The organism is Pseudoalteromonas sp. NZS127_1, from assembly GCF_015864295.1.
In the GTDB taxonomy this organism is placed as follows: domain Bacteria; phylum Pseudomonadota; class Gammaproteobacteria; order Enterobacterales; family Alteromonadaceae; genus Pseudoalteromonas; species Pseudoalteromonas arctica.
The window spans coordinates 1-57,671 of record NZ_JADYXO010000013.1 but is presented as its reverse complement, the minus strand read 5'-3'; the positions used below and the strand labels follow the sequence as shown (position 1 = coordinate 57,671).

The 57,671-nt window shown below is 38.7% G+C and carries 54 protein-coding genes and 2 pseudogenes; 28 read left to right on the top strand and 28 right to left on the bottom strand.

The features are described from left to right. Positions 1 to 76 precede the first annotated feature (76 nt). Positions 77 to 1,585 carry a sensor histidine kinase gene (locus I6F50_RS12830; protein WP_165739940.1) on the top strand — a complete coding sequence of 503 codons (1,509 nt, stop codon included), beginning with the start codon at positions 77 to 79 and terminating at the stop codon, positions 1,583 to 1,585. Next, entirely contained in the window at positions 1,579 to 2,259 is a 681-nt protein-coding gene (locus tag I6F50_RS12825; protein WP_197142653.1) for a LytTR family DNA-binding domain-containing protein, read from the top strand. The genes I6F50_RS12830 and I6F50_RS12825 overlap by 7 nt, the downstream gene beginning before the upstream one ends. A 115-nt stretch (positions 2,260 to 2,374) precedes the next feature. On the opposite strand, the gene I6F50_RS12820 is transcribed toward I6F50_RS12825, so the two are convergent. Next, the gene (locus tag I6F50_RS12820) at positions 2,375 to 4,423 is read right to left on the bottom strand and encodes a TonB-dependent receptor (RefSeq protein ID WP_165739936.1); all 2,049 of its coding nucleotides are present in this window, start codon (positions 4,421 to 4,423) and stop codon (positions 2,375 to 2,377) included. 674 nt (positions 4,424 to 5,097) lie between these two features. On the opposite strand from I6F50_RS12820, the gene I6F50_RS12815 reads away from it, so the two are divergent. After that, a complete protein-coding gene (locus I6F50_RS12815; RefSeq protein WP_197176433.1) occupies positions 5,098 to 6,654 on the top strand; it encodes a PepSY domain-containing protein in 1,557 nt (518 codons plus the stop codon). Positions 6,655 to 6,777: 123 nt separating this feature from the next. On the opposite strand, the gene yddG is transcribed toward I6F50_RS12815, so the two are convergent. Further along, positions 6,778 to 7,686, bottom strand: coding sequence for an aromatic amino acid DMT transporter YddG (gene yddG, locus I6F50_RS12810; protein ID WP_165740669.1), 909 nt, complete (start codon positions 7,684 to 7,686; stop codon positions 6,778 to 6,780). Positions 7,687 to 7,866: 180 nt separating this feature from the next. On the opposite strand from yddG, the gene I6F50_RS12805 reads away from it, so the two are divergent. The 7 genes from I6F50_RS12805 to I6F50_RS12775 all read left to right on the top strand — a co-directional run bounded on the left by I6F50_RS12805 (position 7,867) and on the right by I6F50_RS12775 (position 15,490). Further along, complete coding sequence (locus tag I6F50_RS12805) at positions 7,867 to 8,520, top strand: TetR/AcrR family transcriptional regulator (RefSeq protein WP_004334664.1); 654 nt, start codon at positions 7,867 to 7,869, stop codon at positions 8,518 to 8,520. A 3-nt stretch (positions 8,521 to 8,523) separates the two neighbouring features. Then, complete coding sequence (locus I6F50_RS12800) at positions 8,524 to 9,006, top strand: putative 4-hydroxy-4-methyl-2-oxoglutarate aldolase (RefSeq protein ID WP_165740670.1); 483 nt, start codon at positions 8,524 to 8,526, stop codon at positions 9,004 to 9,006. A gap of 337 nt (positions 9,007 to 9,343) precedes the next feature. Next, the gene (locus I6F50_RS12795; protein ID WP_165729004.1) at positions 9,344 to 10,549 is read left to right on the top strand and encodes an amidase family protein; all 1,206 of its coding nucleotides are present in this window, start codon (positions 9,344 to 9,346) and stop codon (positions 10,547 to 10,549) included. Beyond that, positions 10,546 to 12,147 (top strand): gamma-glutamyltransferase family protein, encoded by a 1,602-nt coding sequence (locus I6F50_RS12790; protein WP_165740671.1) that lies wholly within the window; start codon positions 10,546 to 10,548, stop codon positions 12,145 to 12,147. Before I6F50_RS12795 ends, I6F50_RS12790 begins: the two co-directional genes overlap by 4 nt. Beyond that, positions 12,135 to 12,959, top strand: a complete 825-nt coding sequence (locus I6F50_RS12785; RefSeq protein ID WP_166420396.1) for a sulfite exporter TauE/SafE family protein — start codon at positions 12,135 to 12,137, stop codon at positions 12,957 to 12,959. The genes I6F50_RS12790 and I6F50_RS12785 overlap by 13 nt, the downstream gene beginning before the upstream one ends. A 3-nt stretch (positions 12,960 to 12,962) precedes the next feature. Next, positions 12,963 to 14,192, top strand: a complete 1,230-nt coding sequence (locus I6F50_RS12780) for an alanine--glyoxylate aminotransferase family protein (protein WP_165740673.1) — start codon at positions 12,963 to 12,965, stop codon at positions 14,190 to 14,192. A 14-nt stretch (positions 14,193 to 14,206) separates the two neighbouring features. Beyond that, entirely contained in the window at positions 14,207 to 15,490 is a 1,284-nt protein-coding gene (locus I6F50_RS12775) for an allantoate amidohydrolase (RefSeq protein ID WP_165740674.1), read from the top strand. Between the two features lie 138 nt (positions 15,491 to 15,628). Here the strand turns inward: I6F50_RS12775 and I6F50_RS12770 are convergent, their stop codons facing one another. From I6F50_RS12770 to I6F50_RS12735, 8 genes are all read right to left on the bottom strand, one after another. Then, positions 15,629 to 15,931 carry a hypothetical protein gene (locus I6F50_RS12770; RefSeq protein WP_096794347.1) on the bottom strand — a complete coding sequence of 101 codons (303 nt, stop codon included), beginning with the start codon at positions 15,929 to 15,931 and terminating at the stop codon, positions 15,629 to 15,631. Between the two features lie 44 nt (positions 15,932 to 15,975). Then, positions 15,976 to 16,095 carry a DUF1272 domain-containing protein gene (locus I6F50_RS20495; RefSeq protein ID WP_197176432.1) on the bottom strand — a complete coding sequence of 40 codons (120 nt, stop codon included), beginning with the start codon at positions 16,093 to 16,095 and terminating at the stop codon, positions 15,976 to 15,978. Next, positions 16,089 to 16,451, bottom strand: coding sequence for a 2OG-Fe(II) oxygenase (locus I6F50_RS12760; protein ID WP_165740675.1), 363 nt, complete (start codon positions 16,449 to 16,451; stop codon positions 16,089 to 16,091). Before I6F50_RS12760 ends, I6F50_RS20495 begins: the two co-directional genes overlap by 7 nt. A 236-nt stretch (positions 16,452 to 16,687) precedes the next feature. Then, positions 16,688 to 18,226 carry a glucan biosynthesis protein gene (locus tag I6F50_RS12755; RefSeq protein ID WP_165740676.1) on the bottom strand — a complete coding sequence of 513 codons (1,539 nt, stop codon included), beginning with the start codon at positions 18,224 to 18,226 and terminating at the stop codon, positions 16,688 to 16,690. Between the two features lie 502 nt (positions 18,227 to 18,728). Continuing rightward, complete coding sequence (locus I6F50_RS12750; RefSeq protein ID WP_197176431.1) at positions 18,729 to 19,268, bottom strand: hypothetical protein; 540 nt, start codon at positions 19,266 to 19,268, stop codon at positions 18,729 to 18,731. A gap of 258 nt (positions 19,269 to 19,526) precedes the next feature. Further along, positions 19,527 to 19,844, bottom strand: a complete 318-nt coding sequence (locus tag I6F50_RS12745) for a hypothetical protein (protein WP_197176430.1) — start codon at positions 19,842 to 19,844, stop codon at positions 19,527 to 19,529. 115 nt (positions 19,845 to 19,959) lie between these two features. Then, complete coding sequence (locus I6F50_RS12740; RefSeq protein ID WP_165742275.1) at positions 19,960 to 20,262, bottom strand: hypothetical protein; 303 nt, start codon at positions 20,260 to 20,262, stop codon at positions 19,960 to 19,962. 129 nt (positions 20,263 to 20,391) lie between these two features. After that, a complete protein-coding gene (locus I6F50_RS12735) occupies positions 20,392 to 20,739 on the bottom strand; it encodes a hypothetical protein (protein ID WP_197176429.1) in 348 nt (115 codons plus the stop codon). 483 nt (positions 20,740 to 21,222) lie between these two features. Here I6F50_RS12735 and I6F50_RS12730 point away from each other — a divergent pair. Beyond that, positions 21,223 to 21,522: pseudogene (locus I6F50_RS12730) on the top strand (transposase); the annotation flags it as partial. A gap of 31 nt (positions 21,523 to 21,553) precedes the next feature. Here the strand turns inward: I6F50_RS12730 and I6F50_RS12725 are convergent. From I6F50_RS12725 to I6F50_RS12705, 5 genes are all read right to left on the bottom strand, one after another. Further along, positions 21,554 to 22,114, bottom strand: a complete 561-nt coding sequence (locus tag I6F50_RS12725) for a hypothetical protein (protein WP_165741291.1) — start codon at positions 22,112 to 22,114, stop codon at positions 21,554 to 21,556. A gap of 107 nt (positions 22,115 to 22,221) precedes the next feature. Then, positions 22,222 to 22,605: a hypothetical protein gene (locus I6F50_RS12720; protein ID WP_165729621.1), complete on the bottom strand. Its 384-nt coding sequence runs from the start codon at positions 22,603 to 22,605 to the stop codon at positions 22,222 to 22,224. A gap of 143 nt (positions 22,606 to 22,748) precedes the next feature. Beyond that, complete coding sequence (locus I6F50_RS12715; RefSeq protein WP_197176428.1) at positions 22,749 to 23,618, bottom strand: DUF2971 domain-containing protein; 870 nt, start codon at positions 23,616 to 23,618, stop codon at positions 22,749 to 22,751. A gap of 532 nt (positions 23,619 to 24,150) precedes the next feature. Then, positions 24,151 to 24,402: a Rho-binding antiterminator gene (locus tag I6F50_RS12710; protein ID WP_165741292.1), complete on the bottom strand. Its 252-nt coding sequence runs from the start codon at positions 24,400 to 24,402 to the stop codon at positions 24,151 to 24,153. Between the two features lie 17 nt (positions 24,403 to 24,419). Beyond that, on the bottom strand, positions 24,420 to 25,259 hold the full coding sequence (locus I6F50_RS12705; protein WP_165741293.1) for a DUF417 family protein: 840 nt from the start codon (positions 25,257 to 25,259) through the stop codon (positions 24,420 to 24,422). A 285-nt stretch (positions 25,260 to 25,544) separates the two neighbouring features. On the opposite strand from I6F50_RS12705, the gene I6F50_RS12700 reads away from it, so the two are divergent. Together I6F50_RS12700 and I6F50_RS12695 are read left to right on the top strand one after the other, a co-directional pair. After that, on the top strand, positions 25,545 to 27,011 hold the full coding sequence (locus tag I6F50_RS12700) for a DASS family sodium-coupled anion symporter (protein WP_165741294.1): 1,467 nt from the start codon (positions 25,545 to 25,547) through the stop codon (positions 27,009 to 27,011). Positions 27,012 to 27,108: 97 nt separating this feature from the next. Further along, positions 27,109 to 27,543, top strand: a complete 435-nt coding sequence (locus I6F50_RS12695) for an N-acetyltransferase (protein ID WP_165741295.1) — start codon at positions 27,109 to 27,111, stop codon at positions 27,541 to 27,543. Between the two features lie 2 nt (positions 27,544 to 27,545). On the opposite strand, the gene I6F50_RS12690 is transcribed toward I6F50_RS12695, so the two are convergent. The 3 genes and pseudogenes from I6F50_RS12690 to I6F50_RS12680 form a co-directional block, all read right to left on the bottom strand. Then, the gene (locus I6F50_RS12690) at positions 27,546 to 28,181 is read right to left on the bottom strand and encodes a trimeric intracellular cation channel family protein (RefSeq protein WP_004334621.1); all 636 of its coding nucleotides are present in this window, start codon (positions 28,179 to 28,181) and stop codon (positions 27,546 to 27,548) included. A 497-nt stretch (positions 28,182 to 28,678) separates the two neighbouring features. Beyond that, positions 28,679 to 31,591: an RNA-directed DNA polymerase gene (locus tag I6F50_RS12685; protein WP_197176427.1), complete on the bottom strand. Its 2,913-nt coding sequence runs from the start codon at positions 31,589 to 31,591 to the stop codon at positions 28,679 to 28,681. Positions 31,592 to 31,652: 61 nt separating this feature from the next. Continuing rightward, positions 31,653 to 31,894, bottom strand: a pseudogene (locus I6F50_RS12680) (integrase core domain-containing protein); the annotation flags it as partial. A 361-nt stretch (positions 31,895 to 32,255) separates the two neighbouring features. Between I6F50_RS12680 and xdhA the strand changes: the two are divergent. The 8 genes from xdhA to puuE are packed head-to-tail and all read left to right on the top strand — an operon-like array spanning position 32,256 to position 41,325. Further along, entirely contained in the window at positions 32,256 to 33,764 is a 1,509-nt protein-coding gene (gene xdhA / locus I6F50_RS12675; RefSeq protein ID WP_165741022.1) for a xanthine dehydrogenase small subunit, read from the top strand. Then, on the top strand, positions 33,751 to 36,090 hold the full coding sequence (gene xdhB / locus I6F50_RS12670) for a xanthine dehydrogenase molybdopterin binding subunit (protein WP_165741023.1): 2,340 nt from the start codon (positions 33,751 to 33,753) through the stop codon (positions 36,088 to 36,090). Before xdhA ends, xdhB begins: the two co-directional genes overlap by 14 nt. Beyond that, positions 36,083 to 36,973 carry a xanthine dehydrogenase accessory protein XdhC gene (xdhC, locus tag I6F50_RS12665; protein ID WP_165741024.1) on the top strand — a complete coding sequence of 297 codons (891 nt, stop codon included), beginning with the start codon at positions 36,083 to 36,085 and terminating at the stop codon, positions 36,971 to 36,973. Before xdhB ends, xdhC begins: the two co-directional genes overlap by 8 nt. Then, complete coding sequence (uraD, locus tag I6F50_RS12660) at positions 36,970 to 37,470, top strand: 2-oxo-4-hydroxy-4-carboxy-5-ureidoimidazoline decarboxylase (protein WP_197176423.1); 501 nt, start codon at positions 36,970 to 36,972, stop codon at positions 37,468 to 37,470. The genes xdhC and uraD overlap by 4 nt, the downstream gene beginning before the upstream one ends. After that, positions 37,467 to 37,805, top strand: coding sequence for a hydroxyisourate hydrolase (uraH, locus tag I6F50_RS12655; protein ID WP_197176420.1), 339 nt, complete (start codon positions 37,467 to 37,469; stop codon positions 37,803 to 37,805). The genes uraD and uraH overlap by 4 nt, the downstream gene beginning before the upstream one ends. Positions 37,806 to 37,807: 2 nt before the next feature. After that, entirely contained in the window at positions 37,808 to 39,172 is a 1,365-nt protein-coding gene (guaD, locus tag I6F50_RS12650) for a guanine deaminase (protein ID WP_197176409.1), read from the top strand. Between the two features lie 4 nt (positions 39,173 to 39,176). Beyond that, positions 39,177 to 40,388, top strand: a complete 1,212-nt coding sequence (locus tag I6F50_RS12645) for a urate hydroxylase PuuD (protein WP_165741028.1) — start codon at positions 39,177 to 39,179, stop codon at positions 40,386 to 40,388. Position 40,389: 1 nt separating this feature from the next. Then, on the top strand, positions 40,390 to 41,325 hold the full coding sequence (gene puuE, locus I6F50_RS12640) for an allantoinase PuuE (RefSeq protein ID WP_165741029.1): 936 nt from the start codon (positions 40,390 to 40,392) through the stop codon (positions 41,323 to 41,325). A gap of 68 nt (positions 41,326 to 41,393) precedes the next feature. Here the strand turns inward: puuE and I6F50_RS12635 are convergent, their stop codons facing one another. Beyond that, a complete protein-coding gene (locus I6F50_RS12635; RefSeq protein WP_165741232.1) occupies positions 41,394 to 43,895 on the bottom strand; it encodes a S8 family serine peptidase in 2,502 nt (833 codons plus the stop codon). 583 nt (positions 43,896 to 44,478) lie between these two features. Here I6F50_RS12635 and I6F50_RS12630 point away from each other — a divergent pair. The 4 genes from I6F50_RS12630 to I6F50_RS12615 all read left to right on the top strand — a co-directional run bounded on the left by I6F50_RS12630 (position 44,479) and on the right by I6F50_RS12615 (position 47,609). Beyond that, the gene (locus I6F50_RS12630; protein ID WP_007584406.1) at positions 44,479 to 45,981 is read left to right on the top strand and encodes a curlin; all 1,503 of its coding nucleotides are present in this window, start codon (positions 44,479 to 44,481) and stop codon (positions 45,979 to 45,981) included. A gap of 95 nt (positions 45,982 to 46,076) precedes the next feature. After that, positions 46,077 to 46,421 (top strand): curli production assembly/transport protein CsgE, encoded by a 345-nt coding sequence (locus tag I6F50_RS12625; RefSeq protein WP_085999476.1) that lies wholly within the window; start codon positions 46,077 to 46,079, stop codon positions 46,419 to 46,421. Then, positions 46,411 to 46,836 carry a curli assembly protein CsgF gene (locus I6F50_RS12620; RefSeq protein WP_007584408.1) on the top strand — a complete coding sequence of 142 codons (426 nt, stop codon included), beginning with the start codon at positions 46,411 to 46,413 and terminating at the stop codon, positions 46,834 to 46,836. Before I6F50_RS12625 ends, I6F50_RS12620 begins: the two co-directional genes overlap by 11 nt. Then, entirely contained in the window at positions 46,836 to 47,609 is a 774-nt protein-coding gene (locus tag I6F50_RS12615; protein WP_007584410.1) for a CsgG/HfaB family protein, read from the top strand. The genes I6F50_RS12620 and I6F50_RS12615 overlap by 1 nt, the downstream gene beginning before the upstream one ends. A 157-nt stretch (positions 47,610 to 47,766) precedes the next feature. Here I6F50_RS12615 and I6F50_RS12610 read toward each other — a convergent pair whose 3' ends face one another. From I6F50_RS12610 to I6F50_RS12585, 6 genes are all read right to left on the bottom strand, one after another. Next, positions 47,767 to 48,456, bottom strand: a complete 690-nt coding sequence (locus I6F50_RS12610; RefSeq protein ID WP_007584415.1) for a response regulator transcription factor — start codon at positions 48,454 to 48,456, stop codon at positions 47,767 to 47,769. 248 nt (positions 48,457 to 48,704) lie between these two features. Further along, positions 48,705 to 49,226, bottom strand: a complete 522-nt coding sequence (locus I6F50_RS12605) for a hypothetical protein (protein WP_165741201.1) — start codon at positions 49,224 to 49,226, stop codon at positions 48,705 to 48,707. 56 nt (positions 49,227 to 49,282) lie between these two features. Further along, the gene (locus I6F50_RS12600; protein WP_165741200.1) at positions 49,283 to 50,821 is read right to left on the bottom strand and encodes an EAL domain-containing protein; all 1,539 of its coding nucleotides are present in this window, start codon (positions 50,819 to 50,821) and stop codon (positions 49,283 to 49,285) included. Positions 50,822 to 50,899: 78 nt separating this feature from the next. Continuing rightward, positions 50,900 to 51,535, bottom strand: coding sequence for an SGNH/GDSL hydrolase family protein (locus tag I6F50_RS12595; protein ID WP_165741199.1), 636 nt, complete (start codon positions 51,533 to 51,535; stop codon positions 50,900 to 50,902). Between the two features lie 8 nt (positions 51,536 to 51,543). Beyond that, positions 51,544 to 52,053 carry a DsrE family protein gene (locus I6F50_RS12590; protein WP_165729401.1) on the bottom strand — a complete coding sequence of 170 codons (510 nt, stop codon included), beginning with the start codon at positions 52,051 to 52,053 and terminating at the stop codon, positions 51,544 to 51,546. A 72-nt stretch (positions 52,054 to 52,125) separates the two neighbouring features. Continuing rightward, on the bottom strand, positions 52,126 to 52,599 hold the full coding sequence (locus I6F50_RS12585; RefSeq protein ID WP_197141846.1) for a flavodoxin family protein: 474 nt from the start codon (positions 52,597 to 52,599) through the stop codon (positions 52,126 to 52,128). Between the two features lie 76 nt (positions 52,600 to 52,675). Between I6F50_RS12585 and soxR the strand changes: the two genes are divergently transcribed. The 3 genes from soxR (at position 52,676) to I6F50_RS12570 (ending at position 55,137) form a co-directional block, all read left to right on the top strand. Further along, positions 52,676 to 53,149: a redox-sensitive transcriptional activator SoxR gene (soxR, locus tag I6F50_RS12580; RefSeq protein ID WP_197176408.1), complete on the top strand. Its 474-nt coding sequence runs from the start codon at positions 52,676 to 52,678 to the stop codon at positions 53,147 to 53,149. 271 nt (positions 53,150 to 53,420) lie between these two features. Then, the gene (locus tag I6F50_RS12575) at positions 53,421 to 54,062 is read left to right on the top strand and encodes a hypothetical protein (protein WP_165741196.1); all 642 of its coding nucleotides are present in this window, start codon (positions 53,421 to 53,423) and stop codon (positions 54,060 to 54,062) included. Further along, the gene (locus I6F50_RS12570) at positions 54,052 to 55,137 is read left to right on the top strand and encodes a rhomboid family intramembrane serine protease (RefSeq protein WP_165741195.1); all 1,086 of its coding nucleotides are present in this window, start codon (positions 54,052 to 54,054) and stop codon (positions 55,135 to 55,137) included. Before I6F50_RS12575 ends, I6F50_RS12570 begins: the two co-directional genes overlap by 11 nt. Positions 55,138 to 55,199: 62 nt before the next feature. Here I6F50_RS12570 and I6F50_RS12565 read toward each other — a convergent pair whose 3' ends face one another. The 3 genes from I6F50_RS12565 to I6F50_RS12555 all read right to left on the bottom strand — a co-directional run bounded on the left by I6F50_RS12565 (position 55,200) and on the right by I6F50_RS12555 (position 57,624). Further along, positions 55,200 to 55,706 (bottom strand): transthyretin-like family protein, encoded by a 507-nt coding sequence (locus tag I6F50_RS12565; RefSeq protein ID WP_231609722.1) that lies wholly within the window; start codon positions 55,704 to 55,706, stop codon positions 55,200 to 55,202. 396 nt (positions 55,707 to 56,102) lie between these two features. Continuing rightward, on the bottom strand, positions 56,103 to 56,771 hold the full coding sequence (locus I6F50_RS12560) for a hypothetical protein (RefSeq protein WP_231613019.1): 669 nt from the start codon (positions 56,769 to 56,771) through the stop codon (positions 56,103 to 56,105). A gap of 415 nt (positions 56,772 to 57,186) precedes the next feature. Continuing rightward, the gene (locus I6F50_RS12555; protein ID WP_197176404.1) at positions 57,187 to 57,624 is read right to left on the bottom strand and encodes a hypothetical protein; all 438 of its coding nucleotides are present in this window, start codon (positions 57,622 to 57,624) and stop codon (positions 57,187 to 57,189) included. Between the last annotated feature and the right edge of the window lie 47 nt (positions 57,625 to 57,671).

The following is a 57,671-nucleotide window of genomic DNA, read 5'->3' as shown; positions in this document are numbered from 1 at the left end:
AGGTAATGTTTAAAATAAAAAGACAATTTTATCTGAGCGTACCCGCTCAGAAACTATAATAAAAATGGAGTCACATATGCAGCAAGCCAATACACCAATATGGCAACGCTTTAGCATTACCCAGCTAATAATTTTTTTACCGCTAATTGCTGCTATTATGCTCGACTCTCATATACGCTTTTTGTCATCACATATGGATTCAACGAGCCAATATCTGGCTATTAACATTCAACTTTTTTTACAGTGTATTCCCTTTTTTATTGCCCATGCGTTTGCATATCGTTTATTACTTACACCCGCAATCATAGTTTGGCTGTCAGGCTTTTTAGCCTATCCATCTCTCTTGCTAGTATTTAATAACCAGCTTCTTAACTTTTCGCAATGGCAATACCTTGATGCACAATGTTGGGTATTGTGCGCATCTGCAAGTGGTATATGGCTTATTACTAAACGCACTAGTAAAAATAACAATGTGTTGAGTAATAAATGGCTTAAATCCTTGTTTTCACTTGATACAGTCGTATTTATAGTACTTTTAGGTTGGGCAATTGTTACATCAAGCATACTCAATACGCACACTGATCCTATGTTAAACCAGCCTGTTGAGCCTGTTATTGACGTTTATAAAGTATTCACACAGTTTGATACTTTTTTGGGTTATCTTTGGCAAATTACTGTTTCTGCCGGATTAGTATATGGAGTGTATTTATTAAATAGATATTTATTAATACGCTACGTATTAACCTATCATGGTGTACTGATGTTTTTGTTTGCAAGTTTAATAAGCCTCGTTGCACTTACACCTGTATTAACATCGTGCTTGCTACTGTTACCTATTAACGATTTACCTGCAGGCATTGCTAACTTAACACCTGGTGGTAATAATAATATTTTCTGCCCTGAAAATTATCAGTTTGTATTTTTATTTTTGGCTATAAGCACACCGATTATTTTAGCGTTTGAACGACAGCAACAACACGTTCAAATTAGCAACATTGCTCAGCAACAAACAAAAACAGAGCTAAAGCTACTTCAGCAGCAAATTAACCCTCATTTTTTATTTAATACATTAAACAACCTTTACGCGCTGACATTAAAAAAAGCAGATAATGCACCAGATCTTGTTATGCAATTAGCTAATTTACTGCGTTACAGTGTTTACGAAGGTCAAAAAGCACAGGTGAGTTTAGAAAAAGAAATCAATTACTTAAAAGGTTTTATTGCATTACAGCGTTTACGAAGTGCTGAGCGCTGTAACTTTGATGTGCAATGGCCTGAATATCAACAACACTATTTTATTTCGCCACTACTGTTAATAATGATTTTAGAAAACGCGATAAAGCATGGTGTAGAGCCCACGTCACAAAAAGTAACGGTTGTGTTTAAAATCACCATGGCCGATAACATACTAACGCTATTTTCCTCCAACCCTATTCTACCTAATAACAATTCAGAGCATGGGATGGGACTTAACAATTTACGCCGTAGGTTGACTCTTTTATATCCAAATAAGCACACATTAATTATTAATGAAAATAAAAACCTTTGGCAAACCACACTTAAATTGGAGCTGGCTGCATGCTAAACACAATAATTGTTGATGACGAGCCGCTCGCGCATGACGTTATACTGCATCATTTAAGTGCCCATAAAGATATTAATATAAGCGGACAATACCTTAACGCTAAAGATGCATTATGTGCTTTAGCCACATCATCTATTGATTTGTTATTTTTAGACATAAACATGCCCGAACTATCGGGCATTGCATTACTAAAAGTGCTCGCGAATCGACCACAAGTGATTATTATTAGTGCGTATCAAGAATATGCTTTAGCCGGTTTTGAACTTGACGTAACTGACTACCTACTAAAACCAGTCTCTGCGCAACGCCTTGAACAAGCACTCAATAAAGTACGGAAAAAAAGAAAACACATAACGCTAAATTCCAAGGCACCTCTGACTATTACGCTTAAAATCGATCGTAAAAAACATAAAATTCAATTAAGCGACATAGACATGTTTGAAGCGTATGGAAATTATGTAAAAGTATGGCAAGGTGAAAAAGCATTACTTGCAAGCAGTACTCTCAAATACATATTGCAAGAGCTTGATACTTCATTTATTCAAGTCCACAAATCTTACGTTATTAACAAAAATAAAGTTGTTGCGTTAAGTAATGAAAGCGTTCAACTAGCATCAGGCGTGTCAGTTAAAATTGGCAAGTCATTTAAACAACAAGTGCGCGACATTATTTAATTTAAGCTCGGTTAAAGTTCCCCTTTATTTAAAAGCCCTAATGCTTTAGGGCTTTAAATTATTTTACCTTTAAAAAGTAGCGTTACAATTTCCAATTCATTATTTTAGAAGCACGTTAAAAACGATACGTTACTGAAGCACCTAACGTTTGAGGATTCACTACCGCAACATAACCCGTTGGGTAACGACCACTTGCAGGCTCAACTGACGTAAATGCTTCTTCATCTAATGCATTATTAATAAAAGCACTCACCAACCAATGATCGCTATTATAGCTTATTGTTGCACGCGTAATTGTATAACCTCCGGCAACACGCTCTTCTGTATTAGTTAAATCGCCATAGTAATCGTCTACATAATTAGCGCTCACATTTAACTTTAAGCTATCTGTAAACCAATGCGATAAACCTAAACTTGCAGTTAGCTCTGGTGCTGAGTTTAATTCGTTACCCACTGCATCTGAATAAGTCGCTGATTCATCTATTTTAGTTTTTAATAAACCTAGCCCTGCATGTAACTGCCATTGCTCACCTAGCATGCTATATGCTTCAAGTTCTAAGCCATAGCTATGCGCATCGTCAATATTAGTGATTTTTCGACTTGAGCTTAAAGCTTGATAACCATTAAAGTTATTGTAAAAAATATTAGCACTAATATTTAAATCACCATTATTTAGTACGCTACGCGAGCCTACTTCATAGGTATTTACTGATTCTTGCTCGTAGTAATAGTATTCTTGTGCAGCAAAATCTAAGGCACCACCACCAGCGTTATAACCACGACGAGCACTTGCCGATAAGGTAGTGTTATTAGTTACTTTATATTGAACAGCTACCGTAGGTAGTTTTATCGTATTAGAATTATCTAATTGCTCAACTAATCTGCTGCCACCAAAAGCCATATCAAAATTACGAAGTTGTTCTTCACGCTCAACTCGCAGCCCCGCTGTTAACGTAAGCTCATTTGTTAACTCAAAGCTTGTTTCGCCATAAATTGCTTTAGAGTCACTACTATCGTCACCAAAATAATTGGTTGCACCAACGCTTTTAAAGTCTTGTTCACGGTCAAAATAAGCAATACCTACAAAGCCCGAATAAAAATCACTATTTAAGCCAAAGTTTAATTTACTATCAATTGTGATATTTTTTTCATCCATAGAAATATCAGACTCCGCACTGGCAAGTGCCTCATATGCTTCAAAGCCCCATTCATAATCCATATATGCGAGTAGTATATCGAACGAAAAGTTATCATTTATTTTATAATCAATATTTACCTGAGTCGTGTCTGACTGGGTATCCATATCGCGCTGAAATAAAGGCACATAATCAAACGGTTCATCACCTTCAAAGTACTTACGACCTGTATTACCCTCTTCACTGTAGGTAGAGTAAGTTAGCTGTACAGCTAAATCGGTCGTTGGGGTATACAGTAATTTTGCACGCGTACTACTGGTATTAAGCTGATTTAAGTTTTTATCTGTTGGATTGGTTTCATGTATCGTTGGGTTGCTAAAGGTTTCACCATTTACATATTGAGTAGATAAACGAAATGCTAGTACATCCTCAATTAAAGCCCCCGAAACAACAGCGGCTGTATCAAGGTAACTATCTTGATTTCTATACCCAACGCGTACAGCACCTTCAAAATCTTGTGTTGGTGCTTTGGTTGTCATATAAACTGCACCACCAATGCTATTACGACCATTGCTAGTTGACTGCGGTCCACGGTATACCGCTATTTGATCTATATCCCACAAACCTGTATCACCGGTTAAATCAGCTACAAATGGCTGACTTACACCATCAACAAGCGTTGATACTCTTGCTTTAGAGCCTCCACTAAATGAGTTAAAACCTGTTGCACCACCATTACCCGACACACCGCGCATATCTGGCACGGCTCCAGTAAGTACCACTACATTTGCCATTTCTGCCAAAGCTTCTGAAACCGAACCTAGTTGTCCATTTTCTAATAGTGACTTATCTACCACTGCAACCGATGTAATCGTATCTTTGAGTGACCTTTCGATTTTTTCGCCTGTTACAATAATTGTATCTATTGATTCTCGACTTGTTTCATCAGCAAATGCATTACTTTGAGCCAATAACAAAGAGCTTGTAATCAGTAGTGAAAGTTTATTAGGCTTAAATGAAGCTACCACAGTTATTTCCTTTTATGGATAGTTGTTTTATTTTTCGAAAAAATAGCACAAACACACACTTGTTGCAATTGAGTTTAGTTATCATTTAGAATAGCAACATCATTAATAAGTGTTTTAATTTATGTTGCAACTTACCCTTTCTCTTATTTTATTTACTGCTACATCCCTGTTTTATCTTAGTAACCGCCACCAACGACTTCTAAGCAAACCCATTAACAAAAGCTGGCGCAAGCTCGCATTTATCCTTTTTGTTATTGCAATACCATTAGCCTTATATGCTTTTTCTAATGCGGCAGCCGTATTTTTTATCATTTTAATGATAATGCTCGCTTTAATAATAATTCCGATCGTAAGCCTGATTAAACACAAGGAAGTAAAATAATGTCATCTGCACAAAGGCAAAAAATAAAACCAACTTGGCTTGGCAAAAGTTTGGCTGGTTGTTTTTTAGGGCTAGCGCTAGCGTTTATTCTCGTTGCTTTTTTTGCATGGTACGGAGCGGGAGGCATAGATGCGCCCGACAAAGTGCAATTTAATATGTGGATGATACCCATTTTATGGTTAACTATTTTTAGCTTCACCTACCTGTTTAGTTCAGCAAAAAATGCTTGGCTGACACTTGGGGGCTTAAATATAACGCTATATAGTCTATTTATAATTTTAAGGAATTGGCTATGAGAGTAAGAGCCGATATTTTGCGTACCTACCAAGGCGTGCATACATGGACAGGAATAATTGCAGGTTTAGTACTTTTTATAGGTTTTTATGCTGGTAGTTTAACCATGTTTAAACACGAATTAGCACAGTGGGCAAACCCCGCCAGTGCACCAGTGACTAAACCACACACTAACAATCACCAAATATTAGTTGATCAAGCAATAACTAAGTACCCTGAGCAAATGGGTAATGGTTTTTCTCTCGATTTATTAACAAATCAAGCGCCACTATCTTGGTATAGCCAAGGTAAAGAGCGCGGGATGAAACTTGATAATCAATTACAGGTACTCTATCTAAACCAGCAAAATGATCTTGTAATACAGCAACAAAGTGAGAATAAACTTGCAGATTTAATAGATTACTTACATCGAACCGCAGGGTTTGCAGGCGAAATTGGGCACGACCAATCAGGCGTATATATACTCGGTATAGCATCTGCGCTGTACTTTTTAGCATTGGTGTCTGGCGTAATTATTTTACTACCTACGCTTGTAAAAACCTTTTTTGCGATTCGAAAAGAAAAAGGCGCCAGTCGCTTTTGGCTCGATAGTCATAATTTAGTTGGGATCGCCAGCTTGCCTTTTCATTTAATTATAGCGTTTACTGTGGTGGTATTTGCATTTCATGATCTGGTTTATGATGGTCTATCAGCATTTTATGACGATAAATCCTTTTTTCAACGACCTGCCCCAGCAGCACATAATTATCATATTGCAAACTTACCAAGCATAAATAAGCAGCTCCTAGCGGCAAAAAACTACGCCCCAGGTTATGAGCCAATTCACATTACATTTAGTCGTTTAAATACAAACAGTCCGACAGCAACATTAAAAATGAGTAATAGCAGCGCTGTCGTTCGCGGACCTGATACCGACTACTTATTCTTACACCCCTATACATTAGAAGTACTTAACTCAAGCTATCCGCAAGGAGATGATGGTGTTTGGGGTAATATAGTAGGAAGTTTCTTTTCACTTCACTTTGGTACTTATGGAGGTGAATGGGGACGTTGGGGGTATTTTGTTATGGGGCTACTTGGCGCATTCTTATTTTACTCTGGTAACTTATTATGGCTAGACAAGCGCTTTAAACAAGATGCCAACAAACGAAGTACACGATTTATGGCAAATTTAACAATTGGTGTTTGCTTAGGGTCAATGATTGCAATGGTTGCCACTTTATTACAAGCTAAATGGACTAACCAATATATGGGTAACGCAAATTACAGCTATCTCTATAGTTACTATTTGGTATTTTTTGCCTTTGTTGCTTATACCTTTTTTAAAGGAACTCACCACGCTAGCTATTGGGGCTTAATGGGTATTACACTTTTATCTGCTGGTATGGGAGTTTCAACACTTATACAGGCTTTATTAGCTGATGATTTTTTAAAATATTATCAAAGCGGTTTTGTTGATATTAGCGCTGCAGTATTTGCATTAATATTTTATTATTGTGCAAAAAAAGTTAGAAATAAATCAGTAAGCTATGCAGTTATACCTGCAAAATTATAAAGAAAAACTTAATGAGGCGTATTGCACGCCTCATTAAAGGTATAAATTTAGATTTAAAATATAAAACCATTAAACCATTAAACCATTAAATATCAGCACCTTAAAAGAGTTAACTAAAGTAGATTAGTTTACTGTGCGTTTAGGCTTTTCTCGCGTTACAAAGTAGCAAATTAGCGAGCCCACTGTTACCAGTACAACCCCTTGCCAAAACGAAGCACTCAGCGTAATAGATAAATACAACGCCGAAATAATACTAGAAAACACCGGTGTAAAGTACGAAAGCGTGCCCAACAGCATTAAGTTACCGCCAATAATAGCTTGATTCCACAGTGCATAACCGCTCCCCACGACTACACCAGCTAATAATAACGTCATGCTTGAGCTGAGTGAAAACGTTAATGGCGCTTCATTACTAAAACCATATTGCGCCCACAAACTAATTGCCGTAACAGTAAAAAATAACGTAATGGCATTTTTACCATTACTCAGCTTTTGCGTTACTACGCAATAAATAGCCCATATAAACGCTGCAGCTAATGCCATTAGGTAAGTAGCAGGATTATCAGCAAAGTTAGTAACAAGCGTATCGAGTGACATTTCTTGATCGCCCGTAATACACCAAGCAACGCCTAAAAAAGCAATAATCATGCTTGGGTAAACCCAGTAACTTACTTTTTTGCGCCCAATAATAATAGAGAGCAATATTGTTAGCGTGGGCCATAAATAATTAATAACCGCCATTTCCATTGCCTGATGACGACTATTTGCCATACCAATAGAAAGCGCCAAACAAATTTCGTACGATACAAATAATAAAGTACCTACTACCAAGTAGCGTTTCGAAAAACCACTAAACTTGGGCACTCCCATAACCAAAATTAAAAATATCGCACTGACAGAATACATAGCCGCAGCACCACCAATGGGGCTAAACAACTCAGAAATATCCCGTAGTAATGCAACTAAGCAACTCCACAGTAATATTGCAGCGACTCCATATAGTGTATATTTATTTTTGCTTATAAAATCCATTTGCCAACCCAAAAGTACTACTCGTAAATTTGAAACTAAACTAACAGTAATTATTTAATTAAACAATTAAAGTTAATAGCTTAAACCTCTCGCCTGTTTTTAACATTCACCTTTTTAGTAATTGACCTTTTGGTCAGTAAAGCTACAATCAATCAATACGTTAAACACGCAAACTCTATAATGACCACACAAATAAAGCCAAATAAAAAAGAAGTTACACGCGAGAAAAACCAAAAACTAATTTTAGATGCCGCCGAGCAATTGTTTTCGCAATTAGGTTACGACGGAGCAAGTATGAGCATGGTTGCTAAAGAAGCGCAGGTGCCAAAAGCTAATATTTTGTATTACTTTAAAAGTAAAGATGGTCTGTACGAGTCTGTGATTGACCGCATAATAGCTAATTGGAACTTAGGGCTTGATAACGTCACAATTAACGACGATCCAGCTACCGTGCTTTATAACTATATTAAAAGCAAAGTAATACTGGCCGTAAATCAGCCAATGCAATCTCGCTTATTTGCCAGTGAAATACTGCGCGGTGCACCCTATTTACAAAACTACTTTAGAACCAATACCCGCCCTTGGGTTAAACAAAAGGTTGATGTACTTCAAGCATGGATGGACGCAGATAAAATGGATAAGGTTGACCCGTACCATTTGCTCTTTACTATTTGGTCTACCACGCAATATTACGCCGACTTTCAGGCTGAGGTTTTACTTGTAATGAACAAATTAGAGTACGACGAAACCGATGTGGCACAAATTACGCAGTCAATTGCCCACATAATTTTAAAAGGTATTGGTCTTAAAATACCTGAGCAAAGTGAGACTTAACCCATGACATCCTTTACTACACCCGATTTATTTGACGATCATCGCGATAACGTACAAGTAGCAGACAGCGGCCTTTACCACTTTGGTAAAAAAACCACGTTTTATGGCAAAGTAGTTACCGTTACCTGCCCAGAAGACAACTCTTTTGCCGCCGATATATTGCATGAAAATGGTGAAGGTAAAGTATTAGTTATAAACGGGTTTGCGAGCAAACGCTTTGCGTTCATAGGCGATATTATGGCTGAGCGTGCCTTAAGTAATGGCTGGGAAGGCGTAATAATAAATGGCTGTTGCCGAGATATTGAAATACTTGCCACGATGAACTTACCTGTAATGGCGCTAGGCTCTACACCGCGTAGTACCTTAAAACGCGGCTTTGGTGATAAAAACCAAGCTGTTACCATGCTTAGCACCACTATTGAACCTAACGATTGGGTTTACGCCGATATTAATGGTTTAATCATCAGTAAAACGCCCCTTATTTAGCACTCAAAACCATATAAATAACAGCCAACTTGGTGCACCTGCGCACCAAATTGGTCTGTTTTAGCTCATTTCAATGCCATTATTTTTACAGCCCACATTTATAAACCTCACACAACCCATCAAAACCTGACCAGTTGGACAGGATTTTAATTTATGGCATTCCTCTTGCTTAGGTTTTAAACAATATAATAAGCTAACCGATTAAAAAGCGGATCAGGCTCTGTAAAATAAAAACAAGATGTTACGCAGTGGGCTGAAAAATAATAAAAATTAATCTGTCTTTTTAATCACCCTAAATCTGGACTGCTTAGTCAGATTTTTTATAACGAGTGGTGATATGAGTACCAAAAATAATAATACGACCGGTATTTTTTGTGACCATGGTCCTAAAGCATGGCAAACACATTACCAAGGCACACTTATTAATAAGCGCCTTGTGGTAAAAGATGTATTTGCTATTAAAGGCGAGCGTAACAGCGCAGGCAACCCACATTGGTTTAAAACAGCTAAACCGGCTCAAAGTACGGCAAGCTCGGTTAATAAGCTCATGACCGCTGGTTGTAACTTTATAGGCTTTACCCACACAGACGAACTGGCTTATAGCTTAGAGGGTAATAATATACATTATGGCGCTGCGCAAAATCCTAAATTAAAAGGGCATGCTTGCGGTGGTTCGAGTATGGGTTCGGCAGCAGCCGTGGCTGCTAACTTAGCCGATATTGGCTTAGGTACCGACACTGGCGGCTCAATTAGAATACCCGCCAGCTATTGTGGTTTATATGGCATAAGGCCAAGCCATAACGTGATTGAAAAAGACGGCCTAATACCGTTGGCTCCCCCTTTTGATACCATAGGTTGGCTTACCCAAAGCGCTGAGCTATTAAGCAGCGTTAGCGATGTATTATTACCACAACAAGCTATTAATAAAGTAAATACGCTGGTTATTTGCGAAGCACTCTTTGAACTCGTTGACCCCTCTTTACAAGCACCACTGGGTAAGCTTTTAGAAAAAACCAAACCTTATTTTAATCATCATATCGATTTTAAGCTCCCCAAAAGCAGCCTGCTAAGTGAGCTTGCCGATACCTTTAGAATATTACAAGGTCGTGCGATTGCTAAAACGCACCGAGACTGGCTAGAACTCCCAGATCAGCTTTCTCATTTTGCGCCAGCAATTGCGGCTCGTTTTAAAATGGCACTGGCTTTAACCAAGCAAGAAGAACAAGAGGCGTTAAAAATACAGCACGAATGGCAAGTAATCGTCGCTAAAAACTTAAACAAGCACAGCTGCTTATTTTTACCCACCACCCCTACAACTGCACCTAAATTAGGCGCCGACACAAGCGCCTTACGTATGCAAATTATTACGCTTTCGGCAATTGCAGGACTTAGTGGCTCAGCGCAAGTGCATTTACCGCTGGCTGATTTAGCAAATGATCATCCTTATGGTTTTTCATTAATGATGACCCACGGTAACGATAAAAGCCTACTTGCTTGCGTTAAGCACCTAGCTGAACACTTTAAACAGGACACACCGGCATGACCACACACAATATTGCATTTACCGCGTCTCATTTTTCGGCAACAGAGGCGGGTATAAATATACTAAAACAAGGCGGTACAGCTACCGAGGCTATGGTAGCGGCTGCCGCTGCGATTAGCGTTGTGTATCCACATATGAACTCAATTGGTGGCGACAGCTTTTGGCTTATCGATAACCCAAACCAAAAAACGCCCACTGCTATTGATGCCTGCGGCCGCGCAGCAACTAATACAACGGCGTATAACCCGCTCACGCAAATACCAGAGCGCGGCGGATTAAGCGCACTAACTCAAGCGGGTACAATTCGCGGTTGGCAAAAGGCGCTTGAACTAGATGAGCACGCAGCACTACCACTGTTAAACATTTTAGCGCCCGCTATTGAGCTTGCTCGCGAGGGTTTTACCGTAACAAAAAGCTTGCAAGCAGGCTGCGAAAAGCTAGCCGCTGCTAACAATACTAATAACGCGTTTAAAAACCTCTACATACCCAATGGCAAGCCCTTACAAGCAGGTCAACATTTTAAAAACCCTAAACTTGCTGCAACGTTTGAATACTTAGCAAAACATGGTTTAAACGCATTTTATGAAGGCGCACTTGCTAACTCATTTGCCGCCGACTTAGCAAAAGCAGGCAGCTCAATCACCGCAGGTGATATTGCAAATACAAAAGCCGAGGTCGTTACTGCGCTAAATGCTAACTTATCAGGTATTGATTGCTACAACTTACCCGCGCCAACACAGGGCGTGCATTCACTACAAATAATTGGTGCCGTAAATAAGTTAAAGCATTTAGCTAAAACCGATGCCGACTGGACGCACTTAATTGTTGAGGCAACTAAACAAAGCTTTACGCATCGCCCTACCCTTTGGGCTGATCCTAATGTGTTAGGGGATGATTATAAAAACGCACTAACCGATGAGCGCTTAAGCGAACTTGCTAACAATATTGATATGAGTAAAGCCAAACAATGGTCATTTAACGCAGAGCCTGGCGATACAGTGTGGATGGCTGCAAAAGATAAAAACGGGCAATTAGTAAGCTTTATTCAAAGTATTTACTGGGAATTTGGCAGCGGAATACTAATGAGCGAAGGCGGCTTTGTGTGGAATAACCGAGGTTTAAGCTTTAGTTTAAACAATGAAGATATTGATGCGAGTAACAATATTAACGCCCTTGCGCCAAATAAAAAGCCGGCTCATACACTTAACCCAGCAATGGCAAAGTTTAGCGATGGTCGTCGACTTGCTTACGGAACAATGGGCGGTGAAGGGCAACCACAAACCCAAGCCGCTGTTTTTGCAGGCTACGCATGGCGAAATAAATCAATAAAACAAGCAATTAGCGACCCTCGTTGGTTACTTGGACGCACATGGGGCGATACAAGTACAAATTTAAAAATTGAAAAGGGGTTAGTTTTTCATATAGAACATGAATTAAATCAACGTGACCACGATTGGGTAAGCGTTGATAATAATAGCGAAATGATGGGGCACGCTGGGGCTATTTTAGATACACCTACAAGCCTTGAAGCTGCAACAGATCCTCGTTCAGATGGACGTGCAACAGTAACTACAGCAGGAACACAATGTCAGAAATAATAAACCAATGGCCAATAGTAGCGGCCTTAATAGCAACCGGTATTTTTGCCGGAATTTTAGCAGGACTTTTTGGTGTAGGCGGCGGTATTGTTATCGTACCTGTGCTGTATTTTTTACTGCAAGGTTTTGGCGTAAGCCCAGAGTCGGCAATGATGATAGCCACCGCCACATCACTTGCAACCATAGTACCTACTTCGCTTTCATCTATTCGCTCGCATCATAGCAAAGGAAATATTGACCTTGCGCTAATAAAATACTGGGCACCGTTTATATTAGTTATGGCGGTAGTCGGTAGTATTATTGCTCATTCCGTTCGCGGTAACGCATTAGTGCTCATGTTTGCCTGCATTGCCATTTTGGTAAGCCTTAATATGTTATTTAGAGCCGGCGCACCCGCGCTTGTAAAACAACTGCCAGGTAAATTTGGTCAAGGCGTTATGGCAAGTATTGTAGGTGGTTTGTCGGTAATGATTGGCATAGGCGGCGGTACTATTGGCGTACCTATGCTAAACGCATTTAATGTACGCGCCCATGTTGCAGTAGGAACTGCGGCCGTTTTTGGTTTATTGATTGCGCTACCAGGTGTTATTACCTTATTAAGTATTGGCACAACGCCAACCGATGCTCCCCTAGGTACGTGGGGGTTAGTTAACCTCCCTGCCTTTTTTCTTATTATTCCGCTGACTATTTTATTTGCGCCTATTGGCGTAAAAATTGGTAGCAAGCTGGATCAAAAACAACTAAAACGCGCTTTTGCCGTTGTCTTAATGATAACCGGCATTCGCATGCTCATTCAGACTCTGGGAGCCTAAAATATGTTTAATAACACGCAAGTTCAAACCTTAAACCCACCACAGCGTTTATTAATGGGACCAGGCCCTATTAATGCAGATCCTCGTGTTTTACGTGCTATGTCGGCGCAGCTTATAGGTCAATACGACCCAGTAATGACCGATTTTATGAACGAAACCATGGCACGTTACCGCGAAATTTTTAAAACTAAAAACGAATGGACCATGCTAATAGATGGCACATCGCGCGCAGGTATTGAAGCCGTATTATGCTCAATTTTACGCCCAGGCGATAAAGTACTAGTGCCAATTATGGGGCGCTTTGGCCACCTACTTGCTGAAATAGCAGAACGCGTTGGCGCAAAGGTGCACACAATAGAAGTACCGTGGGGCGAAGTGTTTACGCCAGAACAGATCGAAAAAGCCATTGTTGATGTAAAACCCCATGTGCTTGCTATGGTACAGGGCGATACATCCACCACCATGAACCAACCTCTTGAGCATATTGGCGATATTTGCCAAAAGCACGATGTACTATTTTATTGCGATGCCACCGCATCTATTGTGGGTAACGAACTTCCTGCCGATGAGTGGAAACTCGATGCACTTTCTGTTGGCCTACAAAAGTGTTTAGGCGGTCCTTCTGGATCAGCGCCATTAACACTAAGCGACAAATGCGCCGAGTGGATCCAAAAACGTAAAAAGGTAGAAGCAGGCATTCGCACTGCCGATCATACCGATGGCACAGAACCCTTTGTGCGCTCTAACTATTTTGATTTAGGTATGATCATGAATTACTGGGGGGAAGAGCGCCTAAATCATCATACCGAAGCCACCAGCATGCTGTACTGCGCCTCAGAATGCGCCCGCATAGTCATTGAAGAAGGCGTGGATAACTGCGTAGCGCGCCACAAATTACATGGCGATGCCATGCTAACCGGCATTCAAGCACTGGGCTTAAATGTATTTGGCGATTTAACGCATAAAATGAACAACGTACTGGGTGTTTATATACCCGAGGGCATTAATGCCGATCACGTACGCGGGCAAATGCTAACCGATTTTGGAATAGAAATTGGCACCTCGTTTGGACCACTTCATGGCAAAATTTGGCGTATTGGCACTATGGGCTACAACGCCCGAAAAGATACCGTACTACAAACACTTGCCAGCCTAGACGCTTGCTTGCATGCCAACGGTTACAAAGGTCCTAAAGGCGAAGCCGCCATTGCCGCCCTCACTCACTATAAATAAAAAAAGGATTTAGCATGACGATTGTAAGCCCCCTTTTAAAGCCTTTATTAAACAAAGAACTTGCTGATGAATACGCAACACGCGCTTTATCTCGCTGTAAAACTCTCAGCGCACTATCGCAAATGCAAGGTGGTATTCACCGCGTGTACTTATCAAAAGAGCACAAAGAGTGTAACGCCGTTACTGCATCATGGATGGTTGAGGCAGGCATGCAATCGTGGCAAGACGAAGTGGGCAACCTTTGGGGTCGGCTTAAATCATCAAACCCACATGCTAAACGTTTAATTATAGGGTCACACCTCGACACAGTACCGAATGCAGGTGCGTTTGATGGTATTTTAGGTGTACTACTGGGGATAGAAATTGCAGCGCTTGCAAATAAGTTAAAGCTCGACCTACCCTTTCATTTAGATGTAGTGGGCTTTTGCGATGAAGAAGGCACCCGCTTTGCCACAACTTTAATTGGCTCAAAAGCCCTCGCTAACGAATTTAACCCACAGTGGCTAAACATTGAAGACACAAACGGCATAACTATGCGCCAAGCCATGCTCGATTTTGGCTTAAATCCTAATGACTACGCAAAGGCTGCACTAAACAAAAACGAATTACTAGGTTACTGGGAAACTCATATTGAACAAGGTCCGGTGCTCGAATCGGTTAATCAGGCGCTCGGAGTAGTAACGGCTATAGCAGGTGCTAAACGCGCTATGCTTACCCTAACAGGGCAAAGTGGTCATGCGGGTACAACGCCAATGAACTTGAGACAGGATTCGTTAGCAGGCTGCGCCGAACTTACTCTTGCCATAGAGCAGCTAGCAAAAAACGCGAGTAATGGCGAAGTTGCCACCGTAGGGCAAATACAATCTCGCCCTGGGGCTACAAACGTGATTGCAGGCAAAACGACCATAAGCCTAGATGCACGCGCTCAGAGCGACACCGATCTCGCTAACTTACTAAGCGCCATACAAAGCAGCGCTCAATCTATAGCAAGCAAACGCAATTTAACACTCGATTGGCAATGGACGCATGCAGCAGATGCCGTTGCGTGCGACACCACTATTCAACATTTATTTACAAGCGCATGTAAACTCAACAACCAAGCATCGCCTTCACTTGCCTCAGGCGCAGGGCACGATGCAATGGCAATCGCTCCAATTTGTCCCGTTGGCATGTTGTTTATACGCAGCCCTGGCGGTATAAGCCATCACCCAGCAGAAGCCGTTATCGACAGCGATGTAACAAAGGCACTCAGTGTAATGTACAGCGCGCTTTTACTTTATGTGAAAGAGTGTGAGTGATTTTAAGGTAATCGAGTAAACCAAATAGATTAACTTGGTATGCTTAGGGGCTTAAACCTCCTCAAAGTCATTTGGAGGTTATTACTGAAGGCAGGTAAATGCAGGAAAACGCAGGAATATACGTTATTTAAAGTAGCTTTATCGAGCTGCCCTTTGCTCTTTTAGGCTAAGGCGTTTATGTGAGCTATATACATGTTGAATGTTTGTACCATTGACCAAATATGCATCCATTTCAACGGTAATTAAACCCGATAATGGCTTGATTTCTAGAACACCCAACTCACCTAAATTTGCAGATAGTAAAGTATTATTCCTAAAAGCGAACAAAGTTTTGTCAGTATCTCGTAAGTCACCATTCACATATAATTTAGCACCACTAAACCAAGCGTTAATTATTTTAACTTTGATTGACTTAACAGTAAATTCAAAGGATTTTCTCATCAGATCTCCATACCCAGAAAATGTAATTATTATACTTTATGTTCTTATATGTTTGGCGCACAACCAGAACAAAACGTGCATTCAAATGAACAAATAAAAGCCTCACTGGACTGTGCAGGTAGATTCTTATCACAACATTCACAATTAGGTCTTAAATCTAACACTTAGAGCTCCTTCTTATCCACCCAATACTGAGTAAATATCTATTACCTTTTATAACTTTTGATACCTGATGCTCACTTACATCAGGGCGGAATAGCTTAACCCGCTTTGTTTCAAATATCGGATTACTACAAATAAACTCACCACCCAAATCTGCTTTTTTAAGCACTATATTCAATCGATAGTGTTTACCAGATTCAACTTTGTCTGTGTGTGGTGCTATTTCACTTCCTTGTGGGAATTTAAGCAAATATGTATCAAATTTAATTGGCCACGTAGCACCACAAATCAACATTTTATCGTAGCCTGATTTTTGCCTACCTCGCTCCCAACAAAATAATTTACTCAAAAAAAACATACAATCCCTCGAAACAGCTAACAAACAGTAAGTTAACTCGTTTTTTTATTTTTATTGATAAACAAACCATAGCCGAGTTCATATTTTGATTCAATCGTTTACTGTATTTTACGTGGGATATAAAAGGGAGTTTTAATGTTGTTTTGATTGGCGTTTTAAAAGACATTATGGTGGCTATAATTGACAAGAAAATAAAAATATAGCCACCCGTTTTACTTTAATGCTTATTTAAGGTCTTATTTAATAGTTACCTTTGCATCACTTACCCATGTCTCAGTTATAGCTTCATCATTTTTATCAACTAAATACGCGCGTATGTTTACCGGATTATTGTTAGCTTGTTTGTAGTCAAACGCTAATCGCCATTGGTTTGTACCAACTACCGGATAAACCCCAATAGGTTCTAGTATTTCACCGTTGCTGGCTTCAACAATCGGCTTTATACCACTTTTGTTATCTAAGCCTTTAAATACTGGACCTTCAAAATCAATCACCATCTTGTTAACGCCTTCAGGAATAGGCTGGCCGGGAATTCCGCCTAAGCCTTGGCGAGTATTTACAACGCTTGCAAGCGTTTTTGATTTTGGATCGAGTGGACGCCATTCAATATCATAAGAAAAGGTAAACTCGTCGCCTTTGCGCGCCTCTTTTTCGGGCACCCAATAGGCAACAATATTGTCAAACGTCTCATCTTTTGTAGGAATTTCGATTAACTGAACTGCGCCTTTGCCCCAATCGTCAGTAGGTTTTATCCACGCTGATGAACGCTTATTGTAAAATACGCCGTCGTCTTGGTAGTTATTAAAGTCACGATCTCTTTGGATTAAACCAAACCCTTTTGGGTTCTCATCAATAAAGCTATTGGTCGACACCGACTGAGGATTATTTAATGGGCGCCAAACGTATTGACCCGATCCTGTGTGAATCGCAAGGCCATCGCTATCGTGAATTTCTGGGCGCCAATCTTTAGCTTCTGTTTTATCTTTTTGTGAGTACCAATACATACTGGTTAACGGTGCTACGCCTAAGCGTTCAACATCGGCGCGCATATACAAATTAGCCGTTACAGAGGTAATATGGCCTTTAGCTTCTTTGTTATCTTTGCTTAAACCAAATCGATAAGCACCAGTGATAGAAGGCCCTTCAAGCAATGCCCAAACAGACACACTTTCACCTTTTTTCTCTGCGGGGCCAATCCAAAATGCAGAAAAGCGCGGAAATTCTTCTGGTTGATTCATACCCGTATTAATCGCGATACCTCGCGCCGACAGTCCATATTGCCCCTCTGGCCCGTCCGTACGAAAATAAGACGCACCCAAAAAAGATATCCAATCGGGTTTCATATCTGGGCGCATTATTCTAAAGCCTGCAAATCCAAACCCTTCAGGGAGGTCGTGAGCTGGGCTGTCATCAGGCATATCAAAAACATCATTACTAAAAGGTACATTTTGCACCTGATTTTCATCGTCTCTGATATAAATACTTACTGGCTCAGGAAAATATCGGCCAGGGTAAAATAATTGTACAGGTGCGTTTTTTCCACTTGGGTATAAGGTTTCATCTTCTTTAAAGCGTATTTTCCAGTGTTCGTCATACGTAATTTTATCGATTAACTCCGGCGCTGGAACCTTGGTTGCCGTATAGGGCTTTTCGGCTGAGGCTTTTGCCAGTGCTTTTAAGTCTTCGAATGAAAACTCCGTTTTATCTAATGCTTCTGTCGCGTAAGACGACATCGAAGTGCTAAAAATAATTGCGATAAATAACTTTAATTTCATAAAAAGAATGTCCAATAAATTGAGTCAAATAAAAATGGGAACGCTGCACGAACGTATGTTTAACTTAAAGTTCTGTATGGATATTACGTGACGTAATATGAACTAGCGTTTACTAAGGTATTGTTATTTGACTACAGGACCTCCCATAATTAATTTGTTTTTACGGGAATTAATTTTAAGGGCGATTGCGCGCGTTTAATGATATCGCTGAAGTGAAAATAAACGGAAATAGCGCAGTTTATTGGACGAAGCCGTCAAGAGGTATGGATATATTTAGATTTTAGTTGCCCACTATTCCAAGGCAAATACTTGTAGAGTGGCTGGTTTTTCTATTCGTTGTAGTTACATAGTTGATTTGGGCTAAAGCGTATTATAAGCAGTAAAAAGTGAAGGGTAAGCCTATATAGAACTGTGGTATTTAAATTGATAAGGATTACATTTAAGTGTTGAAAAACAAAGAGGCTCACCACTTTTAAAATTTGCAATTAATAGCTAAATTTGACTAGTCGTCCACCTCAGGGCGTGTTGTTACGTGTTTGTTCATCGTAGCTAAAAGATCTTCTCTACATTTATCAGGTTTCAACGACTCAGGGTTGAAAATTATGGCAAGTACTTTATCAACATATACATAGATTGAACCATTAACTTCTTCGATATGCTCTACAACATCCCAGTCATAAAAGTTATAACCATATTGGTGGATTTCTTTTATACCATCAGCGCTTATTTCAAACTCTTTAGGACCAATCATTATTCCATTTTCATTTGGTGTAAAACATTGTGCAATTTTCACTTCCATAAATTTACTGAGAGCGACGTAAATAAAAAATAAAATGGATAATGTGAAAACAGAAAAGAACAACTTATTTTCTATTCCGCCAGACTGCAACTGAAAGAAGGACATAAAACTAAAAGTTAGCACCAACCAAAGACACACATTTTTAAGCATGGGTATCCATGTATAGGATTTCAACACCTTAGATGCTGTGTGAGCGTAAAAAGCGTCATAGTCGGCTTTAGATGTTTTAATTTTAAGATTCAAAAGATTCTCCATAATCTGAGATACGTATAATTAGCCTGTAGATTAACTCGTTTTTTATTTTTTATTGATAAACAAACCATAGCTGAGTTCCTATCAACTTAAGATCAATTTACCCATGCATTTATTGACCGTAATATTCCGCTTTTTATTTTAAAGAGAATCAGGCTTAATAAAGCCAAGTTGTTTACCATTCTATAATTGATAATTTCCGTAACGGTTAGAATAAGGTCACCCTAACTGCCCTTCATCATTAGTCATTCAAAACGCCTTTAACTGTATTATTTTTTTAAGACGTTTTTTAATGACCTTTTGCTCGCAATAAAGCCCGATAAAACCACCAACAGCAATTGAAGCCACAACCAACAACCAATATAAAGAGCTGTTAGATTCCTGAATACCCGAAATATAAAGGTATAAGTTGAACGGGATAATAAAAAATAAGCTACCTAGTACTTTAATGAATTCCCTAAAAAGATCTGTATCAGACTTTGCTTTGTCGATATGAGAGTTAATAGTTTCATTTGATATCTCATTTAGCTCTGGGTATGTTTTTTGTAACCAATTTAAATAATTCAATTATGCATCCTTGTATTTTTATATCTAGTACTGCCTTAAATAGGCAAAATATATTTGCTAAAGTAAGCGACATAGCAGTAAAAACCAGATTTTTTTTGTTCTGCTTTACGACTTGTTATACGTTTTTACTACTCACTATTAGATTACAAGCTATCACCACATCAGATCGGTAATACTCTACAATTTCAGCTAACTCTTTATCTGATTTAACTAAGAACTCAGCGGAACATCTTTCTCTAACATGAATTAAAGGTAAATGATCTGTATCAGATGCAATTATACCAAATAAATGAAACTCAGTATTCCAGCATTGACCATACTTTTTATTTCCAATTTGACAAAGATTCATAACTATATTTAAGTAATCATCATCGCTTTCAAGTAATTTGATAGCAAGTATAATTGCATCATCAAACATTTTATTTACACCGAGCTTTAGAAGCGTATAACGAGGCTGTAGAATAGCTCTAACAGCCAAATAATAGTAAGTTAAAATAGAGACGCAGAAAAATGTTATTTGTCCTAGTTTATTACTTGTTATAAACCATTAACTACCAAATTCTCGGCTAACAATTGCTGCGGGGACAATATCTTCTGGTAGATCACTAGATGCCTTTTGAGCAAAGTCACCAGCCATACCAAATACTTTGTCAACTGGATCGACTTTCACTCCGTTTTCGACAGCTAACTCCAGAAGTTTCTTGCCGATATCGTTACAAGAACTAACCCAGTTTTTTGGTAATTTCTCCACAGTGATTTTAGGCTGACAAACTAGTTTAAAAGTTTCTTTACCTTCTTGTGTTTGAATTGAAACATCAACGAACCCACTTTTATATGGGTTAGCGAATACACTAGAACTAACCAGAATTATTGCTCCGACAAATATTTTTTTCATGACACTTCCTTATGGTTTATAACGAGCCTGTAGATTAACTCGTTTTTTATTTGTTTTTATTGATAAACAAACCATAGCTGAGTTCCTATTTTGGTTCAATCTATTACTGTGCTTTTACGCAGCATATAAAGAAGTGTTTGGTATTGTTTTAATTGGCGTTTTGGAAGGTATTACTGAAAAATTTAGTGTGGGTACCTTTTTTACTCTTTCTAGAATGAGCAGGATTATCTGTACGTTATTTATTTTTGGCTAGAGCATCGCTACTTGGCCACGATAGTTGGCAGCAAGGAGCCAAAGGAAAGCCCTATAATACCATTATCAGACATTGGCCCTTAAGTGAATACGAATACTATTTAGGTGCTTGAAAACACACACGCCTTACTTTTCAATTTACTTAACTGCATTGAAAAATAAGGGATCACCGCATTAATATTTGGGAAGTGAACTTTAGAGACCAATTAAACTAGACAGCCACTCTAATTGAACAAACAAAACGTTGCCTAGATTCTAATTGGAAGTGCACCAATGAATAAAGAAAGTGGGCGATTTAAAGGTCATCGAAAATAAAAGGCAGGCGACCGCAAGTAAGAACCGTTTTGTATATGGCAATGTTGTCAGCAATGCAATCAAATCCTGTTTTCAAAGCAACATATCTGCGGTTATTAGCCGCAGGGGAAACCTAAAAAAGTTGCCATTATTGCATGCATTAGAAAGATGATTGTTATCTTAAATTCAATGCTAAGAGATGGTGTTTTATGGGAAGCGCCAAAAGTTATAAATTAACTATTGACGCCATAGTCTCTTGTTAGGCATTTTAAGTGCTTGCAAAGCTTGTATATAAACTTCCAACACCTACTATTAAGCCTAGTGCACCAATAATAAAGCCCCAGAAGGTTAATTTTTTTTGTTTGGATAGATCTTGTATGTTAGAAGAATAAAGAACACTGAGCGAAGCTGCCAATTGTGCTACTGAATTACCATTTTCTGCTTTCAACTCTTGCTGAATGTTACCAAGCTGCAAACCTATATTTTCAGGAAGCTCCGCATACGGTTCATTTTTTTGATGCTCAGTTATTAATTTTCTTAAAAGTTCAAGCGAGCCTGTGAGCTTCTCATTATCTCCTGCAATAGCATCTGAATGCAGCACTCTTAAACTAAAAAGTATGGCTTTTCTGTCTTGAGACCAACGTTCTGCAATATGAAGCATATCTTCGTAAGTTAAGTTAGAGTTTATAATTCCAGCTTTAACTTGCTCTCTAAAGCGTTTTCTCCAATTGTTTTTTGCAGCGTCTACTAAAATAGGAATTGAAACTAACCCTGTTGCAACAGCTACAGTTCCCAAAGTGGGTAACAATTCGCTGAAAATAATACTCATAACTCTCCTTAATGCCTAACGCCTCATTAAGAGGAAATTTATAGTTGGCTAAAATGTTGAACGCAGTGAAAACAGCCAACTGTAAATTTTCCTGCTTTAATGACTTGTTAGCTGCGCATTTCGTCTAGTTTTGAAACCAGTTCTTTTAATTGAGGAATTTCAATTTTTTTACCGCTATAGGAGCTTTTAGCTTTATTAAAATATGGTTTTGCCTTGGAATCACTACCAGCCTTTTCGTGTAGTAAGCCTATTCTTAGATAAGTAAATGACAAGTTATTTGGCCCAAGCTTGGAACTAGTGCTATCTGATTCTAGGATTCTTGCTAGAGCTTGAAGTGCGTAAAGTCCACTTTCAATAGAGCCTTGTATGTATTGAGTATGAGCTAATTCAATTTCTTTTTTAAGATAATCAGAAGAAATCTCATTCGCAATAGAAACTGATGAAACTACAGAGCCTAACGTAAATAGGCCTAATTTGATCATTTTGTTCATTTTAATATCCTTATAGATTGAAATATGCCGCAATTTTCTGTGCAGCTAACGCTTTGCTAAGCGGCAATAAAATAGTTGGCTAAAATTAGCGAGGAACGAGCAAAAGCCAACTGTTTTTTGTCCGTTTGAGCAACTTGTTAACTTTACCAACTTTTGAACGGGATTCTTGATGGCATAACATTTACCCCCTTAAATCCATTAGCTTCAAGTAACATAGAAACTGAGTTTGCACAATTATGTGAACTAGCGTTAGGTCCTATAATAATCTCACCAATAGCGCTCTTTGAATAATCTAGAATAGAAAGTGTTATATAAGGAATTAGATGGCTAATCCCCGCTCTAAAATTAATTTTAGAACTGGGGTTTTTAGAAATAATCCGCCATTCAGATTCCTCATGAAAACCATCATCTTTAAATAATGGAGCTAACGTATTAATTGAATTGCATAAATTACTCAAAGCAGCATCAGCTTGAATTTTCCCATCACCATGCATAACAAACTCCTTATAATTCAGCTCATGATGTACTCTATCTTTACTACCGAATGTATCATAATCTTTTCTGGATATTGTAGGCATTGGAAATTCTGCTTCACATTGGTTTATTAAATTTTTCATTTCTTGAAATTGTTCAGATTCACTATATATACATTTATTCAAATTTAAATTATTTTCAAAGCAAAATTGCTCTAAAACATCTCTCTTAAAACCAATACAAACACCTCTACCTGGCGGGCAATAACCTCGCCACTGACTTAACAAGTCGGACTTTTCACTAAAAGATGAAACATAAACATCATTATGTTTCATCTCATCTAAAGCTTTACGCATAGAAAAACCGAATGGAGACAAATAATCATCGTCCATATATATTTCATTAGATAATGAGATTGGAAAGTTGAGAGCATGAATATACTCAGTTGAATCATTCAAATATTTACAGTGACTAGCCCAAACACTATTACCATTAATAATCCCAATTAACCCATCAAGGCTAGTGTAGTGATAAAGCATCCGTAATCCTTGTAAAGTTAACAGCTTATTGAACACCACTTTGGGGGGTTATAACACCCCAAAACGGCGTTTATTACATTGTTCAATAATTCCACTAAATAACTTTAATGTAAACAAGTAATTAGGCATGTTATAAAAAGCCCTTTGTTATTTTGCACCAAAACGGCGTTTAATAATGTTATTGGACAAAATTAAGCTAGCTGTTTATATAAACAGCTGTTTCTGTAAGTTAGCTTTATTTATGTAGCTACCTTTTACGGCCATAATTAACAAACGTACGGATACTAAGCGCTACACAAAAGCTTATTGCGGCTTACTTATACTGGATTAGCATTTTTTACGCTTTAATAGCTGGCGTTTAGCCTTATTCGGTAAAAACATTATTAATAAATTAAGAGGAGTAATAGGAAAATTTTGGCTTTATGTATTTAGCACGTAATTAGCTAAAGCATTGGTTAGATAAGCGAGCCTTAACATATTAATGATACAGGCTCGCTGAGGTGTTTATGATAAAAACGGATGAATGAGGTATTTACTTTACATCAAAGTTCACGTGGTCAAAATATGGATTTTGTTCACGCGCTTTAAGTACACTAATTGTAGTAAGCACGATGTGTTGCAGTTCGTTATTTACGTTAACAACTATGCATTCGTCTTTATTAGCATTGCGTTTTGTGTCAGTTGCTACGCCACATACACCATCACCATTTTTTAATATAAGCTCAATGCTTAAACGGTGCATACAGGCAATTTCGATGTAGTCGTATTGGTTGCAACTGATCATAACGTCCTCTTTATATATTATTTAGTCGGTTTAAAAATCATTAAAAAAGCAATAACAACAAGGTTGGCTATATACCAAAGATCTTTAATTACAAATTGCCCTAAACGCTCCAATAAAGTGGAAGAACTAAATGCGCCGGTTGCGGTAATTAAAAATGTTTGGGTCATCATAAATACGCTTAAACATGCTAAGCCACTTACAATAATTAGCTTTTTATTATTTAAAAATAGCCCTAATCCCAATAACACAGCAAATAATACATCAAACCCGCCAATCACGTTAGACGCGCCTTGTACGCTAAATACCGTGTATAACCACGACATAAACGGTGAGGTTTCTACTAAACTTACAATGCCTTTTGCTTCAAACTCATAAAACTTCATGCCGCCAATCCACAATAAAACCATGGCAACCGGTATAAAGTTTAAAAGTACGTGTTGTTTGTCGGTAAGTTTGTCTTTATAAAATAAAAACAAATACAAAGGCACTACTGCAAAGTATTTAATTATGCCCTGCCCGCTACCAATGATTGGAAAGCCGCCAAGTTGAGCCATCCAGCGGTTACTGGCAAACAAGGTAAGTAATGCAACCAAACTTATAATTGCTGCAAGTAAAAGTGCTGGCGTAGGTTTCATTAGCTTAAGGTGAGCGAGCACGGTGGCAAACGCTAAAGCAACCATAAATGAGCCACTAATCAAACCTAATGCAGATACAGACATTAGCGAATCAACGCCATAAAAGCTAAATGTAGCCGTTAACGTATTAGAATTTGCACCTAACGCAAACGATAAGCCAAGCAGTAGAAAGCTCAATGAGAGTAAAAAAGAAAGTGCGTTGTTTGTGTGTTTTAAGTTCATTGTATTTCCAAGTATTCGTTAAGACTTACAAAGACCTTACAAGCCGATAAAACAATTCAAACTAACCCTTAAAAAATAAGAGTTGATTAAGTACAATGTAAGCTCTCATTTGGTAATTTAATTATTCATCTTTAGTTTATGGTTTATTACCTCTTTATTAATAAAATTAAATAAGTCTAATATTCATATGATGTGCGTCACCTTTTTTATTATTAAATGAAGTAAAATAACGTTGCCTTTTCAATATACAAAATGCATGCATTTTAAAACTTAGGGACATTTTTAATGAAGGGTACTGATATTCGGGTTACCTCTGGACTGATTTCTATAGCTATTGTTTTACTACTTTGGTTTGCTGTACCACCTCCGCAAGGTGTTACCGAAAACGCATGGCATTTGCTCGCTTTATTTATTGGTACTGTTGTTGCCATTATTGGTAAAGCAATGCCTATCGGCGCCATTGCTATTTTAGCTATTACTTCTGTTGCGTTAACGGGCGTAACTAATGATAGCCCATCTGGCGCTATTAAAGATGCATTAAGTGGCTTTTCTAACTCATTAATTTGGTTAATTGGTATTGCGATTATTATTTCTCGGGGTTTAGCTAAAACCGGTTTGGGAAATCGTATTGGCTATAATTTTATTTCTCTTTTTGGTAAAAAAACAATTGGTATTGGCTATGCACTCGCACTTTCTGAACTTGTTATAGCGCCTGTAACGCCAAGTAATACCGCACGAGGCGGCGCTATTATTCACCCAATTATGAAGTCGATAGCAACAAGCTTTGGCTCGTCTCCTGAGGAAGGTACATCTCGTAAAATTGGGCACTACCTTGCTTTAGTGAGCTACCATATAAACCCTATTACATCAGCTATGTTTATTACGGCGACTGCGCCAAACCCTCTAATTGTAAAGCTGATTGCTGATGCTACCGGTGCAAATATTAGTATTACATGGGGTACGTGGGCGCTCGCAGCGCTTGTTCCTGGTTTGCTATGTATTGCCCTTGTGCCTTTGGTTGTTTATGCCATTTACCCACCTGAAGTTAAAAGCACACCCGACGCTAAAAACTATGCAGAATCTAAATTAACTGAAATGGGCCCAATGAGTTATGGCGAAAAAATAATGGTGGGAGTTTTTGCTATGCTGCTTGTTTTATGGGCCGGTGTACCTGCAATGATTTTAGGGGCTGACTACGCGGTTAACACAACCGCAGTGGCTTTTTTGGGTTTGTCGGTTTTATTAGTGACTGGTGTATTAAGCTGGGACGATGTACTTAAAGAAAAGTCTGCGTGGGATACCGTTGTTTGGTTTTCAGCATTAGTAATGATGGCCACTTTTTTAAATAAACTAGGTTTGGTAACGTGGTTTTCAACACTTGTTGAGAGCAACATTGCGCAACTGGGTTTTGACTGGATTGTATCGGCCATTATATTGGTAGCTGTGTATTTTTATGCTCATTACTTTTTTGCCAGTACCACAGCACATATTACAGCTATGTTTGCCGCATTTTACGCCGCAGGTTTAGCGCTTGGCGCTCCGCCTTTATTTTTAGGTTTACTGTTAGCTGGCGCTTCATCACTCATGATGTCGTTAACGCATTACGCAACAGGCACATCTCCCATCGTGTTTGGCTCAGGCTATGTATCATTAAAAGATTGGTGGGTAATGGGCCTTATAATGAGCATTATTAATTTAAGTGTATGGGGAATTATTGGCGGGCTTTGGTGGAAAGCACTTGGGTATTGGTAGTATTGCCTTTATTAGTTTGGCTTGCACATTTAATACTGCGCACTTATTTTGGCTAGTTCTACAATTATAAATATTAAGGCTGTTGCAAGGGAGCACTATGGTTTTTAAATTTATAAAGGCAGCATATTCAGACCGAGACTACTTATTAAGCCTCAGAAAACTAACTATGATTGAACACTTGGAAAGGGCCAGGTTATTTTTAACTGAGCAACAGCATGTTTTAAGACTTGATGACCAATATGACTGCTCCCACCTTATAGTTATAAATGAGGTACCCATTGGTACTTTAAAGTACCAAACGCACGCTCAATACGTTGAAATAATGCAATTACAAATACATCCACTGCATCAAAATAAAGGGTATGGGAAAGCGGTTATTAAACAAGTTATTACAAGTGCGCAGTCAAAACCCATTAAACTCACAGTGCTTAAAAACAACCCAGCATTAGGACTTTATAAGCGGCTGGGTTTTACTATAACGGATGAGAATAATTACGAGTACCACATGCAAACGCGGGCTACTCGTAGCTAAAATTAGTCGCTTTGATCTCTGAAGTCTTTTTTTCTGAAAATAGTTAAATGCCAACCCCAATGCAAAGAGCCTAATCTTAAAAAAATAGTCGTGAAAAATGAGCCTAAAATACACCAAATGTAATCTACATTAAGGCTAAATAAAGCGGCATAAACTGCACCACCCGCTAAACACGCAGAGGCGTAAGGTTCGCTGCGCATAACAGTTGGCACCTCACGGCAAATTACATCACGTATTAAACCACCAAATATACCTGTAGTAATGCCCATTGTAATTGCGACCACCATGCCAGAGCCATTAATGAGTGCTTTTTCTATCCCCATAATATTAAATAGCGCCATACCAACAGCGTCTACTAACAAAAAGTAGTAGTTATTAACGCGCGGTAAGTATCGAATAAATGCAATTGTTGCTATAACGGCCCCGTAGGTCGAATATAAATACTCCGGGGTAGCAATCCAAAATACCGGTTTGTTTAAAAGTATATCTCTGAGGGTACCGCCCCCTAGTGCTGTAACGGTTGCAACCACTACGACGCCAAAGCCACTAATGTTTTTTTCATACCCAAGCAATGCCCCTGCAACAGCAAAAAATGCAACACCGAGTAACCCTAGTACCATAAAGTATTCAGCAGTCATGGTAATTCCTTTTTAAAGTTTATAAGGAGTTGTATCAACTTACGTGCCAAAAAACATCCCTTAAAAGTTGAATTAACTTTAAAAAATACATTTAAAAACAACGCTGTAATTTACACTGAATGCAGTTCGAGGTTAGGTTTTATGAAAGGTAATATTTGAGAAGGTAATTATTTTAAAAGTAGGTATTTTTTACACGTTGTTTATAAGCAGGCCCATAAATTAAGCTAGCACTATTTATCCACTCAAAATAAGCGAGATAGCCTACAAAAATTGACTCATAGATTAATAAGCTAATACCTATCCAGCTTGCAGAATTACATAAAAAATAACGCTGACATCTACCCTAATTTTATTGTTGACGTAGGTCGGATAAATGGCGAAGCCATGCCATCCGACAAGTAATTTATAAACAAAAATAAGAGTTTATTGTGTTGGTAATTAGAATTGATGACATCCTAATTTTTTATTGAAATGTATTACTCATTTATCTCCCACCATTACCTTTCTAACAATCCGTTATGATCAAAACCTGGTGGTAATGGCTTAAAATCATCTCCATCAGATTGATAATGAAACAACCTTAATTTCCCAATATCTAGGTCAGATGAAAGTATTGAACAATTATCCCCACCTTTAACGTATAACAGCACTTTCTTTTCAGTTTTACTTGGTTGCAAAATACAAGATCCACCATACTGTGAAGTATTTGATTGAACCGTGAAACAATGAAGATCTCTTACTGTCGACTCTAAAATATGTTGATAATAATTAGTGTCTTTATTAAAAACACAGGCTACTAATAAATCTAATTTAGACTTAAATAAAATTCTATGAGTAATATCAGATAATTCAAAACAGTTGTATGTTGATAAACTTAAACCTTTCCAACTAACTCTATGGTATGAATACTTTTCACGTTTAGGCTCAACAAGTCTTAAAGTTTTAAGTAAGGACTTCTCTGCAGGAGCATAATGATTTTTAAGTCTTGGTATAACTGTACAGGAGTTATATTTACCATTGGATTGAAAAGGTAACACCTCAATAACTAAGTTATAGGCTGTACTATCAATAGTCCAATGCTCTAGTCCAAATATCAGTCCTATTTGATTAACTCGAGCGAAGTGAACCACGTTAGGTAGCCAAGCGACAGGTATCGATACTTCAGGAAACACTAATAGCTCTATATCATCTTTGACTGCTGAGTTTAACATACCATTAAGGTTATTCAGCCTTTCCCTGCTGAGGTTATTTGGAACATCAGTTCTAATTGCAGCTGCAATATCACTTTCATTTACAACAAAGTTAGCTAAAGCAATTTTCAATGCTTTTATATTTTGATTTGCACCAATTTTTAAGTGCCTGGTTTGTATTTTTTCACTTGAGCTACCATCTTCTTTAATAGAAAAATCACTAATCGAATTGCCAGTTTCAGTGAAATACCTGTCATCCAGTCTATCAATCCAAGAGTCAACTTGAGAGCCATTATTTAAATGGTTAAATAACTCGAAGGTCTGCCATTCGTCAAAATGAATAAAACGAGGCGTAAACATAACCTTCTGAGAATTCAAACTGAGGTTTTTCGAACTCAAAATAGACTTCTGACAAGCCAGGTCTCCGTTATAATCCGTATAATTTGCTAAAGGCCAGGCAACTAAGTAATGTTTAAATAAATTAGCAAGGCGGAATTTTGCGGCGTTAAAGTACAAATAGCTATTATCAAGCTCTTTTTCTAAACTGTCTTTTTGTCTGTAAAAATATGAGCCATGCTCTAGGGATGGAATATATTCAATAGCATCATTACTTTCTGGTTCTCGAATATCCAATGCCGCAATAACAATACTGAATGCTAAATCGTTATAATCATTAATGTCTGTTCGTAAGCGATTAACAAAGGGGGTTTGAACTTGTTTATTACCAATGTCAGCGGCTTCAATGCGACTAATTTCAACTTGCAGGTCGCGATAAAATTTTACAGCTATGGAATATTCTTTAAGAACAATGGCAAATTGATAGACTTTTTCCCATACCCTAAAAAAACGTAAAATATTTTGTCCCTTAAACAACTTAGTAACTTCTAATAAGATGTCTACTTGATTGTTACCTGTTGAAGCTTGGGATAATGATATTTGTTTAGATAGAAATTGAGATAATGAACCTTCATTTTCAGTTGCTTTTAAAACATTTTTTAATTGACCTTCGTCCTCAGAATACAAAAATTCTTCTGCAAATTTACTGAGATTTATTTTGCTGTTTCCATCAGGTAAAAGCCTAAACTCACTACTTTGTTGATTAATAGCTTCAATAACAACATCTAACCCTGCAATGCTATGCTCCGCACTGAAGTAATGAAGCATCATTTTTTTGCGTTGGACAGGTAATGAATTGCCTTTGGAGATAACTTTAATATCTTCATTTACAATGATAATGTTGTGGAAATAATTTTTAAATATGCTTTTAACAGGGTTCTGCTGATCTAAGTGGGGCCGTTTAAATACGAAAATAATATCATCGACATAGCGTCCATAATACGCAGGTCTAACGATTGATGACACTTCCTCATCAAAACCAGCTAAGTACCAGTTTGCCAAAACTGTTGAAGATGTTAAGCCAATGGGTAAACCTAGATTATCTTTACACTCTTTGTGAGTATGCTTTAACCTTTTGGTAATTTGTTCGTGGTATGTCTTATATATTCTTTCTAGCAAACGAGTTAAAAGTAGCGCGGTTTCTAGTTTATCTTGACCACCATCACCCAATGCAGCCTTAATTTCATCTTCAATTAGACAGAATTTCATGTCTACATTGTAATAATATTGCTGAATATCTAAGGTTAGAATTGCTACATCATCACCTTCTGTCGATATTCTCTTCGCTGTATCTATTGCGCCACTGCGCCATGAATTATATTGAGTGATATAATTTTCAAAAATACTTTTAGAATCATTACTACTTGAAGGTTCTATAGGGCTTAATGGTGTACCCTTTAATCTATTGCCATAACAATCTTTTGTAAGCTTTTGATCTAGTATTGGACCTACATATAAAGTCCATAACACATCAATAAGCCATAACTCTGTTGGGCCATCAAAAAAGTAGTTTACTCTCTTAACGTTATACGATTCAGCATTTCGTTCATTAGTTATAAACCCCTTAGAATCAGAGCTGTTTGTTGCCTCTACGTCCTTTGCAAAAAGCTTAAAATCTATTTGACTAAGTAATGTTTCAAACAGGCTTTCTTCATCATTTCCTTCAATAAATAGCTCTTGAGCAATAGAAGAAAAGCTTTTCTCACTCTTAAGTAAATCAAACTCAAAATCAGCTACTTTCTGTTTTAAAAATAAATTAATATTTTCAAAATAAGCAAAGTTCTTTAGAAATGTATATGCCTGTTTTAAATCATGTTCATTCATTAGTTAATATCCTTATTAAACCTGTACTCTGCTTTTACCTGTTAAGGTAATCCCCCCATTTTTAATGGAGGCTATCTGTAGAATTTTCGTTGTGTAACTTTTCCAGTTTTTGTATGGGTGTTATGCCACCTATGTCCATGTTAGACCGTTCATTATTATAAGTCCATAACCAACCGGTTGCTTTATCTTGTAACTCACTAATATCACTGTAAATAAATGACTTAGCCAGTCATACCTAACCGTACGATTAAACCGCTCTACATAAGCATTTTGTTGCGGGTTACCTAGTTGAATAAATCGCACAAATAAACAAAACAGCCACTCTAGTTAAGCAGCAAGATTGTGCCATTAAATTTAATTTTTAGGTTAATAATTTACCTTTTATTGCGGAAAAAATTAATGTGACACCCGGAAAAAATTAATGTGACACCCATCCTAAATTTTTTACCGTGCTTTATTTTTTAAGGCTGCGCCGTTATTACCTATGCCTCGATAATTTAGCCGCCCCAAACTATTAGCTGACCAAGCGGTCAACAATGGCATAGTAACTGCAATAAACTTACTAATATTAAAAAGTATTTTTGTTACCCGTGCGCAAACAACAAGAAAAAACATACGCCAAGCCTTTATGTATCAGGGCTTTATAAAAATTAAGGGGGTCTGTGTGATTCAATTTTTATTAAATAACACGCCAATTGAAGTACAAGAATGTTCGCCAAGTCTCACCATTTTGGACTGGCTACGCACCAAAAAAGGGAAAGTGGGCACCAAAGAAGGATGTGCAACTGGCGACTGTGGCGCGTGCACAATTTTAGTGGGTGAAGAGCGTATAAATGCAAACGGGCAAACTAGTTGGCAATACAAAACAATGAACAGCTGCTTATTGCTATTAGGCAATGCGCATGCAAAACATATAGTAACGGTAGAGGCTGTGACTACTGGCTTATACCCAAACTTAACCGATTTACACCCTGTACAACGTGCACTGGTAGAGTGCCATGGTTCGCAATGTGGATTTTGCACGCCCGGTATAATAATGAGTTTGTTGGCTCTTTATATTAATGAGCCAACGTACCCTGGTAAAAAAGCGGTTATTCATGCACTTGGCGGTAACTTATGCCGTTGTACAGGTTATAGCCCTATATTACTTGCAGCCGAAAAAGCCTATAGCTATGAACGTAAAGCTGAACCGTACTCAGCAATGGCCGCTCAATTTAAAGTATCACTTAATACGCAATATGATGACGATATTCCATTTTTAAAAAATGGTCCTCGCAAATTTTACTTACCACAAACTGCCCAGCAACTTGTTGAGCTAAAAGCGCTTTATCCTTATGCACATTTAGTTGCTGGTGGCACCGACTTTGCCATTGAGCTTAGCCAAAACATGCTCTTACCAGATGTAATTATCTCCCTTAGCCAAGTAAAGGATCTTTGCACCTTGGCAGATAATAACGGTGAGTTACACATTGGTGCAGCACTACCTTATAGCCAATTTGTTGAGGCATTTTACAATTACTACCCTGAGTCAAAAGAGCTTTTTGAACGCTTAGGATCAAGCCAAGTAAGAAACAGCGGCACACTCGGTGGCAGCATAGGAAATGCCTCTCCTATTGGCGATCCAGCTCCACTTTTAATCGCGCTTAATGCATCAATGGATTTATTAAGCAGCACTGGTACGCGCACTATTAAAGTTGCCGACTACTTTATTGATTACAAAAAAACGGTTCTTAAAAGCGATGAAGTAATTAGTAAGTTCACCATCCCAAAGCGCCCAGAGTCACTAAAACTGGCGTGTCATAAAATATCAAAACGCTTTGAAGACGATATATCTACCGTGTGCTTAGTGCTTGCTATAGAGCATTCACAAAACATGATTACGCAAGCCCGCTGCGCTATGGGCGGTATGGCAGCTATTCCTAAGCGCGCGCAGCATATTGAGCAAAAGCTGATATCTCAATCATTACAAGTAAGTAGTTTTATAGACGCAGCAACGGCTATTAACGATGACTTTACGCCCATGAGCGATGTACGAAGCAGTGCGCATTACCGCACTACGGTAAGCAAAAACTTATTACAACGCATTGGTATTGAGTTTTGCGATGCACAGCCAAGTAGCAGTAAAAATAATAACAACATTGCCATTACGAGGATCTCACATGCGTCACTTTGAAATGGATAAACTAAAAGCGCAAGGTGGTAGCGTCGGCCAATCGAAATATCACGAAAGCGCTATTAAACAAGTTTGTGGCAGTGCAAATTTTGCCGACGATAACCCTGAGCCTTACGGCTGCCTACATGCCTACCCAGTGCTCGCCCCTGTTACAAGTGGCTTTATTAAATCAATAGATACAAGTCACGCACTGGCAGTTAAAGGCGTTCAACGTATTTTATCGGCCGAAGATGTACCGGGTAAATTAGATATTGGCCCGGTATTTCCTGGTGATGTACTGCTGACCAGCCATGAAATTCAATATCACGGACAACCGGTATTAGTAGTGGTTGCCGACACCTATGAAATAGCGCGTCGCGCTGCTCGCTTAGTGGTTATAGAGTGCGAGCAAACTACACCCATACTCGATATTAAAGAAGCCATTAGCAAAGAACATTGGGTAAGGCCGCCCCATTCTCTTAACCGTGGTAATAGTGAGCAAGCTATTAATAATGCAGCCCACCAGCTTAGAGGCGAAATAAACATAGGCGGCCAAGAACACTTTTACCTTGAGGGGCAAATAGCACTTGCGCAACCTGATAACGACGGGGGCATTCATGTTCAGTGCTCTACGCAACACCCAACAGAGGTTCAACACTTAGTTGCTAAAATTTTAAAAAAGCCATTTAGCTTTGTAAACGTAGAAACCCGCCGTATGGGCGGTGCTTTTGGTGGCAAAGAAACCCAAGGCGCACCATGGGCTTGCCTTGCTGCCCTTGCGGTTTACTACCTTGGCTGCGCAGTTAAAATGCGCTTAGCCCGCAGCGACGACTTTAAACTTACCGGTAAGCGCCACCCTTTTTATAATCAATACCATGTAGGGTTTGACGAAAATGGTTTAATAGAAGGTGCCGATATTACCGTAAACGGATTTTGTGGCTACTCGCCTGATTTATCGGATGCAATTGTAGACCGCGCCATGTTTCATGCCGACAACGCCTACTACTACCCAGCCGCGACAATTAAAGGCAATCGCTGTAAAGTGAATACCGTAAGCCATACCGCATTTAGAGGCTTTGGTGGCCCGCAAGGGATGATTATGGGCGAGCTAATAATGGACGATATAGCCGCTAAGTTAGGTAAAGATTCGCTTGAGATCAGAAAACTCAATTTATACAAAAAAGGCCGCGATACCACGCCGTACCATCAAACCGTAGAGCAACATATTTTAATAGATATGATAAGCCAGCTTGAGAAATCGGGTGACTACTGGGAACGCAAAGCCGCTATTAAAGCCTTTAACGCATCATCCCCTATTATAAAAAAAGGCCTTGCGATGACGCCGGTTAAATACGGCATTTCGTTTACGGTACAACACTTAAACCAAGCCGGTGCATTAGTGCATGTATATAGTGATGGATCAATTCACTTAAACCATGGCGGCACCGAAATGGGCCAAGGGCTCAACACCAAAATTGCACAAATTGTGGCCCATGGCTTTGGGGTTGATTTTGACGCGGTAAGTATTAGTGCTACGCGTACCGACAAAGTACCAAACACCTCACCAACAGCGGCCTCAAGCGGTACCGACTTAAACGGTATGGCGGCGCTAAATGCAGTAAACACAATAAAAGAGCGCTTAATTAATTTTATTACCGAGCACTTTGAAGTAGATAGCAACAGTATTGTATTTAAAGATAACTTAATTACCTTTAGTAAAGGCGAAATTAGCTTTAGCGAACTGGCAAACCTTGCTTACATGAACCGTATATCGCTTTCATCTACCGGTTATTACGCCACCCCTAAAATTCATTATGATAGAGCTAAAGGCGAAGGCCGGCCATTTTTTTACTACGCTCACGGCGTAGCACTCAGTGAAGTAGAAGTAGATACCCTAACCGGCGAAAATACGGTAACCCGCGTTGATATACTCCACGATGTAGGCAGCTCAATTAACCCAGCACTTGATATAGGGCAAATTGAAGGCGCCTTTGTGCAAGGCATGGGCTGGCTAACAACCGAAGACTTACAATGGAATGATAAAGGCCAGCTTGCAAGCTTTGGCCCAGCCAACTACAAAATACCAGCCATTGGCGATACCCCGGCCGAATTTAACGTAAATTTATATAACTCAGCCAACCCAGAAACTACCGTATTTAGATCAAAAGCAGTAGGCGAGCCGCCGTTTATGTTGGCCTTTAGTGTGTGGAGTGCTATTCGTAATGCCATAAGCAGTGTGGCTGATTACAAATACTCAGCCCCACTTGATACGCCAGCAACACCCGAGCGAGTACTTAATGCAATAGAGCAAACCGCTAGCTGGTTTAAGGAGCAGCAACATGGCTAATTTAAATGAGTCGTTTCAGGGTTTTCATACGCAAAATTGGGCACAGGCTATAAACGAGCACGAACAAAGCGGCACTAATTATGTTATTGCCACGGTACTTGGCACAAATGGCTCAACCCCGCGTAGCACAGGCTCTAAAATGGTAATAAGCGGCGAGCATATTTACGACACACTTGGCGGTGGCCACCTTGAATACGTAGTAATAGAAAAAGCCCGCGAACTACTTGCCAAAAGCGAAGCCGCCCAAGTAATTGAGCAATTTAACCTAGGTGCAAATTTAGGCCAGTGCTGCGGCGGAGCTGCCACCGTTATGCTTGAATGTATGCAATGCGAGCGCTTTACCCTCGACATTTATGGCGCAGGTCATGTAGCACAAGCACTTATTGGTATATTGGCACAGCTGCCTATGCGCATACGCTGGATAGATAGCCGCGCCGATGTATTCCCGCAATCAATCCCTAATAATGTAGTAAAAGTGGTTGATGAAGAGCCAACAGAACAAGTAAAACGTGCCCCTAAAGCTAACAATTACTTAATACTGACCCACAACCACCAGCTCGACTTTGCACTCACCCAAGCCATTATTAAACGCGCCGATGCCAATTGGCTCGGTGTAATTGGCTCTGACACTAAAGCAAAACGTTTTAAACAACGCCTAGCACATCGCGATTTTACAACCGACCAAATACAGCAAATGACCTGCCCTGTTGGGCTTGAAAATGTAACAGGCAAGCTCCCTATGGAAGTAGCAATATCAATTAGCGGGCAGTTAATTGGCCTTTATCAAGCTATGCAAACCCAAGTACCAAAACGCCAAGGCTTGCAATGGCGCACACTAAAAAATGCCTTAATTAGCACCACGCAAGAGGAAGTAAACGCATGAGTAGCTTAAAAATTAACAACCTAAATGAAGCTCAAGCTCACCAAGCGTTAGAGCACTGTTGCGCGGCACCAAGTTGGGTAAGCGGTATGCTAAACATTCGCCCGTTTAAAAACCAGCAACACCTATTTGAAAGCGCGCAAAGCGTTTGGAATTGCCTAGGTGAGAGCGATTATTTAGCCGCTTTTGAAGGCCACCCGCAAATAGGTGATTTATCAACATTAAGTAAAAAGTACGCCGCTACAGCACAAAAAGCGGGGCATGAGCAATCAGGTATGAGCAAAGCAAACGAAGCCGTACTTACCAAAATGATTGCCCTTAATAAAGAGTACCTGAACAAGTTTGGCTTTATTTTTATTGTGTGCGCCAGCGGTAAAACGGCCGTTCAAATGCTTGAACTCATAGAGCAGCGCATACACAACACCCGCAGTACAGAGCTTAGTATAGCCGCGGGCGAACAAGCCAAAATAACAAAAATAAGATTGGAGTCACTGCTATGAACAAAAGCCCTATTACTACCCATATACTCGATACCAGCACAGGTAAACCGGCAGCAAATGTCGCAGTAAAATTATTTATACAAACCAATAACGAGTGGAATTTAATTGCTCAAGGCAAAACAGATGCTGATGGGCGTATTACCGACTGGCTAAATACAGAGGTAGAATTTGCTACCTATAAACTGGTATTTGATTTAGATAGTTATTACCAAAACCAACCTACCCCTGCGTTTTACCCAGAGGCGCAAATAACGTTTAGATTGCAAGATACTAAACATCATCATATTCCGTTATTACTTAGCCCATTTGGCTACTCAACGTATAGAGGCAGCTAAAAATGAGCACACAAAACAATAATAAAATGACCGTAATTTGTGCCAACATACTCGATTTTGTAGACGACCCTGCCGTAGCAGGCGACAACGCCCATCGCTATTTTGAAAAAGGCGCGTTGGTTATTCAGCAAGGCAAAGTAGTTAAACTTGGTTACGAGCAAGACATACTGCCAAGCTTAGATAAATCAGCCACTATTATTCGCCACGATGGCAAATTGGTTATGCCCGGCATGATAGATACCCACATACATTTGCCGCAAACCGAAATGGTAGGCGCGTATGGCGAGCAGCTTTTAAGCTGGCTCACCGAATATGCCTTCCCAACCGAAAAAAAGTTTACCTGTGAGCATTATTCAAAAGAAATCTCTAATCGCTTTTTAGACGAGCTACTACGAAACGGCACCACCACCGCTTTAGTATTTGGCACTGTGCACCCGCAATCGGTGGATGCATTTTTTAACGAATCACAAAAACGTAATTTACGCATGATTGCCGGTAAGGTAATGATGGATAGAAACTGCCCTGATGATTTATCAGATTGTGCGCAAACCAGTTACGATCAATCAAAAGCACTCATCGAAAAATGGCACAATGTTGATAGGCTAAGCTATGCGGTAACGCCACGCTTTGCGCCTACATCAACCCCAGAGCAACTTAAAAAATGCACTCAGTTATTAGAAGAATACCCCGACACCTACCTGCATACGCACTTATCTGAAAACAAAGACGAGTGCGAATGGGTAAAAGGGTTATTTCCAGATGCCGAAGATTACCTAGGCGTGTACGAGCAAGCAAAAATGGTACGTAAACGCTCGGTATTTGCCCATAGCATTCATTTATCTGAGCGTGAGCTTTGCTGCCTTGCCGATAACAATGCGGCAATATCGCACTGCCCTACCTCTAACTTATTTTTAGGCTCTGGCTTATTAAATTTAAAAGCCTGTGAAGAACACGGAATTAACGTAGGCATGGGCACCGATGTGGGCGCAGGAACAAGCTTCTCTATGCTGCAAACAGGTAACGAAGCGTACAAAATCCAGCAGTTACAAGGCCAAAAGTTTTCTGCATTTAAAGGGATGTATCTCGCCACTTTAGGCGGTGCACGAGCACTTGATTTAGAAGGCACCATAGGTAACTTTGAAATAGGTTGTGAAGCCGATTTTATTGTAATGGATTATGCGGCTACCCCGTTTTTAAAGTTCAGAATTGGTCATGCAAAAACACTGCATGAGCAACTTTTTGCCATGATGATGCTAGGCGATGACCGCTGCATAGAACAAACCTACATTATGGGTAAAACCGTGTATAAGCGCGATGAAAAAGAGCAGTTCTCAGCAACCCACACACCGCAATTAGAAGAGGCTTAACATAATGGAAAACTATTTATTTGAGCTTGCTCATTTAGTACTGCGATATTTTCATGTAATTGCGGGCATAGCATGGATTGGCGCTTCGTTTTATTTTGCGTGGCTTGATAACAACTTACAAACGCCGCCACAGTGGAAACAAGATAAAGGCATAAAAGGCGATTTATGGGCCGTGCACGGCGGTGGCTTTTATGAAGTAGCTAAGTATCAAAACGGCCCTGAAGAAATGCCGCACACCCTGCACTGGTTTAAATGGGAAGCGTACACAACCTGGATCACCGGTGTTTTATTATTTAGCTTACTTTACTATGTTGGCGCCGATGTATACCTAATTGATAACAGTAAAAGTGAGCTAAGTAAATTTGCCGCAATTGGCGCATCCCTTGGTTTTATAGGCTTTGGTTATGGGGTTTATCGTTTATTGTGCAAAAGCCCACTGGTTGAAAATGGTAAAGCGTTTATTGCTGTAGTTATTGGAATATTAGCTCTTTGGACTTACGGGGTTGACCAATTATTTAGCGACCGCGCTGTGTATATTCATGTAGGTGCACTTATTGGCACGTGTATGGTGGGCAATGTGTATCACATTATTATGCCAGGGCAGCGCTACATGGTAAGCGAGGTAGAAGCTGGCCGTATTCCTGAATCGCTCCCGGGCTTAAAGGCAAAAATGTGCTCTATTCATAATAACTACGCCACGCTACCAGTGGTATTTATTATGCTTAGCAATCACTTTCCTTATACCTACAGCCACAGCTTTGGCTGGCTTATATTAATTGCGTTATTTGGTATTGGCATGTGGATACGCCACTTTTTTAATTTAAAACATCAAGGTGTTAATAAGCCTTCGGTACTTGTAAGTGGTATTGCCGCCTTTTTTACCCTTATGCTGGCCATATCTCCTTGGCCTACAAGCTCACCAAACACCGATAAAAATGCCTCTTTACAGGCGAGTATTAGCGACTCAGAAGCGTGGAATATAATTAATATACATTGCACGCAGTGCCACAGTGAAACACCTACTTCTGAGCTTTTTCAAACAGCGCCACTTGGTTTTAAGCTCGACTCTATCAATGATGTAAAAAAAGCCAGCGCGCTTATTCATACCCGCGCCGTAATAACTAAAGACATGCCACTGGCTAATATGACCAAAATGACAGACGCAGAGCGCGAAGCGTTAGGACTTTGGTTAACCTTGTTAAATAAGGATAAATAATATGGCTGATCATATTAAAACTGATTACCCGCGAGACTTAATTGGTTATGGCCCACATGCGCCGCATGCAAATTGGCCCAATAAAGCACGTATTGCCGTACAAGTTGTGCTTAATTACGAAGAAGGCGGCGAAAACTGTGTATTACATGGTGATACAGCCGCAGAAACGTTTTTATCTGAAATAGTCAGTGCCCCGCACGTAGAAGACCGCCATATAAGCATGGAGTCTATTTACGAATATGGCTCGCGAGCGGGTGTATGGCGTTTACTTAAACTATTTAAAAAATACGATATACCGGTCACCATTTTTGCAGTGGCGATGGCCCTTGAGCGCCACCCTGATGTAGCTAAAGCCTTTGTTGAAGCGGGCCACGAAATTGCAAGCCATGGCCTGCGCTGGATTAATTATCAAAATATAGATAAGCAAACCGAGCGCGAGCATATGCAACAAGCAATTGATGTCATTAAAAAGCTCACAGGTAAAAAGCCCAAAGGCTGGTACACCGGGCGCACAAGCCCTAATACTGCAGCTCTTGTGGTAGAAAATGGCACATTTTTATATGACGCTGACGATTACAGCGACGATTTACCGTTTTACAGTATTAAAGAAAACAAGCCACAACTCATTGTGCCCTACACGCTTGATGTAAACGACATGCGCTTTGCAGCTGTGCAAGGTTTTAATGCCGGCGATCAGTTTTATAATTATTTAAAAGATGCATTCGATACGCTATACGAGGAAGGAGACCCAGAAGGTGAAAACACACCAAAAATGATGTCGATAGGTTTGCATTGCCGTTTAATTGGCCGCCCTGGGCGAATTAAAGCCCTCGCACGATTTTTAGAGTATGCCCGCTCGCATGATCAGGTTTGGTTTGCCACGCGCGAACAAATAGCCGAGCACTGGCTTAAAACCCACCCGTATAAAAAAGCATAGTTTATATTTTTTAAAACATAAAAAAGCCCAGCAAAGCTGGGCTTAAATTACTTTAGGAGTAGTGAAATTTATTCAAAAGAAACGGTGATGATATTCGAACACACATTTTCTGTTACACATAATTGGTAATCGTACGATGGTAATGTAGCTCCACGCACGTAATCACGGTAGCGACCGTTATCTGCAGTAGTATCAACTAACTCACCATTACGGTAAACGCTTAATGACTCTGCACCCACTTCTTCCCAGCTAAGTTCTACACGCATCGTACCTAGGCGTGTTTTGTTAGCGCGTTTTAAGTTCAGTTCAAGGGTCACGTCACTTACAACAACGGTTTGGGTAAATGTATCTGTATTACCTTCACTGTCAGTAACAGTTAGTTCTACATCGTAACTACCCGATTGCGCATATGCATGCACAGGGCTTGAATCTGTTGATGTAGCGCCATCGCCAAAGCTCCAGCTCCATTGTGTAATGTCGTTATTGGCATCATTGCTTGTATCTACAAACGAGGCTGTTAAACCTTGCGTATCAACAGTAAAGCCTGCACGTGGCGGTTGTGCACTTACTTCGCCTATAGCGCTAAGCGTAAGTGACCAGCCATTAATTGTGCCTGTATCAGCGGCTGCAGTATCTTCTACATGAAGAGTCCAGTCACCATTTGCTACTTCGCCATTGAATGCACTAGACGTGAAGCTCTTAACAATATCATCGTTACTACCACCAACATTGCTTTGCAATGTTACCTCTGTACCTTGTGCAGATATTAGTTTTACAACTAAATCACCAGAGTAAGTATGAGTAATATCAACATCGGCGGTTGTGCCAAATACGGTTAAATCATCAGAAACATTAATTACTGAGCTAATCCCCTGTGGAGAATTATCTGGAATTGCTACGCTACCAGTACTGCTGTAGGTAAAGTCATTTAACCCTAATGGTTGTATCATTAATTCAACCGATTGCTGTTTAACAATATCACCCGCAGTGGCAGTTACGGTAAACTCGTAATCTCCCCACTGAGTATCAGTATCGGTTTCAACATTTAGTATCACGTCATCACCAGGGCGCGCTGTAAGCGATGATAAATAAGCACCACCTAATGTTGTTGATAATTCAAGCGTTACTTCCTCATCCCACTCGGCAATTGAGCCAATTGTAAATGTATAGCTTGTAGCCTCTCCAGCTATAATTTGTTGGGTAAGCGGGCTAGCTGATATTTTAAAACCAGGAGTTGGATCCGCATCAATAAGTGCTTGGTTAACATTAAGTCGCGTACCGGCTACCGTTTTCCCCTGCAGTGCAGCATTAGCATCGCCCGAGCTCATTAATAAATCTTTAAGTTCTTGAGTAGATAACTCTGGATTAATAGATAAAACTAGCGCAGCTGCGCCAGCAACATGCGGCGTTGCCATTGACGTACCAGAATACGATGCATAACTTTCACCCGGTGTAGTAGATAAAATAGCTGTACCTGGTGCGCCCATATCAACACTGGTTAAGCCCCAATGAGAGAACCACGAAATATCATCAGTTTGGTTAGTACTTGCAACCGATAGAACACTCGCATTTTCGTAGTTTGATGGATAATGTGGGTTTACATCGTTATCAATAGTGTCGTTACCTGCTGCAGCTACAAACAGTAGCTCCGCAGCTTCACTTGATTCGATTGCATCAGCCAGCGCTTGGCTATAGCCACCGCCACCCCAACTATTATTTAATACGCGGATGTTAACACCAGAGTTTTTTAGGCCAACCATGTAATCAATACACTTGATTGCATCTGATGTTGATCCATTACCTGCTGCATCTAAAAACTTACAACCAACAAGTGATACTTCATGATTTACACCCACTACACCCACAGAGTTATTACCACTCGCACCTATAGTTCCAGACACATGCGTTCCGTGACCTTCATCATCCATAGGGTCGCCAGTATTGGTAATCGCATTGATACCATGAATATCATCGATAAAGCCATTACCGTCATTATCAATACCATCGCCTGCGATTTCAGAGGTATTTACCCACATATTGCTCGCTAAATCGCTATGGCTATAATCAATACCTGTATCGATTACACCAACAACTACATCACGACTACCAGTAGAAATAGTCCACGCTTCTACAGCATCAATATCAGCGTCTGCCGTACCACCGGTCTGACCTTCATTATTTAGGCCCCAAAGCTCATCAAAACGAGGGTCGTTAGGTGCGCTTGCAATACTTACTCGGTAATCTGGCTCAACATATTCAATAGCTTGATGAGACTTTAAACGCTCAATAGCTTCTTTAGTGCTCATGCCAGACACTTTAAATTTAGCAAGGCGACCTGAGAATAATGATGTGAAGTTATCATCAACTTCATCATTATTTAAATCTGTAATTTTTGCTTTAACCAAGCTTCGTGCTTGTTTACGCATTTGAGGTGTTGCATTTTTTTTATATTTAACAATAACAGAGTCACTGCTTGCAGCTGCTTGTGGAAGAGCTCCTGCATCAGGTAATTTAGCCGAAGCCAAACAAGGTAGTAAAGCAAGCGTAATAATAGATAATTTTGTTTTCATTGTTCTATCCATAGTTGGGTTAGCTTAGAAGCACTAAGCGGGTTTGTTCACTATTTCAAGTACAAGGGATCACGTGGCAAGTTATAAGCAAACTAGTAAATACGATATTTGACAAGTTAAAAAGTTAAAAAGAATTAAAAATCATAAATTTTGACCAGTTTGGCTATAAAAAAAACACTAAACACAGTCATTTTAATGAACTGCCCCATTACAACCTTACCCATTATAGGGTCAAACTTTTTTACTGCTTTTGCTTGCTATTACATTAAAACCCACCAGTTACACACATAAACCGATGATAATAAAAGGTTAATTATTTGGTAAAAAATGATGATTTAAGAAAATGAAATAGGGGAATACAGTTAATGGGTGATTATGAATTTGAGCTTAAACTTTGTTAGTTCAATATTTATGACAAATTAAAACTTAATTATTTATAGTCACATATTACGCTTCACCTACTTCTAAAGTTACGCAAGCGGATCACAAAAAACATATCGGCACGGCATGCTGAAACAACAAATACCTTATTAAAACCTATAACATTTAGGGTATTTGATTTTAATATTTCAAGGAGAAAATAATGAAGTTGAATAAATCACTTTTAAGTTGTGCTGTTGCAATAGCAATGGGTACCAGCTTTGCCTCATATGCAGATACCGACAACAAATCAGCATCAAACTCAGAACTTAGTACAAAAATATCTATACTTAGCACCGCTAATTCAATGACATTGGCGCAATCGCAAAATAATAACACCGCGATTTTAATGCAAGAGGGAGATAGTAATACTATTGAGGTTTCGACTACTGGAAACGAGAACACAACAGAAGTTACTCAATTACAATCAGGTAATTATGTTGGCGTAACAACAATTGGTAACAACAACGAGCAAGTATATGCCCAAGATGGCGTTGCCAACGGTGTAATTACCGAAGTTACTGGTAATAATAATTACCTAAATGTTTTGCAAAGTGGCCAAGGCTTTTTTGTAAACAACGAAGCTGTCAACATGATTGTTGGTGACGACAATATCGTTGATGTAGAGCAAGGCACTGGTGGTCATTGGTTTTACAACTTAGATATGAAAGGTAATGGCAACGAAATCAGTTCATTACAAACAGGTGAGTGGCATGAAGCTGAATTAACCTCTGTAATGGGCGATCAGAATAGCCTGAGTCTTGAGCAAAACGGTTACTGGAATACCTTCAAAGTGAGTTCTTTACAAGGCAACGATAACGAGCTTGATATTGAACAAGACGGCGATCGTAATACTGTTACCTTCACTGATATTTTAGGCGATGCAAATGAGCTTTCAATTGAACAAGAAGGCAATACTAACGCAGTAACATTTGTAGCTGTATTAGGCGATGAAAACGAAATTGATTTAGACCAAGAAGGTTCTTTAAATACTATCGAATCAAACTTATTCGAAGGTCAAAACAACGAAGTTACAGTAACTCAGGTTGATTTAAGCAACTCAACAACCGTTGATATTATTGGTGACGATAATGAATTAACGGCTACACAAGTTGGCTTATTAAATGATGCTTACATGGGCGTTTTAGGTACCGATAACGAATTTATGATTAACCAAGTAGGTGAATCAAATTCAGCACACGTTGTTAACTTTAATGGGTCTGAAAATGACGTTAACGTTATTCAGTCTGGCCAAGAAAACACTGCTGTTGTTGAGTCTTCATATCCTGATATATCTCTAACATCAAACGACAACGATATCGATATTATGCAAAATGGTTCTCAAAACGAAGCCATGGTTACACTTGCAGGTATTTTAGATAGCAACATGAACCAGATTGACCTAGCTCAAACAGGTGAAATGAACGTAGTTGATATGATGGTTGAAGGTAATGGCCACAGCATTGATATTTCACAAACTGGCGAAGGTAACTGGGTAGTTGGAATGGAGCAACCTGCATTTTTAGTAGGTGGCGAAAACGTTTCGTTTAGCGTAACTCAAATGGGTAACGATAACATTGTTGAAGGCGCCGTAATTGGTTTCAACAGCACTGTTTCAGTGACCCAAATTGGTGACGGTAACGTGACTTCTATTACTCAAATGTAATTATTGAGGTTGGGGAGAGCAACTCTCCCCATTTAGTTATGCATAATAATAAAAACCATTACCAAGTATTATTACTTACGCTTTCTCTGTTTTTAATGCCCGCATCTTATGCCGCTGAAGAGTTGGAGATTGACGGCCTACTACTTGATAGGAGTATTAGCCGCTTTGGTCATCAGTTCTATTTTGAGTTTTCTAATTACTGGCGAGATCTCCCTTCAACTGCAGGTTTTAACATTGAAATTAAAGAAACGGTCATTCCAAAAGCAGGCACAAAGCTGTCGTTAATAATGAATAACCAACTTGTTTACGCAACTTATTTAGGTAGACGACTAGAGCCTTTAAATGAGCGTGTGGAGCAGGCTGTTTATACAGTGATAGATGCAATGGCTCGCGAAAACATGGCAGTGTCAACACCCGATATGGCTAAAGATGGATGGTAAAATGAAAAATATAGCCCTTATAATAATAACAACATTAAGCTTTTCAGCAGCAGCAACTGAAATAATTTACACCCCAATTAACCCAAGCTTTGGTGGTAACCCACTCAATGCAAATATGCTGTTGAGTAAAGCCCAAGCTCAAAACAAGCATAAAGCACCGGTAGTAGAAAAAGGTTACGCTGAACAATTTCAAGAAACTCTAGAGCGCACCTATTTAAACCGTATGGTAAGAGAAATTACCGATATGGCATTTGGTGAGGACATAGAAGATAGCCTTTTCAATCAAGACTCCATATTTATGAGTGGCGATTATCAAATTGAAGTTATAACCAGCACAACCGATTCTATTACAGTAAGAATAACAAATATAATTGATGACACCGTGGTGATCATTGAAGTACCGAGGTTTGGATAATGTATAAACTACTAATAACAATAATATTAATAGGATTGAGCGGTTGTGCGAGCCTAGGGAATTTAATCCCACCATCGCAACAAAAAGCAGTTAGTTTAGAACCAACCGAATTATTCGCAGATCTGAAAAACTTACCAAAACCGGTCGGGAGTATTCCTGTATCAGTATACTCATTTAGAGATCAAACAGGTCAATATAAGCCACAAACTAACGTTAGCTCATTTTCGACTGCCGTTACTCAAGGTGCTAACTCAATACTCATACAAGCATTACATGAATCTGATTGGTTTACGCCGGTAGAGCGTGAAGGTTTACAAAACATTTTAACAGAGCGAAAAATTATTCGTGCGGGCCAAGCCGATAATCCTAACCAAGCTGATTTACCCCCGCTAACAACCGCAAAAATCATTTTAGAGGGCGGTATCATAAGCTACGACACTAATGTAAAAACAGGTGGTTTGGGTATGGAATACTTTGGTATAGGCGCATCAGAGCTTTACCGCGAAGATGCTATTTCAATATACTTACGCGCTGTTGATGTTCGTACAGGACAAGTACTACTAAGTGTAGCCACCAGCAAAAAAGTACTTAGCCAAGAAATGCGTGCAGGCTTTTTTAGATACGTAAGCTACAAACGACTGGCAGAAGCAGAAGCAGGCTTTAGCGACAATGAACCTATGAGTATTTGTGTTACCCAAGCAATAGAAAAAGCACTCACAGATCTCATAACAAAAGGTATTGATAAAGGCTTATGGGCTAAAAAATCGGCGTAAACTGATTTCCTGGATTAACTAAAGGCTACATATTGTAGCCTTTATAGGTTGTGTGATTAGTAAGTTGAAAGTACTTCGCTAACCCAACCCTTATAAAAAATCTAGAGGATAAAGTTTTTACTTTAATAACTTTAATAAAGTATTGGTGGCTTTACTCTTATTTAGCCATTGGCAGCAAAACCGATATATAGCGCTGCGCCCAATTAGCAAGCTCCACCCTGTTGCGTGAGTTAGTTTTTTTAAACGCACTGTATAAATGTGTTTTTACAGTGTGGTCGCTAATGTTAAGTTTATCAGCGATTGTATTGTTACTCGCCCCCTGTGCAATTAAATGAATAACAGACTTTTCTCGTTTTGTTAAATGATCGTAATCGTCCTGCTTTAATTCAATGTCGTCGTGTAAGCTATTAAACGACGATGCCACGGCTAAAATATCGTTAAAAGCTTTTGAAATCACTTTACGCGTAAACCAAAGCTCGCCAGTATTAACACGAAGTAACCCTTTAAAAATATCTTCTGGTGGATCAGATTTATAAAAAACACCATTAAAATGGTTAAGCAATAAGTTTTGCTCGCACACATCTTCTTTATCAACATTAAAAATGACAACGCTATAGTGTTTAGCTAAACAAATAAGGTCAGTCGGAATAAGGTCTTGCCATTTGCTTTTAGCACCATCTATTAAAAACAAATCATAATTTGTGCGCTGCTCAGCTTTAGGAATAACCTCGTCCATTTTAATATCACCAAACAAAGCTTGTAGTGTTCTTAAAATAGCGGTGTAGTTGTGTGAATGAAAAGATGATTGAAACGTTGTTTTTACAAATACCGAGTTTTTATGGGGCATAAATTTCGTCCTTGAAACATTTACACTACATTACCTAAATCAAATACAACTTACAATGGGATTTTGATATTAAAGTACTGTTATTCTTTCTCATCCTACAATAGATAAAAATCAATTAAATCAATGCAAAACCTTCATCAATTTTATTTTTAAAATTGCTTTTATAAGATAAATAACAGATCGGATTAGTGGCTTAATAACTTATAAAGCCTTAAATATGCATTAGCCTAAACTAACTTTAGGATCAATTATTCTATACTCGCTTTTAGTTTATTTAGCGCATCAACCGAAAAACCTCGATCATAAAAATATAAAATTTCGCCGCTGCTATTTATGAGTACTACACGTGAGTTATTTGGGCTTTGATTACCTGTAAACTTTTGAACTGTTTCACCATCTTTATAAATAGTGATTACCCCACCCCATAATTCTTTAGGGATGCCTTTGCGCATACCGCTGTCTATAAATGTGCTAAACATACGTGGTGCCATGCCGGCAATGGTTGGTAGTTCGTATGTAGGGAGCGTTACGCCCGCCATATCTAAACCAATTAACCAACGGTCTATATCAAACTGACTATCTTGCTTGTACCCAATGAGCAGCAGTGTTTTATCTGCTTTAAAATCGCTGGGTATAGTCACCATGCTTTGCTCTAAACTTTCGCCGCTAATGCTTGGGAACTGTTTACCTGTTAATTGCTGGTTTGGATACTGTGTTGTACATGCACTAAGTAGTAAAAATGCAAAAGCACTTAATGTTAATTTGATCATAATAAACCTAATATTTATAAATTTCATAATGATACGTTTAGTATGGCAGCTGAGATCTAAAAATGCTGATTAGTTATATAATTTTTAAATTTAGACGCCGTCATGGGCTTACCATACTTCCAACCCTGTCCATAATGCACACCCGCCATTTTTAAAATAGCTTCTTGCTCAGTGGTTTCAATCCCTTCTGCCACACAGGTATAATTAAACTTATGCACAAGTTCCATAATATTTGGGATCATAGAGGCTTTTAAGCCCTCAGTTGCTATATCTTGAACAAACGTACGATCAATTTTAAGTTGATGAAAGCTCAAATTTTGTAAGTTTCTTAAATTCGAATAACCCGTACCAAAGTCATCTAATGATAAGTTAAATCCCGATTCAACTAAGGTTCTAAAATGAGCATGCGCAATGCTTGTATCAAGGTATTCGTCTTCAGTTATCTCTAAACAAATAATAAAGCGTGAGTTGGTAAGCTCTGTAATTTGCGGCAGTAACGACACATTACCCAGCTCTACATCACACGGAAATATATTAAGCGACACTTTAAAGCCTTCTGGCAATAACTCTATAGAGGTTAACTCTTTTATTGTGGTAGCAATCATTGCCTCAGTAAAAGTCCAAGTTAAATTATTTTTTCTAATAACCGGAATAAACTCATCTGGAAATAAAGCACCGTACTTATCTTCAAAACGTGCAAGTACCTCGCAACCAATCAGCTTGCCACTTTGCAAACAAATAATGGGCTGGTAAGTCCAATAAAATGATCCCTTTTTGAGCCCTTTACGAATACGTTGATTGGTAGAGCGGCGTGCAGCAATCCTCGCATCAACTATTAACGCACTCGATATGCCCGCTAAACAGGTTAAAATTAACGAAATTATTAATAATAAGTGATTATTAGAAAAAAACAGACTCCAAGGCAAGTGCACTACTACACAATATTGACTACTTGTAAAACTGCAAACTGAGTTAGTTTCGTAAGGAAAAAAAACGCTGTTTTTTACCTGCTGGTACAGCCCCTCTTTACCTGCTAAATGATGCAAAGCATTTGGTGTTTTATAAATAACTTCCCAATCTGGCGCAGTAATTCCGATGTTGGTAAAGGGCGTGCTCTGCATAATTAAATTATAATCCCCTTGTCTGACTATAATTACCTCCATAGGGCGCTCACTAAATAATAATAGATAAAGCTCTGGCTCAAAACGAACCCTCACCTGTTCATCATCTCGAATAAAGTCAGGCTGTTTGTCGTTAATTGGTTTACTTAATAAGCCTGCACCCGTAGTGCAAACTAGCTGGTTACCTTTAAAAAAGCCTATATCAATTACATATTTTGCATCAAATAAAGCGCGGCGCATCTCAAGAAGGGTTGTGTTGTCACACTGCTTAAACGCAAGCTTATTTAATGGGGTAAGAATTCGACGCCTCTCTGCAATTGCACCTTCTACATGACCGAGAATATATTCAGCATCAGACTTTGTTTGTGCTGTTAACTGCTGCGCTGCAAAATTGAGCAAAATAAAACAGCCAATTACAAAAACTAACCCTCCGGTTAAAACGGCTATAATAGATTTTTGTTGGTACTTTTTCATAGCATCTCGAAGTTGTTAATTTATATCACTACTTTATTAGATGATTGCATAAGTCGCATTAAATTCAAACAGATCGATTTAAGAATTATTGAACGAATTTTGAATAAGCTGAGTGATTTTAGCGCTTACCGTTAAATGCTGATTACTTTCAAAGTGAATCCCATCACCGGCTGTTACATTAATAAATGTATTAAAATCAATAAAAGTACATTTATGAGTAGCCCCAACGCTTTTGAATGCACTAGAGAGCTCTGTTGCTTTTATATCTGCACCTTCGTAAATACGCGAATACTGCTCGGTGATTCTTATTTTAGGTGGGCTAGCAATAATAATTTTAGGAGATTTTAAAGTACTACCTTGCTGATAATAAATATGTATTGAGTTAATTAAATCATTTAACCCATCTGCTATTAAACTAGGTGTTAAATTAAAACGTTTTTTAAGATCGTTTGTACCAAGGGCAATAATAATAAAGTCGAGCTCATGCTTATCCAAATAAGGCTTTAGATAACTAACACCATTAAGCACGCCATCAAACGGTGGATTATGCACTAACGTGCGGTTAGGCTGCCCTGCCTCTATTACGTTAAAGCCACACCCTAAGTTTTTATTTAATAACGATGTCCAACGGGTATTTTCATCAAAGCGTTTTCCCGTTACAGGGTTTAAACCCCACGTATTAGAATCACCAAAGCAGAGAATATTTTTTGTCATGTTAATTATTAAAATGGATTGAGTGTATAACCCTGCTGTTGCAGCTGGGCATGTGCTGTCATCGCCGAAAGTGACATTTGCACACCTTCAATTAGTTGTTCTGGTGCTACTTTATAATGCGTAGCCGATTGCCCACATACATAAACCACGGTGTTATTGGCCAACAATTGCTTTATTAAACTTTGATTTTTGTTATCTGCTTTAAAACGTTCTTTATATTCACTATTAGCCAATACATCAACGCTAGCACTACCATGTACCACTAACGCTAATTGAATGTTATCTGGCTTTACACCGTGTGCTATATGCATATTAATAAAACGTGCAAGTGAGTTCATTGAATTGTTCTGCTCACCTTTTTTAGCGCCATCACCAACATCAAAGGCTATTTTAAATACCGTAGAGTCACTTATCTGAACATGCTCCGGGACACTATAAAAGTAACCAAAGTCTTTAATAAGGTTTTCACCCGCTTGCGAAAATGGGCTTATAAGTAAAAGTAATAATAGGTATTTCATAAACAATCCTGTGTTTTAAATAAGTTAACCTATTTATAAAACTAACAGAAGCAAAGAAAAAAGGGCAGCTTATCATGCTGCCGATTGAGTGTTTTTATGATGGTGGTTAATAAACTGCATACCTAAATAGCTAAATGTTCGTTTAAACATTTCTACAAAAATATCAGGCGCTTCAAGCGATGATGCGTTTGATAACAACGAAAAATCTTTATTACGTAAAGCCCGTAACTTCGGCTTCAAGGTTTCGTCATCCATGTAATCTGTGATCCTATCTATAAATGACTTCATTTGTACCGTAGTGTTATACCAGTAAACAGGAGACGCGAACACCCAATGGTCGTACTTTAAAAGTACTTCAAATAGCGCGTAAAAGTCATCATTTTTATAGTTTTTGTCATAACAATACGGCGCAATTTTATAATCATCCAGACAAATTACGCGCACATTATTTTGCTCGGCAAAGCTATTAACATGGGCTGTGGTATTGCCGTTTTTTCGTGCACTTGAATAAATAATAACAGTACTACGCTCAAATTTTTGTTGCATTTAGTTAGCCCCTTTTTTAATGTGGTAGAAGCTTAAAACCTCAAGTTATATTGAGGTCAACTAAAGGATTAAAATAATGGACGCTTCACAAAAAAAATTAACCGAAGCTAACCTAAGCGTTGGCTATGTAGCAAAAAGAAGTGGTGTAAAAGTATCTACTCTTCACTTTTACGAAACCAAGTTTTTAATTAAGAGCTGGCGAAATAATGGTAATCAGCGACGCTATAAACCTGATGTATTGCGCCGTGTAGCTGTAATAAAAGCAGCTCAAGCGATGGGAATAACGCTCGATGAAATTAAAAACACCTTAGCCACCCTACCCGACAACCGCACACCAACAAAACAAGATTGGTCAGCACTTTCAAAACATTGGCAATCGCAACTTGATGAGCGCATTGCGCATATGCAGCGTTTACGCGACCGCGTTGATGGGTGTATTGGTTGTGGGTGCTTATCGCTCAAAAGCTGCCCAATTTATAATAAAGATGACCACTTAGGCGATAAAGAGAGCGGAGCTGTACTTTTAAATTCTGAGCTTATACTTGTGTAAAAAGTTCAGGTCTTTTATGTATAACAAAATAAGCATTCCCCATTAGGAGTTAGCCAACAAGGTCTAAATATAGAGCTATGAAGTTTCTTGTTTAGTTGGATCGCTAGATGATTAAAAAACAATTTAAAATTTAAGGGAAGGGCTATACTCGAATGGTTTTTTTAATATATGTAAAAAGTATATTCAATGTAGATAGGAGCATTGCTAACTGGTTAATTTTTAAGTATTCTTGTGCGCCTTAAAAGGAAGCAAATATTCAAGGAACAAACTGTTGGAACCAACTAATCACACCCCTGAAAGCAACACAAAGCCACCTGTAGTTACTCAAAAATTTTCGCAAGCCCTTAAAACGGCCGATCACAAAGAACTAAAAAGTACTGGTTTTTGGTTAAATCAATTTTTTATGGTTATTTCTACTGTATTTGGTGTTTTTTTAGCGGCTCAAAGCGGTTTAGAACAAGCGCTTAAGTTTGATTCATTTAGTAAAATGGAAGATAACTACTATTTACGTACATCCTTATTTGACGAAGTTGCTGATAATGCAAACAGTATGGAAGAGTATGCTAATTTACTTGCAAAAAGCCCATCAATAAAAGAAATTGAGTATTTTAAACCAACACTCGAAAAGTACATTTGGCAAACGATGCAGTACTCACCAACTACGCTCGAAACCCCAAGTGAATTACTAACGCAAATACGTCGATTTTACTCAAGAGCTAAATTTTTAATAGACGCTGTAGCTAATAAAAGGATTTCCGCTAGACAAGCAGCTGAAGAATTAAAAGAGATTACTAATTTAATTAAAACTCAAACACTCCCTGCATTAAAAAATAGCGCTAAACAATTAAAAATGGAATTACAGCAGAATGATATTTCTGTTGGTTCGTTAAAGGAACTTACAAATGCCAACTAAAAGCTGTCCACATTGTAAAGATCATCCACTAGAAGTAACCAATTATCAGGGTGAAGAAATAGATATTTGCCGTGAATGTGGTGGCTTATGGTTCGAAAAAAATGAAGTAAATCGCATGATTTCCGAGATAAATGACGGCCCAGAAGGTGATAAATTTGAAACTCACTTTGGTGAGCCATTAGGCGTTTCTGAGCTTGACTGCCCTGATTGTAAAAAAAGTTTAGAACGTTTTCACTTACTGGAAGCTTTTCATACCGAAATTGATGTTTGTAGACACTGCGATGGCACCTGGATTGATAAAGACGAACTTGAAAGTGTTGAAAAAAGCCCTGAAATAAAGGTGAGTTTAGGCGAGCTAAATCAAAAAGTGAGTTGGAAAACCTACTTGTTTCAATTTTTAACGCAAATGCCTGTTGAATATAATATTAAGCCACAAAAGACTCCTTGGGTAACTCGCGGTCTTATTGTTTTAAATACATTGATTTTTGCACTTTATTTTTTAAACCCGAGCTCATTCAGCTATGTTATTGATAACTTTGCCATGACACCTGCAGATTTAAGCAAAGGTAATGAGCTATGGACTGTATTAACTTGCGTATTTTTACATGGTTCAATAATGCATTTAGTTGGCAATATGTACTTTTTATACATCGTTGGCGATAACTTAGAAGACGTGTTAGGCCATAAACGCTTTTTGTTATGGTATTTAGCCTGTGGACTACTCGCATCGTTTGCAAGCTACATTGTAAGCCCAATGTCTACAATTCCAGGCGTGGGTGCAAGTGGCGCTATAGCCGGTTTATTTGGCATGTATTTAATGTGGTTCAGACACGCAAGCCTTACTTTTATGTTTATAATTTATCAGAAGAAACTTTCTGCGGTATGGTTCTTCGCTATTTGGTTAGGATTTAACATTTTTGGTGCAGTAACAGGCCCCGATGGCATTGATTATGGTGCGCATATTGGTGGCTTTATAGCTGGACTAATTATTGGTTATATTTTGAAAAGTAAAATATTAGAGCAAAACCCTATAATTCGTTTACTAAACCAAAATGAAGCACAGTTAAAACGTTAATCGTTATATTAAAGCCACTAATAGATAAACATTAGTGGCTTTATAAAACTTTTCACTAATTTCTATAACTTACAACGTGTATAAACTGTATAAAATTGACCCGTGTTTTTTATCGGTATATCGTATGTTATTGGCTCTTCAGTAAGTTCGCATTCAAAGTTATTTAATATATCAGACAGCAGTACTTGCTCTTCGGTGAACTGTATAGTGGTGTACCATAAGATTGAATCTTCATCTTTTTTGTTTTCAATATAAATACTCTGTAGCAAAGAGCTATTAAAAAACATGTTTGAAGGCTTTGAACTGCGTATTTTTTTGTTATTAAAATAGAAGTAGCCAGCACTATCACTTATTGCTTCATCAATATAAGTGTCGCCATAAATGAGTTCTCTTGTTACTTTAACACCTTGTTGAGGCTCACCATTATTTAATAGCCTGCCTTTTACAGGCAACGACAACGTAACGTCTTGTTTGTTAAAAAAGCCAAACATATCTGCACATCCTTGCATTGGTATTAATAAAAATAGAATAAGCGTTAAAGTCACGCTAGCCGATCTTGCCTTGATCATAAAAATCCCTCTTATATTTGTATTTTTAGCCTAACAACAAAAGCCAACTTGTGACATATTTTAAATCGCTATTCTTAGAGTTATGCCTAAATAGATTTAGTTGATTTACTGGCGATATTAAAAATAACAATAATAGAAATGACTAAGTATTTATATATTAGCTTTAAGCGAGATAAGCTGATCTTAAAGTATTAGAAGTAATAAATATAAGATGTCATATTGTCAATTAACTAAAATACACAAACCGTTTAACATTCTTCGTAGAATTGATTGAAGATTATTTTTTAGACTGCGAGCCGCCTAAGTACTTATAATTAAACATATACTCCTTTAGTAAACTCAAACTATGTATAGCTCAGACTTCCTTTAAGTTATAAAGCGACTTTTATAATGCGCTTAAGGTATTCCCATAAACAGTTGTAGCGCTAAACGCTTTGCTTTGTATTTCCATGTTAGTTTTTCAATACGCTCAGGCTCACCTTTAAAGTGTAACCAAGGCTTAATTATTTCTTTGTTAGGTGTCGCTCTGAGCCAATTAAAATGAGCAGCCTCTTTATTAAATTTTTGCCATATTTCGGCTTGTTGATCAAGTGAAAAGTCGCTCCAAAATTTATTAGGTCTGTCATTTTTTTTATCAAATTCAGCGGTGGGTTCATCAAGGTGTCGGTAGGTTTCATACTCAGGTACATCAGGTAGTGGTTGGTTGTTGTCCATAAAGCGCACTACACGCTCCCAATATAAATAACAGTTCATTGGGTTATTTGAGTTATCCGGCACTTGCACAACAATTTTAGTGTCAGGGTATTTATTCTCATCAACATGGCTTATATAGGGTACAAATCCCATTACACCCGGGCGTGTTGCAACCATATCTAAATGGCATACAATATCAGCCCACTTAAAACAACAATTACCCTGCTCATCACGTGCTTCGCAACCAGGGATTGGATAAGTAAAGCCTACTAGCTGCTTTTGTCTATCAAAGTATATTTGTTTTTTGGGGATGTAACTGTCTGTTAGTGGCAGTAAATTAAGAAAAAACAGGTTCCAAGAAAAAGTAAGCATAGGTATCCACCACTGGAATGGGTCCTTGGAATAGGTAGCCACTAAGCAACAGATCAACAAGATTATACTCAAAGTAAATCCGATTATTATTGGCCCAAATAAAATAACCCTGACGGAATTATTTCCGCACATTTCTACTTTATATCGTTCTGGGCGCTTTTGTATTGCCTTCTGTTTTTTAGAAGGTAAGTCATACAAGTAACATAAGCCTTTAAACTTTTCTTTAAGGCTATTTAATCTCTCAGGGTAAAAAAAACAATTAAACCGCGTTTTTTTAGGCATGATATCAACAGCTAGGTAGTCATTATTTTGCATTAGAGCCCTTTACTTTGCTTACCTAGGGAATTTGGAAGACCTAGATTTGAAATCCTTTTCTATTTGTTAACTTACCATAAACGGTGAAGGGTTAGTAACCTCAAGGAAAGCCGATAAAAAGCTGAAGCGCAAGATGCTTTGCTTTATATTTCCACGTTAATTGCTCTATGCGCTCTGGTTCTGCTTTCCAATGCAGCCAAGGTTTAATTACTTCTTCACGCTCTCTACCTTTAAGCCAATCAAATGGAAATGCTTCACTCAGAATTTCCTCTTCAATTTCTAATTGCTGCGAAAACGAAAATGAGGTCCAAAACTCATCAGGCCGATTATTCCTCTTATCAAATTCAGCTGTGATAGAGTCTAGATGTCGGTGCTTTTCGTATTCTGGTACATCAGGTAAGGGTTTACTTAAATCCATAAAGCGTACATAACACTCCCACAATAAATAACAATGCACTGGATTGGCTGAAAGTTCTACAACTGAACCGGTTACTATTGTTTTAGGGTATGTAGTGGTACAGTGATTTTGGCCACCCATTAAGAAAGAAATGTTATGCTAATAAGCATACAAATTTGGGTGAAAAA

Bases quoted from the DNA above. Each gene is read 5' to 3' on its own strand.
- I6F50_RS12755 (WP_165740676.1), bottom strand. From the start codon at position 18,226: ATGAAATTAAAGTTATTTATCGCAATTATTTTTAGCACTTCGATGTCG.
- I6F50_RS12795 (WP_165729004.1), top strand. From the start codon at position 9,344: ATGAGTACCAAAAATAATAATACGACCGGTATTTTTTGTGACCATGGT.
- puuE (WP_165741029.1), top strand. From the start codon at position 40,390: ATGGCTGATCATATTAAAACTGATTACCCGCGAGACTTAATTGGTTAT.
- I6F50_RS12625 (WP_085999476.1), top strand. From the start codon at position 46,077: ATGCCCGCATCTTATGCCGCTGAAGAGTTGGAGATTGACGGCCTACTA.
- uraD (WP_197176423.1), top strand. From the start codon at position 36,970: ATGAGTAGCTTAAAAATTAACAACCTAAATGAAGCTCAAGCTCACCAA.
- I6F50_RS12570 (WP_165741195.1), top strand. From the start codon at position 54,052: ATGCCAACTAAAAGCTGTCCACATTGTAAAGATCATCCACTAGAAGTA.
- I6F50_RS12700 (WP_165741294.1), top strand. From the start codon at position 25,545: ATGAAGGGTACTGATATTCGGGTTACCTCTGGACTGATTTCTATAGCT.
- I6F50_RS12565 (WP_231609722.1), bottom strand. From the start codon at position 55,706: ATGATCAAGGCAAGATCGGCTAGCGTGACTTTAACGCTTATTCTATTT.
- guaD (WP_197176409.1), top strand. From the start codon at position 37,808: ATGAGCACACAAAACAATAATAAAATGACCGTAATTTGTGCCAACATA.
- yddG (WP_165740669.1), bottom strand. From the start codon at position 7,686: ATGGATTTTATAAGCAAAAATAAATATACACTATATGGAGTCGCTGCA.
- I6F50_RS12590 (WP_165729401.1), bottom strand. From the start codon at position 52,053: ATGAAATACCTATTATTACTTTTACTTATAAGCCCATTTTCGCAAGCG.
- I6F50_RS12555 (WP_197176404.1), bottom strand. From the start codon at position 57,624: ATGGGTGGCCAAAATCACTGTACCACTACATACCCTAAAACAATAGTA.
- I6F50_RS12785 (WP_166420396.1), top strand. From the start codon at position 12,135: ATGTCAGAAATAATAAACCAATGGCCAATAGTAGCGGCCTTAATAGCA.
- I6F50_RS12560 (WP_231613019.1), bottom strand. From the start codon at position 56,771: ATGCTTACTTTTTCTTGGAACCTGTTTTTTCTTAATTTACTGCCACTA.
- I6F50_RS12690 (WP_004334621.1), bottom strand. From the start codon at position 28,181: ATGACTGCTGAATACTTTATGGTACTAGGGTTACTCGGTGTTGCATTT.
- I6F50_RS12620 (WP_007584408.1), top strand. From the start codon at position 46,411: ATGGATGGTAAAATGAAAAATATAGCCCTTATAATAATAACAACATTA.
- I6F50_RS12705 (WP_165741293.1), bottom strand. From the start codon at position 25,259: ATGAACTTAAAACACACAAACAACGCACTTTCTTTTTTACTCTCATTG.
- I6F50_RS12635 (WP_165741232.1), bottom strand. From the start codon at position 43,895: ATGAAAACAAAATTATCTATTATTACGCTTGCTTTACTACCTTGTTTG.
- I6F50_RS12715 (WP_197176428.1), bottom strand. From the start codon at position 23,618: ATGCTTTATCACTACACTAGCCTTGATGGGTTAATTGGGATTATTAAT.
- I6F50_RS12600 (WP_165741200.1), bottom strand. From the start codon at position 50,821: ATGAAAAAGTACCAACAAAAATCTATTATAGCCGTTTTAACCGGAGGG.
- soxR (WP_197176408.1), top strand. From the start codon at position 52,676: ATGGACGCTTCACAAAAAAAATTAACCGAAGCTAACCTAAGCGTTGGC.
- I6F50_RS12615 (WP_007584410.1), top strand. From the start codon at position 46,836: ATGTATAAACTACTAATAACAATAATATTAATAGGATTGAGCGGTTGT.
- I6F50_RS12645 (WP_165741028.1), top strand. From the start codon at position 39,177: ATGGAAAACTATTTATTTGAGCTTGCTCATTTAGTACTGCGATATTTT.
- I6F50_RS12720 (WP_165729621.1), bottom strand. From the start codon at position 22,605: ATGAACAAAATGATCAAATTAGGCCTATTTACGTTAGGCTCTGTAGTT.
- I6F50_RS12735 (WP_197176429.1), bottom strand. From the start codon at position 20,739: ATGAAAAAAATATTTGTCGGAGCAATAATTCTGGTTAGTTCTAGTGTA.
- I6F50_RS12710 (WP_165741292.1), bottom strand. From the start codon at position 24,402: ATGATCAGTTGCAACCAATACGACTACATCGAAATTGCCTGTATGCAC.
- I6F50_RS12685 (WP_197176427.1), bottom strand. From the start codon at position 31,591: ATGAATGAACATGATTTAAAACAGGCATATACATTTCTAAAGAACTTT.
- I6F50_RS12740 (WP_165742275.1), bottom strand. From the start codon at position 20,262: ATGTTTGATGATGCAATTATACTTGCTATCAAATTACTTGAAAGCGAT.
- I6F50_RS12805 (WP_004334664.1), top strand. From the start codon at position 7,867: ATGACCACACAAATAAAGCCAAATAAAAAAGAAGTTACACGCGAGAAA.
- I6F50_RS12725 (WP_165741291.1), bottom strand. From the start codon at position 22,114: ATGAGTATTATTTTCAGCGAATTGTTACCCACTTTGGGAACTGTAGCT.
- I6F50_RS12595 (WP_165741199.1), bottom strand. From the start codon at position 51,535: ATGACAAAAAATATTCTCTGCTTTGGTGATTCTAATACGTGGGGTTTA.
- I6F50_RS12825 (WP_197142653.1), top strand. From the start codon at position 1,579: ATGCTAAACACAATAATTGTTGATGACGAGCCGCTCGCGCATGACGTT.
- I6F50_RS12760 (WP_165740675.1), bottom strand. From the start codon at position 16,451: ATGTTTTTTTTGAGTAAATTATTTTGTTGGGAGCGAGGTAGGCAAAAA.
- I6F50_RS12800 (WP_165740670.1), top strand. From the start codon at position 8,524: ATGACATCCTTTACTACACCCGATTTATTTGACGATCATCGCGATAAC.
- xdhC (WP_165741024.1), top strand. From the start codon at position 36,083: ATGGCTAATTTAAATGAGTCGTTTCAGGGTTTTCATACGCAAAATTGG.
- I6F50_RS12830 (WP_165739940.1), top strand. From the start codon at position 77: ATGCAGCAAGCCAATACACCAATATGGCAACGCTTTAGCATTACCCAG.
- I6F50_RS12775 (WP_165740674.1), top strand. From the start codon at position 14,207: ATGACGATTGTAAGCCCCCTTTTAAAGCCTTTATTAAACAAAGAACTT.
- I6F50_RS12695 (WP_165741295.1), top strand. From the start codon at position 27,109: ATGGTTTTTAAATTTATAAAGGCAGCATATTCAGACCGAGACTACTTA.
- I6F50_RS12630 (WP_007584406.1), top strand. From the start codon at position 44,479: ATGAAGTTGAATAAATCACTTTTAAGTTGTGCTGTTGCAATAGCAATG.
- I6F50_RS12585 (WP_197141846.1), bottom strand. From the start codon at position 52,599: ATGCAACAAAAATTTGAGCGTAGTACTGTTATTATTTATTCAAGTGCA.
- xdhB (WP_165741023.1), top strand. From the start codon at position 33,751: ATGCGTCACTTTGAAATGGATAAACTAAAAGCGCAAGGTGGTAGCGTC.
- I6F50_RS12770 (WP_096794347.1), bottom strand. From the start codon at position 15,931: ATGAGAAAATCCTTTGAATTTACTGTTAAGTCAATCAAAGTTAAAATA.
- I6F50_RS12790 (WP_165740671.1), top strand. From the start codon at position 10,546: ATGACCACACACAATATTGCATTTACCGCGTCTCATTTTTCGGCAACA.
- I6F50_RS12605 (WP_165741201.1), bottom strand. From the start codon at position 49,226: ATGATCAAATTAACATTAAGTGCTTTTGCATTTTTACTACTTAGTGCA.
- I6F50_RS12815 (WP_197176433.1), top strand. From the start codon at position 5,098: ATGAGAGTAAGAGCCGATATTTTGCGTACCTACCAAGGCGTGCATACA.
- I6F50_RS12610 (WP_007584415.1), bottom strand. From the start codon at position 48,456: ATGCCCCATAAAAACTCGGTATTTGTAAAAACAACGTTTCAATCATCT.
- uraH (WP_197176420.1), top strand. From the start codon at position 37,467: ATGAACAAAAGCCCTATTACTACCCATATACTCGATACCAGCACAGGT.
- I6F50_RS12780 (WP_165740673.1), top strand. From the start codon at position 12,963: ATGTTTAATAACACGCAAGTTCAAACCTTAAACCCACCACAGCGTTTA.